At 67.0% G+C, this 57,671-nt stretch carries 51 protein-coding genes (2 of these 51 only partly in view); 18 read left to right on the top strand and 33 right to left on the bottom strand.

Going from position 1 to position 57,671, the window contains the following annotated elements; all coding sequences use genetic code 11:
- The 11 genes from pdxY to EAH68_RS09755 all read right to left on the bottom strand — a co-directional run.
- On the bottom strand, window positions 1-711 hold the 5' portion of the coding sequence (pdxY, locus tag EAH68_RS09805) for a pyridoxal kinase PdxY (RefSeq protein ID WP_126121150.1). Its footprint begins 141 nt before the window's first position; the window shows 711 of its 852 coding nt (coding positions 1-711); the start codon lies at window positions 709-711; its stop codon lies off the left edge, out of view.
- 36 nt (window positions 712-747) lie between these two features.
- A complete protein-coding gene (locus tag EAH68_RS09800; RefSeq protein ID WP_126121149.1) occupies window positions 748-2,085 on the bottom strand; it encodes a hemolysin family protein in 1,338 nt (445 codons plus the stop codon).
- Window positions 2,085-2,714, bottom strand: coding sequence for an rRNA maturation RNase YbeY (ybeY, locus tag EAH68_RS09795; protein ID WP_126121148.1), 630 nt, complete (start codon window positions 2,712-2,714; stop codon window positions 2,085-2,087). Before ybeY ends, EAH68_RS09800 begins: the two co-directional genes overlap by 1 nt.
- On the bottom strand, window positions 2,711-3,679 hold the full coding sequence (locus EAH68_RS09790; RefSeq protein ID WP_164546462.1) for a PhoH family protein: 969 nt from the start codon (window positions 3,677-3,679) through the stop codon (window positions 2,711-2,713). Before EAH68_RS09790 ends, ybeY begins: the two co-directional genes overlap by 4 nt.
- Window positions 3,680-3,723: 44 nt before the next feature.
- Window positions 3,724-4,446 (bottom strand): 16S rRNA (uracil(1498)-N(3))-methyltransferase, encoded by a 723-nt coding sequence (locus EAH68_RS09785; protein WP_126121147.1) that lies wholly within the window; start codon window positions 4,444-4,446, stop codon window positions 3,724-3,726.
- Entirely contained in the window at window positions 4,443-5,576 is a 1,134-nt protein-coding gene (dnaJ, locus tag EAH68_RS09780; RefSeq protein WP_126121146.1) for a molecular chaperone DnaJ, read from the bottom strand. The genes EAH68_RS09785 and dnaJ overlap by 4 nt, the downstream gene beginning before the upstream one ends.
- Window positions 5,577-5,622: 46 nt before the next feature.
- The gene (hrcA, locus tag EAH68_RS09775) at window positions 5,623-6,651 is read right to left on the bottom strand and encodes a heat-inducible transcriptional repressor HrcA (protein ID WP_126121145.1); all 1,029 of its coding nucleotides are present in this window, start codon (window positions 6,649-6,651) and stop codon (window positions 5,623-5,625) included.
- Window positions 6,652-6,705: 54 nt separating this feature from the next.
- On the bottom strand, window positions 6,706-7,590 hold the full coding sequence (locus EAH68_RS09770; protein WP_126121144.1) for a type IV toxin-antitoxin system AbiEi family antitoxin domain-containing protein: 885 nt from the start codon (window positions 7,588-7,590) through the stop codon (window positions 6,706-6,708).
- A 115-nt stretch (window positions 7,591-7,705) separates the two neighbouring features.
- On the bottom strand, window positions 7,706-8,830 hold the full coding sequence (gene hemW, locus EAH68_RS09765; protein WP_126121143.1) for a radical SAM family heme chaperone HemW: 1,125 nt from the start codon (window positions 8,828-8,830) through the stop codon (window positions 7,706-7,708).
- Between the two features lie 10 nt (window positions 8,831-8,840).
- Complete coding sequence (locus tag EAH68_RS09760) at window positions 8,841-9,515, bottom strand: hypothetical protein (protein WP_126121142.1); 675 nt, start codon at window positions 9,513-9,515, stop codon at window positions 8,841-8,843.
- A 94-nt stretch (window positions 9,516-9,609) separates the two neighbouring features.
- On the bottom strand, window positions 9,610-11,457 hold the full coding sequence (locus EAH68_RS09755; RefSeq protein ID WP_126121141.1) for an AMP-dependent synthetase/ligase: 1,848 nt from the start codon (window positions 11,455-11,457) through the stop codon (window positions 9,610-9,612).
- Window positions 11,458-11,558: 101 nt separating this feature from the next.
- Here EAH68_RS09755 and malQ point away from each other — a divergent pair, with 101 nt between their 5' ends.
- Window positions 11,559-13,697, top strand: a complete 2,139-nt coding sequence (gene malQ, locus EAH68_RS09750; protein WP_126121174.1) for a 4-alpha-glucanotransferase — start codon at window positions 11,559-11,561, stop codon at window positions 13,695-13,697.
- A 79-nt stretch (window positions 13,698-13,776) separates the two neighbouring features.
- Here the strand turns inward: malQ and EAH68_RS09745 are convergent, their stop codons facing one another.
- From EAH68_RS09745 to EAH68_RS09725, 5 genes are all read right to left on the bottom strand, one after another.
- Window positions 13,777-14,793 (bottom strand): putative endonuclease domain-containing protein, encoded by a 1,017-nt coding sequence (locus tag EAH68_RS09745; protein WP_126121140.1) that lies wholly within the window; start codon window positions 14,791-14,793, stop codon window positions 13,777-13,779.
- Window positions 14,794-15,022: 229 nt separating this feature from the next.
- Entirely contained in the window at window positions 15,023-15,163 is a 141-nt protein-coding gene (locus tag EAH68_RS09740; protein WP_126121139.1) for a hypothetical protein, read from the bottom strand.
- A 54-nt stretch (window positions 15,164-15,217) separates the two neighbouring features.
- Window positions 15,218-15,403 (bottom strand): hypothetical protein, encoded by a 186-nt coding sequence (locus EAH68_RS09735; RefSeq protein WP_126121138.1) that lies wholly within the window; start codon window positions 15,401-15,403, stop codon window positions 15,218-15,220.
- Between the two features lie 11 nt (window positions 15,404-15,414).
- Window positions 15,415-17,427 carry a M3 family metallopeptidase gene (locus EAH68_RS09730; protein ID WP_126121137.1) on the bottom strand — a complete coding sequence of 671 codons (2,013 nt, stop codon included), beginning with the start codon at window positions 17,425-17,427 and terminating at the stop codon, window positions 15,415-15,417.
- Between the two features lie 107 nt (window positions 17,428-17,534).
- Window positions 17,535-18,680: an RNA-guided endonuclease InsQ/TnpB family protein gene (locus EAH68_RS09725; RefSeq protein ID WP_126121136.1), complete on the bottom strand. Its 1,146-nt coding sequence runs from the start codon at window positions 18,678-18,680 to the stop codon at window positions 17,535-17,537.
- A 174-nt stretch (window positions 18,681-18,854) separates the two neighbouring features.
- Between EAH68_RS09725 and EAH68_RS09720 the strand changes: the two genes are divergently transcribed.
- Together EAH68_RS09720 and EAH68_RS09715 are read left to right on the top strand one after the other, a co-directional pair.
- Window positions 18,855-20,153 (top strand): carboxylesterase family protein, encoded by a 1,299-nt coding sequence (locus tag EAH68_RS09720; RefSeq protein ID WP_126121135.1) that lies wholly within the window; start codon window positions 18,855-18,857, stop codon window positions 20,151-20,153.
- A 56-nt stretch (window positions 20,154-20,209) separates the two neighbouring features.
- A complete protein-coding gene (locus tag EAH68_RS09715) occupies window positions 20,210-21,316 on the top strand; it encodes a hypothetical protein (RefSeq protein WP_126121134.1) in 1,107 nt (368 codons plus the stop codon).
- 24 nt (window positions 21,317-21,340) lie between these two features.
- Here the strand turns inward: EAH68_RS09715 and idi are convergent, their stop codons facing one another.
- Complete coding sequence (idi, locus tag EAH68_RS09710; protein WP_126121133.1) at window positions 21,341-21,898, bottom strand: isopentenyl-diphosphate Delta-isomerase; 558 nt, start codon at window positions 21,896-21,898, stop codon at window positions 21,341-21,343.
- A gap of 368 nt (window positions 21,899-22,266) precedes the next feature.
- Between idi and EAH68_RS09705 the strand changes: the two genes are divergently transcribed.
- Window positions 22,267-23,655, top strand: coding sequence for a C2 family cysteine protease (locus EAH68_RS09705; RefSeq protein WP_126121132.1), 1,389 nt, complete (start codon window positions 22,267-22,269; stop codon window positions 23,653-23,655).
- Between the two features lie 65 nt (window positions 23,656-23,720).
- Here the strand turns inward: EAH68_RS09705 and EAH68_RS09700 are convergent, their stop codons facing one another.
- The 3 genes from EAH68_RS09700 to EAH68_RS09690 form a co-directional block, all read right to left on the bottom strand.
- Window positions 23,721-25,331, bottom strand: a complete 1,611-nt coding sequence (locus EAH68_RS09700) for a hypothetical protein (protein WP_126121131.1) — start codon at window positions 25,329-25,331, stop codon at window positions 23,721-23,723.
- Window positions 25,332-25,410: 79 nt separating this feature from the next.
- The gene (locus EAH68_RS09695; protein WP_126121130.1) at window positions 25,411-26,010 is read right to left on the bottom strand and encodes a DUF3558 domain-containing protein; all 600 of its coding nucleotides are present in this window, start codon (window positions 26,008-26,010) and stop codon (window positions 25,411-25,413) included.
- A gap of 114 nt (window positions 26,011-26,124) precedes the next feature.
- Window positions 26,125-26,655, bottom strand: a complete 531-nt coding sequence (locus EAH68_RS09690; RefSeq protein ID WP_126121129.1) for a hypothetical protein — start codon at window positions 26,653-26,655, stop codon at window positions 26,125-26,127.
- Between the two features lie 178 nt (window positions 26,656-26,833).
- On the opposite strand from EAH68_RS09690, the gene EAH68_RS09685 reads away from it, so the two are divergent.
- The 5 genes from EAH68_RS09685 (at window position 26,834) to EAH68_RS09665 (ending at window position 34,131) form a co-directional block, all read left to right on the top strand.
- Window positions 26,834-28,711 carry an ABC transporter ATP-binding protein gene (locus EAH68_RS09685; RefSeq protein ID WP_126121128.1) on the top strand — a complete coding sequence of 626 codons (1,878 nt, stop codon included), beginning with the start codon at window positions 26,834-26,836 and terminating at the stop codon, window positions 28,709-28,711.
- Window positions 28,712-28,728: 17 nt separating this feature from the next.
- Window positions 28,729-29,862, top strand: coding sequence for a MalY/PatB family protein (locus EAH68_RS09680; RefSeq protein ID WP_126121127.1), 1,134 nt, complete (start codon window positions 28,729-28,731; stop codon window positions 29,860-29,862).
- A 320-nt stretch (window positions 29,863-30,182) separates the two neighbouring features.
- A complete protein-coding gene (gene treS / locus EAH68_RS09675) occupies window positions 30,183-31,985 on the top strand; it encodes a maltose alpha-D-glucosyltransferase (protein WP_126121173.1) in 1,803 nt (600 codons plus the stop codon).
- 2 nt (window positions 31,986-31,987) lie between these two features.
- A complete protein-coding gene (locus tag EAH68_RS09670; protein WP_126121126.1) occupies window positions 31,988-33,109 on the top strand; it encodes a hypothetical protein in 1,122 nt (373 codons plus the stop codon).
- Window positions 33,106-34,131, top strand: a complete 1,026-nt coding sequence (locus EAH68_RS09665) for an LLM class flavin-dependent oxidoreductase (protein WP_126121125.1) — start codon at window positions 33,106-33,108, stop codon at window positions 34,129-34,131. Before EAH68_RS09670 ends, EAH68_RS09665 begins: the two co-directional genes overlap by 4 nt.
- Before the next feature lie 121 nt (window positions 34,132-34,252).
- Here EAH68_RS09665 and EAH68_RS09660 read toward each other — a convergent pair whose 3' ends face one another.
- The 9 genes from EAH68_RS09660 to EAH68_RS09620 form a co-directional block, all read right to left on the bottom strand.
- Window positions 34,253-36,085 (bottom strand): BCCT family transporter, encoded by a 1,833-nt coding sequence (locus tag EAH68_RS09660; protein WP_241228399.1) that lies wholly within the window; start codon window positions 36,083-36,085, stop codon window positions 34,253-34,255.
- A 28-nt stretch (window positions 36,086-36,113) separates the two neighbouring features.
- Window positions 36,114-36,629, bottom strand: coding sequence for a hypothetical protein (locus EAH68_RS09655; RefSeq protein ID WP_126121123.1), 516 nt, complete (start codon window positions 36,627-36,629; stop codon window positions 36,114-36,116).
- A 13-nt stretch (window positions 36,630-36,642) separates the two neighbouring features.
- On the bottom strand, window positions 36,643-37,557 hold the full coding sequence (locus tag EAH68_RS09650; protein WP_126121122.1) for an AEC family transporter: 915 nt from the start codon (window positions 37,555-37,557) through the stop codon (window positions 36,643-36,645).
- 25 nt (window positions 37,558-37,582) lie between these two features.
- The gene (locus EAH68_RS09645) at window positions 37,583-38,596 is read right to left on the bottom strand and encodes a zinc-binding dehydrogenase (RefSeq protein WP_369408378.1); all 1,014 of its coding nucleotides are present in this window, start codon (window positions 38,594-38,596) and stop codon (window positions 37,583-37,585) included.
- Window positions 38,593-39,270, bottom strand: coding sequence for an HAD hydrolase-like protein (locus EAH68_RS09640; protein ID WP_126121121.1), 678 nt, complete (start codon window positions 39,268-39,270; stop codon window positions 38,593-38,595). The genes EAH68_RS09645 and EAH68_RS09640 overlap by 4 nt, the downstream gene beginning before the upstream one ends.
- 30 nt (window positions 39,271-39,300) lie before the next feature.
- Entirely contained in the window at window positions 39,301-40,950 is a 1,650-nt protein-coding gene (gene phnE, locus EAH68_RS09635; protein ID WP_126121171.1) for a phosphonate ABC transporter, permease protein PhnE, read from the bottom strand.
- Window positions 40,951-40,957: 7 nt separating this feature from the next.
- Window positions 40,958-41,806 carry a phosphonate ABC transporter ATP-binding protein gene (gene phnC, locus EAH68_RS09630; RefSeq protein ID WP_126121120.1) on the bottom strand — a complete coding sequence of 283 codons (849 nt, stop codon included), beginning with the start codon at window positions 41,804-41,806 and terminating at the stop codon, window positions 40,958-40,960.
- 11 nt (window positions 41,807-41,817) lie between these two features.
- Window positions 41,818-42,756, bottom strand: a complete 939-nt coding sequence (locus tag EAH68_RS09625) for a phosphate/phosphite/phosphonate ABC transporter substrate-binding protein (protein ID WP_126121119.1) — start codon at window positions 42,754-42,756, stop codon at window positions 41,818-41,820.
- A 140-nt stretch (window positions 42,757-42,896) separates the two neighbouring features.
- Complete coding sequence (locus EAH68_RS09620; RefSeq protein WP_126121118.1) at window positions 42,897-44,018, bottom strand: TIGR03364 family FAD-dependent oxidoreductase; 1,122 nt, start codon at window positions 44,016-44,018, stop codon at window positions 42,897-42,899.
- A 186-nt stretch (window positions 44,019-44,204) separates the two neighbouring features.
- Between EAH68_RS09620 and EAH68_RS09615 the strand changes: the two genes are divergently transcribed.
- The 6 genes from EAH68_RS09615 to EAH68_RS09590 all read left to right on the top strand — a co-directional run bounded on the left by EAH68_RS09615 (window position 44,205) and on the right by EAH68_RS09590 (window position 50,941).
- Window positions 44,205-44,948 carry a GntR family transcriptional regulator gene (locus EAH68_RS09615; RefSeq protein ID WP_126121117.1) on the top strand — a complete coding sequence of 248 codons (744 nt, stop codon included), beginning with the start codon at window positions 44,205-44,207 and terminating at the stop codon, window positions 44,946-44,948.
- A 21-nt stretch (window positions 44,949-44,969) separates the two neighbouring features.
- Entirely contained in the window at window positions 44,970-46,463 is a 1,494-nt protein-coding gene (locus EAH68_RS09610) for an ABC transporter substrate-binding protein (protein ID WP_126121116.1), read from the top strand.
- Window positions 46,460-47,386 (top strand): ABC transporter permease, encoded by a 927-nt coding sequence (locus EAH68_RS09605; protein WP_126121115.1) that lies wholly within the window; start codon window positions 46,460-46,462, stop codon window positions 47,384-47,386. Before EAH68_RS09610 ends, EAH68_RS09605 begins: the two co-directional genes overlap by 4 nt.
- The gene (locus EAH68_RS09600; RefSeq protein ID WP_126121114.1) at window positions 47,383-48,198 is read left to right on the top strand and encodes an ABC transporter permease; all 816 of its coding nucleotides are present in this window, start codon (window positions 47,383-47,385) and stop codon (window positions 48,196-48,198) included. Before EAH68_RS09605 ends, EAH68_RS09600 begins: the two co-directional genes overlap by 4 nt.
- Entirely contained in the window at window positions 48,195-49,619 is a 1,425-nt protein-coding gene (locus tag EAH68_RS09595) for an ATP-binding cassette domain-containing protein (RefSeq protein WP_126121113.1), read from the top strand. Before EAH68_RS09600 ends, EAH68_RS09595 begins: the two co-directional genes overlap by 4 nt.
- Before the next feature lie 68 nt (window positions 49,620-49,687).
- A complete protein-coding gene (locus EAH68_RS09590) occupies window positions 49,688-50,941 on the top strand; it encodes an HNH endonuclease signature motif containing protein (RefSeq protein ID WP_126121112.1) in 1,254 nt (417 codons plus the stop codon).
- On the opposite strand, the gene thpR is transcribed toward EAH68_RS09590, so the two are convergent.
- A complete protein-coding gene (gene thpR, locus EAH68_RS09585; protein WP_126121111.1) occupies window positions 50,938-51,471 on the bottom strand; it encodes an RNA 2',3'-cyclic phosphodiesterase in 534 nt (177 codons plus the stop codon). The genes EAH68_RS09590 and thpR overlap by 4 nt on opposite strands.
- Before the next feature lie 143 nt (window positions 51,472-51,614).
- On the opposite strand from thpR, the gene EAH68_RS09580 reads away from it, so the two are divergent.
- A complete protein-coding gene (locus EAH68_RS09580) occupies window positions 51,615-52,595 on the top strand; it encodes a LacI family DNA-binding transcriptional regulator (RefSeq protein WP_126121110.1) in 981 nt (326 codons plus the stop codon).
- A gap of 34 nt (window positions 52,596-52,629) precedes the next feature.
- Complete coding sequence (locus tag EAH68_RS09575) at window positions 52,630-53,523, top strand: ribokinase (protein ID WP_126121170.1); 894 nt, start codon at window positions 52,630-52,632, stop codon at window positions 53,521-53,523.
- Between the two features lie 75 nt (window positions 53,524-53,598).
- Here the strand turns inward: EAH68_RS09575 and EAH68_RS09570 are convergent, their stop codons facing one another.
- The 3 genes from EAH68_RS09570 to EAH68_RS09565 all read right to left on the bottom strand — a co-directional run bounded on the left by EAH68_RS09570 (window position 53,599) and on the right by EAH68_RS09565 (window position 56,796).
- Entirely contained in the window at window positions 53,599-55,413 is a 1,815-nt protein-coding gene (locus tag EAH68_RS09570) for a flavin-containing monooxygenase (protein WP_126121109.1), read from the bottom strand.
- Window positions 55,414-55,578: 165 nt separating this feature from the next.
- Entirely contained in the window at window positions 55,579-55,728 is a 150-nt protein-coding gene (locus EAH68_RS14750; RefSeq protein WP_164546461.1) for a hypothetical protein, read from the bottom strand.
- Window positions 55,729-55,794: 66 nt separating this feature from the next.
- A complete protein-coding gene (locus EAH68_RS09565) occupies window positions 55,795-56,796 on the bottom strand; it encodes a bile acid:sodium symporter family protein (protein ID WP_126121108.1) in 1,002 nt (333 codons plus the stop codon).
- A 144-nt stretch (window positions 56,797-56,940) separates the two neighbouring features.
- Between EAH68_RS09565 and EAH68_RS09560 the strand changes: the two genes are divergently transcribed.
- Window positions 56,941-57,671 carry the 5' portion of an aldose epimerase family protein gene (locus tag EAH68_RS09560; RefSeq protein ID WP_126121107.1) on the top strand. It continues 31 nt past the right edge of the window, so only the first 731 of its 762 coding nucleotides appear in the window; it begins with the start codon at window positions 56,941-56,943; its stop codon lies off the right edge, out of view.

Below are 57,671 nucleotides of genomic sequence, written 5' to 3'. Positions count from 1 at the left end.
ATCGGCGGCGTCCCCGGTGGAGACGTAGTGGCCGGTGAACAGGGCGGCGGTGACATCGCCGGAACCGTTGCGCTTGAAGGGCAGGTACGGGGTCTGCACGAGCCAGGCACCGGCGTCGTTGACGGCGAGCATCTCGATGGTGCCTTCCGGGCGCTCGGGACGCTCCAGGGAGGTGACCAGCACGGTGGACGGGCCCATCTCGCGGGCGGCGTCAACCGCGTCGAGGGTGGTGGCCAGGTCGGAAGCCTCGCGGCCGGTGAGGAAACCCAGCTCGAACTGGTTCGGGGTGATGATGTCGGCGACCGGGACAACACGGTCGCGCAGCAGCGGCGGGATGGCGTCGCCGACGTGGCAGCCGGACTTCGCGTTGCCCATGACCGGGTCGCAGGCGTAGACGGCCTTCGGGTTGGCGGCCTTGACGCGGGCGACGGCGTCGATGATGACGTCAGCGATGTCGGAGCCGCCCTGGTAGCCGGAGAGGACGGCGTCGACACGTGCGAGCGCACCGCGCTCCTCGATACCGGTGATGATGTCGGCGACATCGGCGGCCGGGATCATCGGGCCCCGCCAGGAGCCGTAGCCGGTGTGGTTGGAGTAGTTGACGGTGTACACCGGCCACACCTCGTGGCCGAGGCGCTGGAGCGGGAAGACGGCAGCGGAGTTACCGACATGGCCGTAGGCCACTGAGGACTGGATGGAAAGGATGTTCACGCTGGATATTGTGCTCCTCCGGCGCACTTTTAACAATCAGTCCTCGCCGTTGCCGTTCTCGGGCTGGCCGGCGTGCTCGAGTACCTCGACGATGACGGAGCGCACCCGCCGGCGGCCCCGGCGGTCGCGGCCACCTTCGGCGGTGAGGCGCAGGCCACAGGTCTCCACGACGGAGCCGGGCAGGGGGACGCGGCCGATCTCGTAGCCGATGAGTCCGGCGACGGATTCGACCTGCTCGCTGATGTCCTCGGGGAAGTCGATGTCCAGGTCCAGGTCGTCGTGGATCTGATCGGTGAGGTCCTCAAGCGAGAGGCGGAAGACGGCGCGGTATTTACGGTCGCTGAGGCGCTCGATGGGGGCGACCTCGCTGATGTCGTATTCGTCGGCGATCTCACCGACGATCTCCTCGAGGATGTCCTCCAGGGTGATCAGGCCGGCGATGCCGCCGTATTCGTCGACGAGCATGGCCATGTGGATCTGGTCGCGCTGCATCTCATGCAGCAGTTCGTCGAGGTTCTTCGACTCCGGCACGAAGGTCGCCGGGCGCATGACCTCGCCGACGGAGACCGACGCCCCGCCATCGGTGAGGTGGTAGGTGTGGCGGACGAGGTCCTTGATGTAGACGATGCCGACGATGTCGTCGATGTTCTCCCCCACCACCGGCACCCGCGAATGCCCCGAGCGCACGCAGAGAGAAGTGGCCTGGCCGGCGTGTTTGTCGTCCTCGATCCAGATCATCTCGGTGCGCGGGACCATCACCTGGCGGGCGGTGGTGGAGGCGAGGTCGAAGACCGACTGGATCATGCGGCGTTCCTCGATCTCCACGATGCCGTGCTCCTGGGCGATGTCGACCATCTCGCGCAGTTCCACCTCGGTGGCGTACGGACCGTGGCGGAAACCGGAGCCGGGGGCGATGCGGTTTCCGGTCCAGATCAGCAGCCGGGAGATCGGACCCAGGACATAGGCCACGCCCTGCAGCACCACCGCGGAACGCAGGGAGATCGAATAGGGGTTCTTGCGGCCCATGGTGCGGCCGAAGACGCCGACGATGGCGTAGCTGATCACCGTCACGGCGACGATCGCCAGGGTGATCGCCCACAGGTCGGAGGCGATGTACTCCCGGGCCAGTGCGGCGGCGAAGACGGCGGCGGTGGCGTCGAGAAGCGTCTTGAGCAGGACGAGCAGGTTGATGTGGTCGGCGCGGCGGTCGAGGACGGTGAGCAGCGAGCGCGCGCCGTTGACCTCATCCTTGACCATGGCCTCGGTGCGTGCCCGGGACACGGAGCTGACCGCCGATTCGACGGTGCCCAGCAGGCCGGACAGCGCCAGGGCCAGCACGGTGACCGTGCCCAGCCAGACGACATCTATGTCCATCAACGGTCCCCGTCGGGTGCACTCCGGCGGGGCTCACCGACGGCGGGCAGTCCGCCGCCGGGGACGATCTTGTCCAGCTCCGCACGGTCGGCCGCGGACGGAAATGCCTGCGCGCCGCTCGGCTTGGGCTGGTATTTCACGCCGCGGCGGGTGACGTCGTCGTACCAGTCGGCCAGCAGCTCGTTCTGCAGGGCGAACATCTCACGCTCGTCGGTGGGCGTGGCGTGGTCGTAGCCGAGCAGGTGCAGGCAACCGTGGACGGTCAGCAGCGCCAGCTCATGGTCGAGGCCGTGGCCGGCGGCAACGGCCTGCTTCGCGGCGAATTCCGGGCACAGGACGATGTCACCCAGCAGCGCCGGGCCAACCGACCTGCTGTCCGGGCGCCCACCCAGGGCCGTGCCCGAACCGGGGGTCAGCTCATCCATGGGGAAGCTCATCACGTCGGTGGGACCGTCCAGGTCGAGCCAGCGCACGTGCAGATCCGTGATGGTCTTGAGGTCCACGATGTGGATGGAGGCCTCGGCGTCGGGGTGGATGTCCATCTCACCGAGGGCGAAGGAGGCGACGTCGATGAGCATCTCCTCGTTCACACCCTCGTAGCCGGATTCGTTGAAGACCTCGATGCTCATTGGGAAATCTTCTCCTCGTAGGAGTCGTAGGCGTCGACGATGCGGCCGACCAGGGAATGCCGGACAACGTCCCTGCTGGACAGCTCCGCGAAGTGGATGCCCTCCACCCCGCGGAGGATGTGGCGCACCAGGCGCAGACCGGACTTCTGGCCGCTGGGCAGGTCCACCTGGGTGATATCGCCGGTGACCACCATCTTCGAACCGAAGCCCAGGCGGGTGAGGAACATCTTCATCTGCGCCGGGGTGGTGTTCTGTGCCTCGTCGAGGATGACGAAGGCGTCGTTGAGCGTGCGGCCACGCATGTACGCCAGCGGGGCGACCTCGATGACGCCGGCCTCGATGAGCTTGGGGATCATCTCCGGATCCAGCATGTCCCGCAGCGCGTCGTAGAGCGGGCGCAGGTACGGGTCGATCTTGTCGCTGAGCGTGCCGGGCAGGAAGCCGAGCTTCTCACCGGCCTCCACCGCGGGGCGCGTCAGAATGATGCGGTTGACCTGCTTCGACTGCAGCGCCTGCACCGCCTTCGCCACCGCCAGGTACGTCTTGCCGGAGCCGGCCGGGCCGATGCCGAAGACGACGGTGTGCTCGTCGATCGCGTCGACGTACTCCTTCTGCCCCAGCGTCTTCGGGCGGATGGTCTTGCCCCGCCGGGAGACGATGTCGCTGGCGAGCACCTCCGCCACCGACTGCGGCGCCTCCACCGTGACGATGGAGACGGCGTGTTTGACCGAGTCCGGCGAGATGACGTGCCCGCGCCGTGCGATCGACTCGAGCTCCTCGAGCACCTTCACCCCACGCGCGACCTCGTGGTCGGGGCCGGTGATGCGGACGACGTGGCCGCGGGCGAAGAAGTCCGCGTCAATCTGGTTGTCCAGCACCCGCAGGTTCTCGTCGTTGATCCCCAGGACGGCCTGGGCGTGGGCGGAGTCGATCTCCACCTTCCTCGTGATGACCTCTGCTGTCACTGGCTCCGGCGCCTGCTTTCTTGTTGCAACGATTTCACTGAACTTTACCAGCGCCGGGTGAGCACCCCGATGGCCGACAGGGCCACCATCGCCGCACTGGCCGTGCGCAGAACCTCCGGGCCCAGTCTCACGGCCTGCGCGCCTGCCGCGGTCAGCTGCGCGAGCTCGTCCGCGCCGATGCCGCCCTCGGGGCCGACGATGAGCACGACCTCGTCCACATCCAGGTCGATCTCGCGCAGCGGGGTGGCGGAATCCTCGTGCAGCACCAGCGCGGTCTTCCCTGCGATCAGCTCTGCGAGCTGGGCCGTGGTGTGCACGTCGAGGATCTCGGGGATGCGCGTGCGCCGGGACTGTTTCGCCGCAGCCAGCGCCGCCGCCTCCCATTTGGCCACGCCCTTCGCGGCCTTCGGGCCGGTCCATTTCGCCACGCAACGCTGCGCCTGCCAGGGCACGACCGCATCGGCCCCGGCCTGGGTGGCCAGATCCACGGCGAGTTCGGAACGCTCCGCCTTCGGCAGGGCCTGCACCACCGTGACGCGTGGTCCGGCCTGCTTCTCCACGCCGCACTCCTCCACCTCCCCCTCCAGCACATCCTTGCCGCGGGTGGCGGTGACGAAGATGGTGGCGTGGGTGCCGCGGCCGTCGACAAGCATGATGCGCTCGCCGGCCTGGATACGTTTCACGGCGACGGCGTGGCGGCCCTCGGGGCCGTCGAGCAGCACGCGGCCTTCAAAGGGTCCGGGGTGGAGGAATACGGGGAGACTCACCGGCGGAACTTGTCCTTCAGCCGGGAGAAGAAACCGGAGTCGCTCTCGCCCTCGCGGTTGACGCTGCTGACCTCCTTGCGGTGGTCACGGATCTGCTCCAGCAGCTCGCGGGTACGCTCATCCAGCTCCGTGGGAATGGTGACCTCCACATGGGCGATGAGATGGCCGCGGCCCTCGGTGCGCAGGCGCGGCATGCCCTCACCGACCAGGCGGATCTGCTCGCCCGGCTGCGTGCCGGCCGGGATCTCGATGGTCAGGGATGCGCCCGCCAGGTCCTCGACGGTGATCTCCGTGCCCAGGGCGGCGTCCACCGACGGCACCGAGACCGCCAGGTGCAGGTTGTCGCCGTCGCGCTGGAAGACCGGGTGCGGACGGGTCGCCACCTCCACGTAGAGATCACCCGCCGGGCCACCACCGTGGCCCACCTCGCCCTGGCCGGCCATGCGGATGCGCATGCCGTTGTTGATGCCCGCCGGCACGTTGACCACCAGGTCGCGGCGCTTCTTCACACGCCCGCCGCCCGAGCAGCGGGAGCAGGGATCCTCGATGACCTCACCGAAACCGTCACACGTCGGACACGGCTGGGAGGTCATGATGTTGCCCAGGAAGGAACGCTGCACCTGCTGCACCTCACCCTGGCCGTGGCACTGCCCACAGGTCACCGGCTTGGCCTTGGACTCCGAACCGGTGCCCTCACAGTGCTCACAGACCACCGCGGTGTCGACCGTGATGTCCTTCTTCACACCCGCGAAAGCCTCCTCGAGGGTGATCGCGATGCGCAGCAGGGCGTCATTGCCCGGCTGCACCCGCGAACGCGGACCCCGGGAACCACCGGCACCGCCACCGAAGAAGGCCTCGAAGATGTCCCCGAAACCACCCCCGCCGAAGCCGCCCGGCATGCCGCCGTTGCCCTGCTCCATCGGGTCCCCGCCCATGTCCACGATACGGCGCTTCTCCGGGTCGGTGAGCACCTCATGCGCCACCGACGCCTCGCGGAACTTCTCCGCCGCCTCCTCCGAGGGGTTGACGTCCGGGTGGTACTTCCTCGCCAGCTTGCGGTACGCCTTCTTGATCTCGGCATCCGTCGCAGACTTGTCGACGCCCAGAATTCCGTAATAGTCACGAGCCACGATGAGTGAGACTTCCTTTTGTCAGCTGTTCAAGATCGGATAAATACTACTCGCCAGCCAGAATGCGGCTGACATACCGTGCAACGGCGGAGACCTTCGAGATGGTTCCCGGATAGTCCATGAACGTCGGGCCCACCACACCCAGCCCGCCGAGCATGTGCCCGACCGAACCGTAGCCGGTGGCCACGACCGAGGCATCATGCAGATCCTCGTTCTCGTTCTCCTCACCGATGAGCACGCTCACGTTGCCCAGGTCCGGCACATTCGCCAGCAGCTTGAGCACCGTCACCTGCTCCTCCAGCGCCTCCAGCACACTGGGCAGGCCCGCCGGGAAGTCCCGGGCGAAACGCGTGAGATTCGACGCCCCCGCCAGAATGAGGCGGTCCGTGGGCTGCTCCACCAACGTCTCGATCAGGCGTGTCGACGCCCGGATCACCGCATGCCGGATCTGCGCCGGCGGGTTGTGCGCCAGCTCCACCAGGCTCGTCGAACCCTCCTTGAGGGTCTTGTCGGCCAGCGCACCGTTGAGCAGGTCGCGCAGGAGTTGGACGCCGGCGGCGTCGATGAGCTCATCGAGCTCCACGTTGCGCTGGTCCACCCGGCCCGTGTCCGTGATCAGCACCAGCAGCAGACGCGTCGGCCCGAGCGCGACCACCTCCACGTGCTTGACCCGTGAGACCCGCAGATCCGGCAGCTGCACCACCGCCGCCTGACGGGTCAGCTGGGCGAGGAGCTGGACGGAACGGCGCAGCACATCCTCCAGATCCACCCCCTCCTCCAGGAAACCGATGATCGCCCGGCGCTCCGCCGCCGACAACGGCTTCAGCTCATGGATGTGGTCCACGAACTGGCGGTAGCCCTTCTCCGTCGGGATCCGGCCCGAACTCGCGTGCTGCTGCGCGATATAGCCCTCCGACTCGAGCACCGCCATGTCATTGCGGATCGTCGCACTCGACACGTTCAGATGGTGGCGTTCCAGCAGCGCCTTGGAACCCACCGGTTCCTGGGAGGCGATGTAGTCCGCCACGATCGCGCGCAGTACCTCCTGCCGACGATCCGCCGTCGATCCAGCCATCTGGCACTCACCTCCCTCGGTTGCTAGGTTCCCCAAGTGTAACCCCGAAGAGTGCTATTTCCATCCCGCGTGGGTTGCGGACCAGGCACTGTGCCAGTCCCACACGGGTGCGCTGAGCCGTTCCTCCCCGGCGATGAGCGCCTCGATCTGCGCGACCACCGACGGCAGATGCATGTCGATGCACACTTCCGAATACGTCAGGTGACGGTATCCGCGGATGTGCGCGTCGTTGGCCTTCCAGTAATCCTTGATCAGCTCCTGGCGCCGGTGGTGGTATTCATGGCCGTTGACCTCAATGATCAGCCTGTGCTTCTCACTGACCCCGTCACGGAAGTAGTGGCCGATCTTTTTGTTCTGCTCCATCACGATCCCCCGCTCCCGCAACACGCGGAACAGGATCCTCTCGGTCATCGAGTCCCCGCCCACCGCCGCCCTGGCCACCAGCTCGCGCAACCGCTTCGGAATTTCCTTGAATACAGCCAGGTCCTCCTCCAGCTGCGCCTGGCCGGTTGCGCCGGGGTACTGCTTCTCCAGCAGCCACACCGCCCAGTTCTCGTCCTCCGCCGACATGTCCAACGCCGCGCGGACCGGGGTGGCGATGCGCAGCCCGTCAACGATCCGGTGCGGCCTGGCGGCTGCCCGGGCCGTGCGCAGGTAGGTCGCGTCGGGACGCCGGGCATCGCGTGCCACCAACGCGTGCACCGGCACCGAGATGTGCTTCTTCTCGTAGACCTGCCAGGCAGTTTTTCCGGTAAACACCAGCTGCGGGCGGCTGCGCTGCAACGCCCGCAGCAGGTAGTCGCCCGAGGGACGGGAGGTGCAGTAGATGCCGTGGTCGACGCGGTGGAGCTGGCCGGCGTCGACAAGCTTCGTGATCTTGTGGCGGCTGATGCCCTGTGCGTTGAGATCGGCGGTGCGGAGGATCTGTCGCGGTTCCATGCCACTGTTGGACTGCCCGCGCGGCCGGAAGGTTCCCGGCGGCTGGAAAACCGTCCCCTTAGTCGGCGAAATGGCCCCCTGAATGGGCCGACTCAGGGGACGATATTCCGCGGGCTCAGCGTTCCTCCGCGACCAGGATGTCGGTGATGATGCCGTCGGCGAGCAGGCGCCCCGCGTCGGTGATCGCGATGCGCTCGCCCACCCGCTGCAGCAGGCCTGCCGCCACCTGCTTGTCGACAACCCCGTGCGCCCCCGCCTCAATCCAGCTCAACGGGATGCCCTCGCGCAGGCGCAGGCCGAGCATGATGCGCTCGGTGTGGCGGTCGGCGTCGGAGAGCTCCTCGGTGCCGGCGATGGGCAGCTCCCCCTGGGCGAGCTTGTCGGCGTAGCGGGCGGGGTGCTTGATGTTGTGGAAACGGCGGCTGCCCAGGTGCGAGTGCGCACCCGGGCCGGCACCCCACCAGTCGCCGTCGCGCCAGTAGATCTCGTTGTGGCGGCACTCGCCACCCGGCTTCGCCCAGTTGGAGACCTCGTACCAGTCAAAACCCGCCCCCTCCAGCCGCTGCGAGATGATGGCGTAGCGGTCGGCGTAGACATCCTCATCGGGTGCCGGCAGCTCGCCGCGGCGGACCTTGCGGGCCATGGCGGTGCCGTCCTCGACGATCAGAGAATAGGCGGAGACGTGGTCCACATCGGCGGACAGGACCGCGTCGAGGGTGCGTCGGACGTCATCATCCGTCTCGGTCGGGGTGCCGTAGATCATGTCGAGGTTGACGTGGGCGAAACCCGCGGCGCGGGCCTCCTTCGCGGCATCGACGGCCCGGCCCGGGGTGTGGGTGCGGTCCAGCACGCGCAGGACAGCGGAGGAGGCGGACTGCATGCCCAAGGAGATGCGGGTGAAACCGGCCTCCAGCAGCCCCGCGAAGAATTCCGGGGAGACGGACTCCGGGTTGGATTCGGTGGTGATCTCCGCGCCGGGGGCCAGGCCGAAGGTGTCGCGCACCATGCCCAGCACGCGCGTCAGGCCGTCAGCGCCGAGCAGGGAGGGGGTGCCGCCGCCGATGAAGACGGTCTCGGCCGGACGCCCCGAGGGCGCGGCCAACTCCAGCTCGCGTGCGAGCGCATCGAGGTAGGAGGCGGGTGAGGCGGATGTACCGAGCTCACCCGGGGTGTAGGTGTTGAAATCGCAGTAACCGCAACGGGTCGAGCAGAAAGGGACGTGAACGTAGACGCCGAACATCTACGCCACGTTAGCTGGCCGCACCCCGGCGGGCACGTTTGGCGGAGACGCGGGCGACGACGGCGTCGATACGCGCGCGCTCAGCGAGGAACTCCGGCGGGTGGCTGCCGCGCATCGTGCGCACATAGGAGGGGTGATCCCCGGCGACCGTCTCCAGCCACCCCTCGACCGTGGCGGTCACGTGCGTGCCCGCGCGGGCGTAGAGGTGCGGCAGGCTGACCGCGTCGAGGTTCCCGGCGACCAGTTCCGTCTGGTCGAGCACCCACTCGACGAGCTCGCCGAGATGCTCGACGGTGACCTCCGTGCGGGCGTTGACGGCCTCCGCGAGACCGGTGACGGTCACGGGGTTGGCCACGGGGAAGAGTTCCTCGAAGGAGGCGGCGTCGAGAAGCTCGGGTTCCGGCAGGCGCGATCCGGCGGCCGCACTGGCCGAGAGCACACCGGAGCGCAGACCACTGATCAGCGCCTGGCGCAGACCGAGGAGCTCACCGACGATCCGGCGGGAATCCCGGCGCGCGTCGGCCAGGATCTCCACGAACTCGGCGAGGCACTCGCGGGTGAGTTCAGGGTCCCAGTCGCGCACGGCCTCGAGGAGATTCTCGGTGTAGACGGCGACCTCGTCACCGATGTTGTAGATCTCCTGGGTGAGTTCGCGGTGGCGCAACTCGGCGGCGATCTTCTGCATCGTGGGCGGCCCCCTATCCGTCAATCTTGATGTTCACCTGGACTCCGCCTGACTTTAGGCCACAAACCCGCGGGCACCGGCAGGACGCGCCGGGCTACGGCTTGTACAGGTGGTTGATCGCGTCCGCGTAGCGGGCGACAACCACGTTGCGCTTGACCTTCATCGTCGGGGTCAGCTCATTCTCCTCCTCCGAGAGGTCCCGGTCGAGGATGTAGAACTTCCGGATGCCCTCGGCGTGGGAGACGGTGGCGTTGACGGTGTTGACGGCGTCCTGGATCTCGGCCCGCAGGGTCGGGTCGGTGGCCAGCTCCCCGATCGACTTGCCCTCCGGGATGTTGTGGTTGAGGCGCCAGCGTTTCATCGCATCCTCGTCGAGGGTGACCAGCAGGCCGATGAAGGGTTTGCCGTCACCGACGACCATCGCCTGGGAGATCAGCGGGTGGGCGCGCAGGGAGTCCTCCATCGGGCCGGGCGAGACGTTCTTGCCGCCGGCGGTGACGATGAGGTCCTTCTTGCGGCCCGTGATCACCAGGTGGCCCGTCTCCAGCAGCTCGCCGAGGTCGCCGGTGTTGTACCAGCCGTCGTGCATGGATTCGGCGGTGGCCTCGTCGTTCTTCCAGTAGCCGTCGAAGAGGATGGGGCCCTTGACCAGGATTTCGCCTTCGTCGTTGATGCGGATGGTCACCCCGCCCATCGGGCGTCCGACGGAGCCGATCTTCTGGTCCTCGAAGTCGATGGTGGCGGCCGCAGCGGTCTCGGTCAGGCCGTAACCCTCGTAGACGGTCACGCCCAGGCCGCGGAAGAAGTGCAGCAGGTCGTGGCTCATCGCGGAACCGCCGGTGATGGCGTACTCGACGGAATTGCCGATGGCGGCGCGGATCTTGGAGTAGAGGAGCTTGTCGTAGAGCTTCCGCCTGGCCTGCAGGGCCTTCGAGGGGCCCTCCGGTTTGTCCAGGGCGCGGGAGTACTCGATGGCGGTCTTCTCCGCGCGGTCGAAGAGCTTCGCCTTCAGCGGGCCACCGTCGGCGGCCTTCGCGGCCGCCGAGTTGCGGACCTTCTCGAAGACGCGCGGCACGCCCAGGATGAGGTTCGGGCGGGAGCGGGAGAACTCGACGGAGAGGGTGGAGAAGTCCGACCAGTGGTTCTGGGTTGCGCCGCCGATGACCAGGGCCAGGGAGACGGCACGGGCCAGGACGTGGGCCATGGGCAGGAAGGTCAGGGAGCGGGTGCCCGGTCGGGAGATGGCGCCGACCGGGTGGGAGAGGATCGCGCGGACCTCGGCCAGCCAGTTGCGGTGGCTGAGGCGGCAGCCCTTCGGCCGGCCGGTGGTGCCGGAGGTGTAGACCAGGGAGGCCAGCGAATCGGTTTCGGTGCGGGCGATCCGGGAGTCGATCTCCTCGGTGTCGATGCCGCGGCCCTCGAATTTCAGGGTCGCGATCGCCGAGGAGTTGATCTCCAGCACCCGGCGCAGCTGCGAGGGCGAACCCTGCAGCCCCGGGGTGCCGTCCTCCTGCAGCACCAGGTGCGAGATGAGCTCGGTGTGGTCGCGGGTCTCCGTGATGGCCAGCACCGCTCCGGAGTCCTCGATGATCCACTGCATCTGGGAGAGCGACGAGGAGGGGTAGACCGGTACGCTCACCGCGCCGGCGGCCCAGATGGCGAAGTCGAGCAGCGACCACTCATAACGCGTCGCGGAGATCAGCGCGACCCGGTCGCCGGGCTGTACCCCGGAGGCGACCAGGCCCTTGGCCACGTCGTAGACCTCGCCGACGAATTCCGCGGAGGTGACGTTGACCCACTCGTAGTTGGCGGGGCGGGTGAACATCACGCCGTGCGGATAGCGTCTCGCGGTGTCGAGCATGGCGGTCAGGCATGTCTCGCCGGGGGCGATGTCGTATTCAGCCGGGGTGTGGAACTCCTGCACGGGCGCGTCCTCTCGCATCAGTTGATCACTGTTGTTCTCCTCACAACGCTACCCCTGGAACCCCACCATGGGGGACAGACAGGGTGCCTGCTTCCGCGCGAGGTGGCAGGATGACCGGTGTGACTATCCAGGACGTGCTGAGAGAACTCGCGGACGCGCACGGCGTCGCCACGCGCTACACCGCCAGCGACGGTGCGGAGATCACCGTCACCGGGGACACCCTGCTGAAAACGCTGCGGGCCCTCGGTGTCGTGCTTTCCGACACCCCCGAACCCGACGAGCTCCACGCCGTGCTCGCCGCGCACCGCCAGGCCGAGGCCACCCGCCCCCTGCCGCCGAGTGTCGTGGCCGTTACCGGCGACACCCCCACCTTCAACGTCCACGTGCACCACGGTGCGCCCGCGGAAGTGCGCATCATCTGCGAGGACGGCACCGTCCGCGAGGTGAGCCAGGAGGAGAACTGGACACCGCCGGTCACCGTCGACGACCAGGACTGGGGTGAGGCCACCTTCCGCATCCCCGCCGACCTGCCGCTGGGCTGGCACACCATTGAGCTGGTCTCCGGGGCGGCCCGCCACGAATGCGCGCTCATCATCACCCCGGCGCGCTTATCGACGACCGACGTCTACATCAACGAACCCGCCACCGGTGTCATGGCCCAGATGTACTCCGTGCGTTCGAAGGATTCCTGGGGCATCGGTGACTTCCACGACATGGGTCTGCTCGCGGAGACCCTGGCGAAGGAGGCCGGCGCCGACTTCCTCCTGGTCAACCCCATGCACGCCGCCGAGCCCTTCCCGCCCGCCGAGGACTCCCCGTACCTGCCCACCACCCGCCGCTTCATCAACCCCATCTACCTGCGCATCGAGGACATCCCCGAGATGGCACAGCTGGACGAGGAGACCCGCGCGCGTGTGGTGGAGCTGGGCCGCGAATTCGCCGAGCTGAACACCCTCGGCGAAATCATCGAACGCAACCCCATCTACCAGGCCAAACTCGACGTTCTCCACGAGATGCACAGCCGCGGCCGCACCCCCGAACGCGAGACCGAGTTCCGCGCCTACATCGAGCGCGAGGGCCAGGGCCTGATCGACTTCGCCACCTGGTGCGCCCAGCGCGAGGTGGAACTCATCCACACCCCCCGCGCGCATGCGGTCGTGCCGCCCATGTCCGAGATGATCAACTTCTACATGTGGCTGCAGTTCCTCTGCGACGAACAGCTCGCCGCCGCCCAGGCCCGCGCCACGGCCGCCGGCATGAAGATCGGCATCATGGCCGACCTGGCCGTCGGCGTGCACCCCGGTGGTGCCGATTCCCGGAACCTCGAGCCCTGGCTCGCCCCCGACGTCTCCGTCGGTGCCCCGCCGGACGGCTACAACCAGCAGGGCCAGGACTGGTCCCAGCCCCCGTGGCACCCCGTGCGCCTGGCCGAGGACGGCTACCGCCCCTGGCGTAACCTGCTGACCACCGTGCTGCGCCACTCCGGTGGCATCCGCGTCGACCACATCCTCGGCCTGTTCCGGCTGTTCGTCATGCCGCGCATGCAGCACCCCAGCACCGGCACCTACCTGCGTTTCGACCACGAGGCGCTCGTCGGCATCCTCGCGCTGGAGGCCGAGCGCGCCGGTGCCGTCGTCGTCGGCGAGGACCTGGGCACCTTCGAGTCCTGGGTCCAGGATGTGCTGGCGGAAAAGGGCGTCATGGGCACCTCCATCCTGTGGTTCGAGGGCTCCCCCACCGTCGAGGGACCGCGCCTGCAGGACGAGTACCGCGAGCTGGCCCTGAGCTCCGTGACCACCCACGACCTGCCGCCCACCGCCGGTTTCCTCGCCGGTGAGCACATCACGCTGCGTGACCGTCTCGGCCTGTTCACCACGGATGCCGCCGAGGAGGACGCCAATGACCTGGCGTGGCAGGCCGAGGTGCTCAACCGCATCCGTGAGACCGGCTGCTTCGGCGGCACCGAACTCGCCGAGACCGACTTCGAGGGCCTCGAGCGTGACGAACGCGGCGACCTGGACGTCCTCCTGGAGGGCATCCACCGTTTCATCGCCGGCACCCCCTCGGCCCTGAGCTGCATCTCGCTTGTCGACATGGTCGGCGACATGCGCGCCCAGAACCAGCCCGGCACCACCCGCGACCAGTACCCCAACTGGTGCATCCCCCTCTGTGACAGCGAGGGCAATCCGGTGCTCATCGAGGAGCTTGCCGACGTCGCACTCTTCAGCCGCATCGCGGAGGCCTCGCGCCGCAGGTGACGGCGGCGGGCCCGCCGGTTCCGCAAACCCCGCGATCAGAACCCCGTGAGGAATCCCCATCGGCGGGTCCTTGCGGGGTTCAGGCCGTTTTATCGACTGTTCGCATGGTTTGTCCTCGCGGGGTTTGGACAGGATGGGAGCGCAGAGCGGCTTCGATACGCACCAGCAGCGGAATCTGGCCGTCCTCGCTGGTCTCAAGATGCTCCCAGCCCGAACGGATGACCATTTTTCCGGTGTTCTGGATCGCCACCTCCCGGGCGCGCTCACCACGGAGCACCGCATCAGTGCTACCGAAGGTCGTCCCGTCCAGCTTGAACCTGCCGTCCAGTTCAATGACCAGCCAACCGTTGATGAGGATGTCGACCAGAAAATACTCATCCGGCCCGGTATCGATCCGGGCCTGGATCTCGACTGTCTCGATGCCGGGGAGGTCGGCTTTCCTGATCAGATACCGCGCCTTCGTCTCGAGTGGGCTCCCGGAGTTGGGTTCGGAGAGCTCAATGGCCTCACGCACCCTGGCTTTCCCGGCGAATCGCACCCCCTCAAGCAGCTTCTCCGTCAGAGTCTCGCGGGTCAGCTCAGGCCATTTGGTCCGGGCACTGTCGATGGACACCAGCCCTTCCAGCACCCCATGCCTGGCCGCAATCTCGCGGAGGGTGCGGGGGATGGTGGTGACGCGCATTCCGTGTTCCTCATAGACCTCGGCCGCGTGGAGGTTGCCGCGTCGGTAGAGCACGTTGGGAGGCCAGGTACGTCTGGATCCGGCCTGTTTTCCGTCGGTGTGCAGAAGTTCCACGGTCCTGTCCTCACTGAGTACGTCGATCCCCCACAATCTGGCGGCCGCCCTGCCGGCGACAACCGCCCGATCGACGGTCAGTCCCACCGCCGCAGCCACTGCGGTCCGGCGTTCCCAGGTCAGCAGACCGTCATAACTCTGCTTCGCGACGAGAATCTCCGAGGTCACGCGGTAGTAGCGATCCTGATTCCGCCAGAATTCCTGGTCCGCCTGCGTCTTCTTCCTGCGCTCAACAAGTCCGAATTTCCTGGGCCAGTTCTCCATGGGGTCAGTGTCCGGCAGGGGACGGATCCCTGCCATCGACGCGATGACCTGGTCTTGGAGATCTGTGGATAACGCGGTTTTTCCACAGGCACTGGCGTTGTCCGGTTGCCGGGCAAGGCAAGCTCGACTAACGGCCCAAACTCTGTGAGGACAAACCCCGCGAGGGCCCCATTTTCGAGTTGCTCGCGGGGTTTGTCCCGCCTTCCAGGAGACCTCGCAGGTTATTCGTCGCGGGGTTTGTCCTCGCGGGGTTCAGCCGCCTCGCCTAGATCAGCGTGATCAGCCAGGCGATGAGGACGATGCCGAGCAGGACCCACAGGGACTGGGTGACCCGGGACTGCGGGTAGTTACGCTTGGCCTTGGGCAGTTTCTGATCCTGCTTGCGCAGGTCCTCGGGGTTGGCCATGGTGGGAGCACTCTCCTGGTTCGGGCGGGGTTTTTCTGGCTTCAGCAGGCCAGCTTAGTCGCCCACACGGTCGGGCCCGGTGGCGGCCTGCCAGGCACGCTCACCGGCGAGGGAGACGGTGTCCACCACCCGGACCAGGGCGACGGCGGCGACGGTGGCCAGGGGGACGGCGAGGACCATCACCAGCGGCACCTGGAGCCACAGGGGCGCGGTGAGCACGAACTGGTTGATGGCCTCCATGCCGGTTCAATCTACCCCAGGGACACACCGGCCAGTCCGCGGCGGTTGAGCAGCGGGGTGACGTCCTTGTCGCGGCCACGTAACGCACGGAAGGCGTCCGTGTAGTCGACGGAGGCGCCGCGGGAGAGGATGTGCTCACGGAATTCCTGGCCGGCCTCGCGCAGGTCGCCGGCCTCCCGGAACCAGTCGAAGCCGTCGGCGTCGAGGGCCTCGGCCCAGAGGTAGGAGTAGTAGCCGGCGGAGTAACCGCCGCCGAAGATGTGGTTGAAGTAGGTGGAGCGGTAACGGGGGGAGAGTTCGTCGACGATGAGGCCGGCCTCCTCAAGCGCCTGCTGTTCGAACTCTTCAATGTCCGAAACCGCGGCCGCCTGCGCGGGGGTCAGCGAATGCCAGGCCAGGTCGATGATGGCGGCGGCGAGATATTCGGAGGTGGCGAAGCCCTGGCCGAACTGGCGGGAGGCGACGATGGCGTCGAGAAGCTCCTGCGGGATGACCTCGCCGGTGTCGACGTGGCGGGCGTAGTTGCGCACGATGTCGGGCTCAAACGCCCAGTTCTCGTTGATCTGGGAGGGGAACTCGACCCAGTCGCGGGGGACGTTGGTGCCCGCGAGCGTGGGGTAGCGCACGTCGGAGAGCAGGCCGTGCAGGGCGTGGCCGAATTCGTGGAAGACGGTGGTGACCTGGTCGATGGTCAGCAGCGGCTGGGAGCCGTCGACGGGGTGGGTGATGCCCATGACGTTGACCACGACGGGGCGGGTGCCCAGCAGTCCGGACTGGCGGACAAAGGAGCTCATCCAGGCGCCGCCGCGCTTGGCGGGCCGCGCCCGGTAGTCGGTGAGCAGCAGGCCCAGGCCGGTGCCGTCGGCCTCGAGAACCTCCCACACGGAGACCCCCTCGGAGTAGCCGGCCAGGTCCGCGCGGGGCACGACCTGGATGCCGTAGAGGACGGTGGCGGCGTGGAAGACGCCGTCGGCAAGCACGCGGTCCAGCGGGAAGTACTTCGACAGCTCCTCTTCGTCGAGGGAGAAGTCGCGCTCACGGACCTTGGCCTGCCAGTAGGGCCAGTCCGCGCCGCCGAGATCAGCCCCGGCGAGTTCACCGGCGAGCTTGCGCTCGGCATCGGCGTTGGCGGCGGCCGCGGGGGCGAGGTCGAAGAGCAGCTGGCGGGCGGCGTCGGCGGTGCCGGCGGTCTCCTCGGCGATGACGTAGTCGGCGTGGGTGTCAAAGCCGAGGAGCTGGGCGCGCTCGGCACGCAGGCGGACCTGCTCGAGGAGGTTCTCGCGGTTGTTGTCCAGGCCGCGGCGCTGGGACGCCTCGTACAGGGCGGCACGCGCCTCAGGTGAAGAGAGCACCAGCTGGTCGGACTGCACGGTCGGCAGCTCGATGGGGATCAGCCAGCCCTCCTTGCCGGCCTCCTCGGCGGCGGCCTTCGCGGAGGCGATGCGGGACTCGGAGAGTCCGGCCAGGGGGGCGGGGTCGTCGAAAAGCACGGCGAGTTCGCGGGTGTCGGCCAGCAGCTGGCGGCCGAAGGACTCGGACAGGGAACTCAGGCGCTGGTTGATCTCCGCGAGACGGGCCTTGCCCGCGGTGTCCAGGTCGGCACCGCGGCGGGTGAACCGGCGCAGCAGCAGCTCGTGCAGGCGCTGTGCCTCCGGATCAGCGGGCGGCTCCACCGCGCGCAGCCGCTCATACAGCGCCTCGTCCTGGTAGATGGCATCCGAGTGGGCGGAGAGCAGCGGCACCATCCGCGAGATCTCGGCGTCCAGCTCGTCGGTGGAGTCGGTGCCCTGCAGGTTGAACAGCCAGGCGGTGACGCGGTCGAGCATGGCGCCGGAGGCCTCCAGCGCCTCGACGGTGTTCTCCCAGGAGGCTGCCTCCGGGTTGGCCGTGATGGCGGTGATCTCGGCGCGCTGTTCGGCCAGGGCGGGTTCGAATGCCTCGACGGCGTGCTCCAGACGGATGTTGGCGAAGTCCGGCAGCTGGTACGGCAGGGTCGAGGGGGCAAGCAACGGGTTAGAGGTCATGTCCCCCGATGGTATTGACGTCCTCCCGGTCATGCATGACCGGGATCCCTCCTGCGGCACGATGTACCGCTCCGGTGGGTTCCTGTTTCCACGGGACCTGCCCTCCGCTAAACGGAGGGACTGACAGTCCCTCCGCAGGCAGTTAGACTCCCGGCCCGTCCGGCCGTGAGTATGTTGATCGCCGCATTCACATCACGGTCGTGAGTAGCCCCGCACCCGCACGTCCACTCCCGGACATGCAGGGGCTTCTTGTCCCCGACCACACCACACTGCGAGCACATGCGGGTGGACGGAAACCAACGATCAACCTTGCCAAAGATCCGCCCATACCGGTGGGCCTTCTCCTCCAGCATGGTCACAAACTGGCCCCAACCCGCATCATGAACCGACTTCGCCAGGCGGGTCCGACCGAGACCTGTCACACACAAGTCCTCCACGAATATCGCTTGGTTCTCACGAATGATCCGTGTCGTGTGCTTATGCGCCCAGTCCCGGCGTGTGTCCGCCACCTGCGCGTGCAAGCGAGCGACTTTCTGTCGGGCCTTCGCCCGATTCCTCGACCCCTTCTCCTTCCGCGACAGTGCTTGTTGCGCCTTGCGTAACCGGCGCTCGGCCTGGCGTAGAAAACGTGGGGAGTCGATCGTCTTCCCGTTCGACATGACAGCGAACGTGGTCAACCCCAGATCGATACCCACCTCGGATGCGACAGGCGGCAACGGCTCATCGTCAATCTGCACGACAAACGACGCGAAGTACCTGCCCGCCGCATCCTTGATCACCGTCACCGACGACGGATCCGACGGCAGCTCCCGCGACCATGCGACCTTCACGTCGCCGATCTTCGGCAGGCGCAACTTACGGCCCGTCGTGATCGCGAACCGGGCGTTCTTCGTGAACCGGATCGCCTGCCGCGTATCCCGCCGAGACCGAAAACGAGGCAGGCCGATCCGCGGACCCTTGCGCTTGCCTGTGACCGAGGCGAAGAAATTCCGGTAGGCGGTGTTCAGGTCGGCGAGCGCCTGCTGCAGCACGACCGAGGACACCTCACGCAGCCACGCCCGTTCCGGGGTCGACTTGGCGGCGGTGAGTCGCTTCGATAGTTCGGCGTCGGTGAGGCGTTCGCCCTTCTGGAATGCTTCCATCCGGGCGGCAAGTGCATCGTTGTACACGACACGCGCGCAACCGAATGCCTCAGCCAGCGTGGTCTGCTGGCCGGGTGTCGGGTAGAGCCGGAAATTGTACCGGAGCTGCACACCCACAGCCTACCGTTGGTTGGTGGTGGCTCGGCTATCGATCCTGCACAGTACATCGAACAGCAGGACCGTTCCATCCAGGGCACACCCAGGCTTTGGGGTCTCTTCCGTGTGGGCGGTCACTCCCGCCCTGCAGGACGGAGCACTAGCCCGCAGCTTGGTAGCGTAAGCGCCATGTCTGACCACGAGCGTGTGACCGTCACCTCCCCCGCGGGCAAAATCACCGGCCTGACCGACGGGGAAATCCTGCGTTTCCATTCGGTCCCCTACTCCGTCATCCCCGGACCTTTCGAGAACGCCGAGCGCATCCCCCGCGAACAACGCGCGCTTATCGACGCCACCGTCCACCACCCCCGCGACACCGCCCTTTCGGTGGTCACCCCGGCGGGCGCGAAGACGCTCGATGACCTGCCGGTGGTGGTCTACATCCACGGCGGGCGTTTCGAGCACGGCACCCACGGCGACCGCCGGGCCGACGGCGCCCCCAACGCCCGCGACGGCATCATCACCGTCCACCTCGGCTACCGCGTGAAACTCGAGGGTTTCGCCCGCTTCCACGACGACGAACCGGGTCATTTCCGCGGCATCCACGACTGCCAGCTCGGCCTGGAGTGGGTGCAGCGCAACATCGAGTCCTTCGGCGGGGATCCCACCAACATCACCCTCGTCGGCCAGTCCGCCGGCGCGACCGTCGCCCTGTGGTTGGCGCGCCGGGACCACTACCGCGGTGCTTTCCGACGCGTGCTCGCCATGTCGCCGTGTTTTCCCCGCGAGAGCTTCGAGAAGCGCAAGGGATCCCTGCGGCTGGCCCTGGGCAAACCCGTCACGCGTGCCTCCCTGACGCGCCTGGCCGAGGAGAAACCCGAACTCCTGCGCCGTGCCTACGACCGTTTCCGCACCATCCAGGGTCTGGACATGGCGCTCGGCCCCACGGATTTCGACGGTGCCGAACTCGCCGACATCCCCATCCTGCTCACCTCCACCCGCGATGAGCACTACGACATGCCCATCGGCCAGAAGGTCGATGCCCGCGGCCTGGGCCCCACCATGGTCCGGCTGCTGGCGCGGCGCATGGGTGTGCGCGGCTCCGTCGCCGAATATCTGCGGGAGGCGCAGACCCTCGACCCGGCACGCCCCATGGGCCGGCTCATCGGTGATGCCGCCAACCGCCGCTGGGTCGCCCAGGCCGCCGAAGAGGCCCCGGGGCCGGTGTGGCTGGCGGAGTTCGTCGCTGATTCCCGCCCCGCTGTGCACTGCGAGGAAATCCCCCTGCTCTTCGGTTTGGAGGAGGGGGAGAAAACGGCGGCAATACGCTCCCTTTTTGTGGATTTCGTCCGCGGAACCACCCCCGGATGGCGCAGTTATGAGGCATCCACGGGAAGGTGGTGCAGAATACTAAACACTGCAACTAGTGACGTATCATCGGAATCAGACACGCTGCGGATGGTCCGGGAGGCCTTTCTCCCCGACTGAAGAAAGGCCTGCTCATGGGGACACACGGAGGAGCACCACCTTCGGATCTGTCGACGATGGCGTCCGTCCCCATCCCGGGCGGGGTTCACGTCCTCCAGGCCAGCGACGAACCGGAGAGCGCCTCCTTCCGCCAGCTCTTCCTCGACGACACCGGGGAACGCCCCCTGGACAGTCTCGCGGACGTCTGCTCGGGGATCATGGCGGGTGGGAAGACGATGGGCGCCGGCACGCTCACCAGCCCCCTGCCCGGAGGCCTGGAACTGCGTGCCGAGGAACACAGACCCCACGCCATCACCCTCATCCTCGCCGACGCCGTGGACACCGAATGCTACGCCGTGACCCTGTTTCGGCGGGTGTGGCCGGTCAGCACCGCCGAACAGGAGTCACTCTCCACCCTCATCGGCCGCCACTCCCCCGAGCTCGTGAGCACCCTGGGGACGAAGATCCAGTGGTACGACTGCATCCTCGGCACCATCCACCGCCTGCCGTGCGTCCCCAACGCCTACGAGATGACCCGCACCCACGTCGAGGCCCAGTACTTCTCCCACACACACAAGGTCCTCCTCGGCCAGACCATCCGCTACATCCACGACTCCCTGCTCATGGCCTTCCCCTACGAATGGATCCCCGCCACCGAGATCTGCCGGGAGCTGGAGGATCGCCTCGACACCTACCTCAGCCGCGCCCCCGAGCTCCGTCAGCATGAGACCTGGATCCGCGACTGCTACCACCATCTCAACGGTGAGATGCTCATCCAACGCATTCACGGCCACCTCAACTATGAGCGCCTCTGGCTCGATGACGATCACTGGGTCATCGGCGGTTGGGACGGCGACCTCCATCTCCCCCACGAGGAACGCGCCCGCCACGGCTCCCCGCTCCAGGACCTCGCCGCGGTCTTCCGCGGTCTCTTCTGGGCCTGCGGCGACAATCACGCCTGGTGCGAGAAGGCCGTCGTCTCCATCTTCGAGGGTTACGGCGAACCCCTCCCCAGTCTGCCCTTCAGCCTCTTCGTGCTGGATAAGGTCTGCGCGGAGATCGCCGGCCTGGATACCCCGCCCGAAGGCTCCGGATCCGACCCCATGGAGTTCCTGGTGTGGTTCCGGGGTGACTTCATGGCCAACCTCCACAGGATGGAGCAGTCGGCCTTCCATCGGGCGTAGGGGTTCTGCAGGCCCCGGCGCGCCCTACCGCCCCAGGATCGCGTCGCGCAGACGCTGGTCGGCGAGTTCCTCCACGAGCCAGGGGCTGAAGGCGAAGGGGGTGGCGTCGACAGCCGCGATCACCGACTGAGCATCTGCCCAGGACAGCGAATCGATCTCATCCTCGACCGGGTCCGGCTGCTCACCGGGCTGCAGGCGGGCGACGTAGACGGGGCAGAACTCGTTCTCCACGATGCCGCTGGAATCCACCGCCCGGTACCGGAAATCCGGCAGCACCGCGACGATTTCGGAGACAGCACCCTCAGCGAAACCGAGTTCCTCGATGCTGCGCCGCACGATCGCCTCCTCGTTGCTCTCATCCGGACCGGGATGGCCGCAGAAGCTGTTGGTCCACACCCCCGGCCAGGTCTTCTTCGACAGCGCGCGGCGGGTCAGCAGCAGCCTGCCGTCAGCGTCGAGCAGGTAGCAGGAGAAGGCGAAGTGCAGCGGGGTGTCCGCGGTGTGGATGGTGGCCTTCGGCGCAGTACCGATGGCCTGCCCGTGCTCGTCGGCCAGAACCACCAGTTCAACGTCATGAGTCATGGCACCACCCTACCCATTTTTCCCTCCGCTCCTTCAGCAGCTGTTTCCAGACGCTGGGCGTCATTCCCCCGTCTCAGGGAAGTAAATGCTGGGTACCGAACAGAATTCCCGCATAGTTTTTCATTGAAAACTAAACGGCAAGCCGCGATACTTATCCCCAATAAACAAGCCGCACCGTCTCATTTCACTTCCCTGATTCACGCGCAATGGCCATCTTTTACGCCCCGTCGCCACTTCAAGCACGTCACTCATTGCACTGGCTTCCCTCACTAATCACCCGCACCCGTTCGGGTCTGAGAACGAGGCACACCTTGCGCCATATTCCGGCCCTTTGAATAAAACAAACATGCACCACGAAGGGAATAACCATGGCAGAAAACGACTACGCCAACGACCCCGTATCACCAGACCACCCCGGATTCGAGGTCGGTGACCCGGCAGGGGTTGTCAACCCGTTTGCTCTGGCCGAACTCATCAACGGTTCAAAAATCGATTGGGAGGCCGTGGAAAAACCGGAAGCCCTGCTAGAGCAGCTTCTGGAGACCCCCTACACCGAGTTGTTCGACCCCAAATACGGCTCTCCGCTCTACCCAGGTCTGGCGCTCAACACCGACAACAAACTGGAGGCCGCAGAAGCTGATTCCATCACCCTCACTGACAGTGATGAAGGGGTCGAAACACCGGTGGGGGACATCGTCACCATCGAGGATCTACAGGAGTTCCTGGAGAAGTATCAAGCCCAGGGTTTGCAGGTAAATGAGGTGCTACGCACCACAGCACGCCGACTGCGAATCGAGCTTGATCTCGGGGCTGTGGTGCCCCGCAGGATCTCGAATCTGAAATGGCCGAAATACCTGGCAGATGTCGTGCTTCCAATCTTAAGCCTCAAAGACAAGACAGACGGGTGGGAGCCTGAGCTCATCCGGTGGGAGGACGTCGGCCATTTCTTCAACAAAGCGGCCAACTACTCAGATCCCATCCAGGGTGCTGTCGCCAACTGCGGTTTGATAGCGGCTCTGGCCAGCGTGGCGTGGACGCGGCCTTTCCTCATCGCCCATAAGACCCGACCGACGGGACCGGCTCAGGAACAGTTCATCTGTCAGATCAGCTTCCGCCGTTCTTGGTTCCCCTTCACTCCCGCTCAGTCGATACAGGTCACTGAGCAGGTTCCGGTTTCCGCCGACGGACACATCATCTACGCTCGCTCCAGCGACCCCGACGAGATCTGGCCGGCCGTCTACGAGAAGGCCTATGCCAAGTGGATCACCGGAAACACCACCGACCGACCCAATATTCTCGCGACTGCATTCCGCAACCCCATCTCGATCCTGAGTCATATCACGCATGAAAACTCCAGAACGACCCTGGATACCGCAGGCAGTTCGGCGACCCGGCTTTATGATTTCGTGCGCGGCAACTCACTGAGCGGTAAAACCGTGCATCCGATGGTCGCGTGGACGTACAACTCGGCAGACAACGCTCCCGACGACATCACCTACTCGAACGAGACGCTGTGTGCCGCCCACGCTTACTCGGTCCTGGGCTGGGCCTACCGGAACAACCGCAGATACGTCGTGCTGCGTAATCCCTGGGGTGTCGCTACAGCATCGGCATCCAAATACACCTTGAACGAGACCTGGTACGTCCACCACATCAGCTGGTGGAAGCCGATCACTCTCGGGGCAGCAGGCGTCTTCGCCCTAGAGGCCTCGCTCTTCAAGAAGTACTTCGGCTGGATCGGAGTGGCCAAGCGCTAGTTCTCCCGGCCACGTCCACCAGCATGGGTTGAGGGGCGGCTGCTCCCCTCAACCCTTTCCCGGGCTCACCCGCGGGCCCACGCCCCGATCACGCCTGGCACCACCGGCTGGTGCTCGCCGAGCAGCGCCGCGGCGTTGTCATCCTTCTCCACCACCGACGTCACGGTCTTCACCTTCGCGGCTTTGGACTGCGCCTGCCCGGCCATCGGTGCCCCCATCATGGGCATCATGCCGCGGCCCATCGGGCCACTGCTTCTCGACACCCCTCCCCCACCCACCGCCGAGTGCGCGGTCGAGGTACCAGCCGGTGGCCGCGCCGCGACGCCCGCTCCTGTTCCTCCCCCGACGAGGCCACCACCGCCGATGGGGCCACCCGCCCGACCACCACTGCCTGCGATGTTGCCAGTGGGAAGTCCGGGGCGCCCTGGTTGTGCCGTGCCGAGGATGCCGAGCGGACCCGACATCCCATTCGGGCTCATGCCACCGATCGGTGCAGACAATGGAATCCGTCCGGCACCAGCCGCCGTGGTCCCGCCCCCAGCCAGGTTCCCGACACCACCCAGCGGAACCGGCCCACCAAGGGCCGGGCCAGCACCCAGACTGGTTCCGCCGCCCGTACCGAAGGAAGGGGCACCCAGCGTGCCGACACCCGGCGGTGCCGTCAGCGCACCCGTCGAAGCTGCAGTCGTGCCGATATCACCGGCCTGCACGACCTGATCGAGTGGAGCCCCAGTGACCCCGGCCAGATCATTGACCCCGGACTGGACGGTGCCGAAGTCCCCGGTGCCCATCGCCTGCTGCACCGAGTTCAGTGCCTGGAGAGTGCCACCCGCCGGGCGGTTTCCGGTGGCGTCGTGCTTCGAGCCCTTGCCCGCCACCTCATTCATCCCGAGGGCCACCTGGCCACCACCGTCGGCGCCACCGTCCATCACCATGAGGTTGCGGATCGGCGGGATCCCCGTGGTCACCGAGGGCATGTAAGTCGCCGGGAAAGACTGAAGGAAAGCCTGCTCCGCAGCGGTCTTCTGCACCGGATCAGCAATCGCCCCCAGTGCCATCCGCGCGTAGTTGACCTGCAGCGCACCGTCCTGTTTGATCGCCGAGAGTCGCTCCACCGACGCCGCCATGGTCTTCGAATTCTGCGCGAAGGTATCACCCGCCCGGGCAACCTCCGCAATCTTGCCGATCGCCGCCTCAATCACCTCACCCCGGTTGCTGCCCGACAGTTCCTGCGCCACCGCATCCAGGCTCTGGGCGATTGACGACGTCTCCCCCGACAGCGCATGCCACAGCTGCGAGGCCGCCACACACTCCGCGATCCTGGTGGACGAGAAATCCGCCGCCAGCTGCTCAATCGACAGCGCCGGCAGGACCATCGGCGGGGTGAAGCTGAAGTTCTCAAAGCGGGGCTGCGGTCTGCTCGGGAAGCTAACACCGTCGGCACCGACGGTGCCGCCCTCATCCGCGATGTCCATGCCCCTCGCGACGAAGGCATTCTGCCCGGTCAACGCCTCATAGCTGGCGGCCAGCGCGCCGCTAAGCCACTCGACCTGTTCGGCATAGGACTGCAGCACCGTGATCGCTGAACCCGCGCCACCGTTGATGACTCCGCCGTGGGCGCCTCCGAGCTGGTCCAGGCCGGACACGCCGGAGAAACTTCCGTTCAGACTTGCCATACCCGCTTCAAAAACAGAGTTACGAGCATCTGCGCCAATCGATTTAAGTTTGTCGACTCCCCCGAGAATCGAGTCATGATCAATGAGAATCTCCATTGTCTTCCCCCAAGAGTTGATGGATGTCTTCCAGTTTCTGAACGGCCAACGAACAAAGATCATCGCGGCTCTGCGTCGTAAGAGTTTCCATGTAGTGGACTACAAAGCGTCCACGAGTGGTGTGTAGAGCAGCACTGCATTCATCCGGCACCCCCGATCCCATGTGGTGAAGATATATGCCGGGAACAGTGGCTTCGGTGGTAGGAGCAAGCAGCATGCCTCGCTCTTCAATTCGGCTCTTCGGCACCTTGTCACCCGCCAACGCGAAGAACCCTTGCTGCGAAGGATCAAGAGAATTGAAAGAGCAGCTCTCCGATTTTCCTGCATCGCTGAAGGGTTCACCGACAGGTTCCCCCAACCCCGCTGCCGCGCGAACTTCTGCCGGGATCTCGGTGCACGGGTTGAACACCTCGAAGTCGCCCTCGGGGTCGAAGTCTCCGAGCTCGATGGGTTGGGCGACGGGTTCGACGGTCGTGGGGCTCGCGGGTGGCGAGGACGGGGCGTCGATAGGCGTGTCGTCCGGTGAGCAGGCGGTGAGTATCAACGCCGTCAGGATGAGAGGCAGGAGTCGGCGGGCGGGCATGGGGTCCCCTTGTGTGGTGGTGGAGGGTGCGGAGGTTTTCCGCACCCGACACACTTAGACTCCGGAAACCGCCCGCCGGTTCCCGGGTCCCTGAAAATTCTTTCCGGCCGAACCCTAGTAGCTGAGGTTACCCTCGAAGATCACGTTGCCCACCTGCAGTTCCGCGTCCCAGAGGTTGCCGGGGCTGACCTCGAAGGCGTACTGGATGTTGGTGGATGCGCCGGCACCCAGCGGCAGATCGAGGCCGAGGTTCAGCTCGGTGTCCGAGTTGCTGAGGGGGGTGGCGTCGGTCATGGTGCCGCCGCCGGAGTTGTACTGCAACTTCGGGTCGGGGATGGACTCGGGTGGGACGGGTTCGTCGTTGAGGTTGCGCACCAGGAAGGTGACCACGCTGCCGCTGTACTGGCCGGAACGGGTGCCCTGGTAGGTCCACTCGACGTTGAGGCCGGGGTCGGTGGTGGTGCCGCGCAGGGTTTCGGCGACCTTCGGTTCCACCTCGACCGCCTGGGCGACCGGGGTCTGAGAGGTAGTGACCTCGATGGACTCCTCCGAGCCCGTTCCATCACCGTTGCCACCGCAGGCTGTGAGCAGCAGTGCGGTGGTGAGAATCGCAGCGGCGCTGACGCCGAAGCGGTATCGTCCCACGGTCCCTCCGTTTCCTGTCCGGCCTAGAATGTCCAGGGAGAAGTCCCGGACTGTCCCATAGTCTAACCAGCGCCTGAGCCTGGGCGGGCAGTTCCGGTGACAACACCGTAATTTAATTTCACCGCGGCCGGCCGAAACTTCGGCCGGGTACCGCGAGAACCATGGAAAGCCCTACACGTTGAATTCTCTCGCCCGCATCCTCCGGAGTGCCTCCGCCCTGTGGCCGTTCTATCTGGGGGTGGTTCTCGTCTCCACGGTGGCGGCCGCCCTGGGTCTGGTGTCGCCGTTCATCCTGCGGGAGGCCACCGACACGATCGTGTCCACCCTGCGCGGGGAAACCACCGTCGCAGAGGTGACCACCACCCTGCTGGTGCTGGCCCTCGGCCTGCTGCTGGCTGATCTGGCGAACACAGCGATGACGAACGTCGGCGGCTACATCGGTGACGTCATGGCCATGCGGATGCGGCAGATCCTGTCCACCCGCTACTACGCGAAGCTGCTGGCGTTGCCGCAGCGGTACTTCGACAACCAGGTCACCGGCACGGTCATCGCGCGGCTGGACCGGTCGATCACGTCGATCACGCAGTTCCTGCAGTCCTTCTCCAACAGCTTCTTCCCCATGCTCATCCAGGTGGCGGCGGTACTGGTGATCACCACCTGGTACTACTGGCCGCTGACAATCCTGCTGGCGCTGCTCTTCCCCATCTACATGTGGCTGACCACGCTGACGTCGAAACGCTGGCAGAAGCTCGAGGGGCAGAAGAACGAGCAGATTGACCTGGCCAACGGCCGTTTCGCGGAGGTCATCGGCCAGGTGAAGGTGGTCAAGTCCTTCGTCTCCGAGGTGCGTGAGCTCGACGACTTCGGTTCCCGCTACGGCAGGACGGTGGACATCACCCGCCCGCAGTCCCGCTGGTGGCACACCATGGACACCGCCCGTGGTGCGGCACTCAACCTCATCTTCTTCGCCATCTACCTGCTGCTGTTCTTCCGCACCCTCAACGGTTTCTTCTCCCTGGGTGACATGGTCATGCTCATCCAGCTGGTGAACATGGCCAAGCAGCCGGTGTTCATGATGAGCTGGATCGTGGACGCCGCCCAGCGCGCCATCGCAGGTTCGAGGGACTATTTCAAGGTCATGGAGGAGGAGTTCGAGCCCACGGCCAACGCCCAGCTGATCGCCGCGACGCAGGCCTCCGGGGTGCCGCAGCTCGACGTCACCCCGGTCCAGCCGCTGACACCTGTGGCGGGCCTGCCGGTCATCGACTTCGACCGCGTCACCTTCTCCTATCTGCCCGGCGAGCCGGTGATCCGGGACGTGGACTTCGACGTGTCGAGGGGTGAGACCATCGCGCTCGTGGGCGAATCCGGTGGTGGCAAGTCCACGCTGGTCAACCTGCTGCTGGGCCTCTACCCCATCGATGAGGGTCACCTGCGGGTCTGCGGTCGCGACATCACGGACCTCTCGGCGGCCGAGCTGCGGGCGAGCGTGGGTGTGGTCTTCCAGGAGGCCTCGCTGTTCTCCGGCACGATCGCGGAGAACATCGCCTACGGCCGCCCCGGCGCCACCGACGAGGAGATCCGCGAGGTCGCCCGCCGCGCCAACGCCCACGATTTCATCGAGCGCTTCCCCAAGGGTTATGACACCGTCATCGGCGAGCGCGGCCTGCGTCTGTCGGGTGGACAGAAGCAGCGCGTCGCGGTGGCACGCGCCATGCTCAAGGACGCGCCCGTCCTGCTTCTCGACGAAGCCACCTCCGCCCTCGACACCCGTTCCGAGCGCGCCGTCCAGGCGGGCCTGGATGAGCTGATGAAGAACCGTACGACGGTGATCATCGCGCACCGGCTGTCGACGATCGCGGGCGTCGATAAGATCATCACCCTGCGGGAGGGAGTCGTCGACGAGATCGGCTCCCCCGACGAACTGGCCGCCTCGGGCGGTATCTACGCCGAGCTGCTGCAGCTGACCGCCTCCTCCTCCGCGGCCGACCGCGCGCGGCTGCGCCGGTACGGCCTCGTCATCGACGGGGAGGACAACACCGTCGAGCCTGAGTGAGGTACTAACCTGAGGGCATGCAGTTCCCTACCCTTGCTCAGCTCAAAGACCGCCGCACCCGTAAATGGACCGTCTACGGCGAGGACATCCTGCCCCTGTGGATCGCGGAGAGCGACTTCTTCACCTGCACGCCCGTGAAGCAGGCGATCATGGACGCCATCGACAGGGAGTCCTTCGGCTACACCCCCGCCACCTCCGAGCTCCCCGAGGCCGTGGCCGACTTCTATGCCGAGCGCTACGGCTGGCGTCCGGATCCGGCGATGATCGTGGCCACCCCGGACGTGGTCCGTGGCCTGGCCCTGGCCATCGAGTACATGACCCGCCCCGATTCGGCCGTCGTCGTGCCCGTGCCCGCCTACCCGCCCTTCCTCGAACTGCCCGAGACCGTGGGCCGCGAGATGGTCTTCATCGACGCCTACGGAGGACTCGACCTCACCGAGATCGAGCAGGCCTTCGCCGACGGTGCCGGTTCCATCCTGCTGTGCTCGCCCAACAACCCCCTCGGCTACACCCTGGACGAGGACTTCCTCGTCGCGTTGTGTGAACTCGCCGACCGTTATGATGCCCGCGTCCTCGTCGATGAGATTCACGCCCCCCTTGTCTTCGACGGCCGCCATATCGTCGCCGCCGGGCTCAACGACACCGCCGCCAAGGTGTGCGTGACCGTCACCGCCACCTCCAAGGCCTGGAACATCGCCGGCCTGAAGTGCGCCCAGATCATCTTCACCAACCCCGAGGACCTGGCCACCTGGAACAAGATGACCGGCGTGGCCAAGGACGGTGTGTCCACCATCGGCATCTGGGCCGCCATCGCCTGCTACCGCGAGGGCGGGGACTTCCTCGACCGGCAGATCGACTACCTGCGCGCCAACCGCGACTGGCTGGTCGCTGAGGTGCCGAAGCGGGTGCCCGGTCTGAAGGTGACCAACCCGGCCGCGACCTACCTGATGTGGCTGGACTTCTCCGGCACCGCCATCGGCGACCTGGAACGCCCCGCGATCTGGCTGCGGGAGAACGCGAAGGTCGCCTTCAATGACGGCCTGCACTTCGGGCCCGGCGGCCTGCACCACGCCCGGCTGAATTTCGGCACCTCCCGGGAGATCCTCGAGGAGGCCTGCGCCCGCCTGGAGAAGGCCTTCGCCGCGCTCTGAATCGTGAGGTTTTCAGGCGCCTGAAAACCCCACCTCACACCCCTTTCTGAACAGGGAAGATACGGCGGCCGCCAGAAATTCAGGTTCGATATTCAGGCGTGCCCCCGCCGGTGCGCAACAAGTCACCCGACCCCACCCCAGATTGACCCGCCCGGTGACCTATTGCGCATATACCACCGGGGATCCCCCTGCACCACCCCGGGCATTTCCCTACCCTGGTAGCCATGACCGATCCCCGACATGACGATCCGAACACCGAACGCCGGCGGAACGCAGGAGCCTCCGATTCGACGACCGGCCCCCAGGGCCCAGGTCTGTCGATGGGACCCCTCGGGGCCGGCCACGATCCGGAAGACCACCACTTCCACCCGGATGAGATACCCACCGAACGCCCGCCGGTTGACGCCGAGGGCTACATCGTCGAGCACGGGTCCCAGGAGTACCGCACCCCCACCCCGGCCCCCGGTGACGCCCCCTGGGAGCGCCCCGACCCGGAGTGGTACAAGACGGCAGTCTTCTATGAGGTGCTGGTGCGCGCCTTCTACGACCCGGAGGGCCACGGTTCCGGTTCCTTCAAGGGCCTGACGGAGAAGCTGGACTACCTGGAGTGGCTGGGCATCAACTGCATCTGGTTGCCGCCCTTCTATGATTCCCCGCTGCGCGACGGCGGCTACGACATCCGGAACTTCCGTGAGGTCCTGCCGGAGTTCGGCACGGTCGAGGACTTCGTGGAGCTCATGGACCAGGCCCACAAGCGTGGCATCCGTGTCATCGCGGACCTGGTGATGAATCACACCTCGGACCAGCACCAGTGGTTCCAGGAGTCCCGCCGTGACCCGGACGGCCCCTACGGGGATTTCTACGTCTGGAGTGATGACGACACGAAGTACTCGGATGCGCGGATCATCTTCATCGACACCGAGGAGTCGAACTGGACGTGGGATCCGGTGCGCAAGCAGTACTTCTGGCACCGGTTCTTCAGCCACCAGCCGGACCTGAACTACGATCACCCGCCGGTGCGGGCGGCGATGCTGGAGGTCATGCGTTTCTGGCTGGACCTGGGGCTGGATGGTTTCCGCCTGGACGCGGTGCCCTACCTCTATGAGCGGGAGGGCACCAGCTGCGAGAACCTGTCGGAGACGCATGAGTTCCTCAAGCAGGTCCGCGGTGTCATCGAGGATGAGTACCCGACGAAGGTGCTGCTGGCGGAGGCGAACCAGATGCCCGAAGAGGTGGTGGAGTACTTCGGTGAGCCGGACACCGGCGATGAGTGTCACATGGCCTTCCATTTCCCGGTGATGCCGCGGATCTTCATGAGCGTGCACAAGCAGTCGCGCACGCCGATCTCGGAGATCCTGGCGGATACCCCGGAGATCCCGAAGACAGCGCAGTGGGGCATCTTCCTGCGCAACCATGATGAACTGACCCTGGAGATGGTCACCGACGAGGAACGCGCGTACATGTACAAGCATTTCGCGCGGGATCCGCGGATGCGCGCGAACGTGGGTATCCGCCGCCGGCTCGCACCCCTGGTGGGTAGTGACCGCAACAAGCTGGAGCTGCTGCACGGGCTGCTGCTCTCGTTGCCGGGTTCGCCGATCCTCTACTACGGCGATGAGATCGGCATGGGCGACAACATCTGGCTCTATGACCGGGACGGTGTGCGCACCCCGATGCAGTGGTCGAATGACCGCAACGGTGGTTTCTCGAAGGCGGATCCGGAGCGGCTGTATCTGCCGGCGATCCAGAATGACCAGTACGGTTACCAGGCGATCAACGTCGAGAACCAGATGAACAGGGATAATTCCCTGCTGCAGTGGATCCGCAGCCAGATCCATGTGCGCCAGCAGTACCCGGCCTTCGGTCTGGGTACCTACCGGGAGATCGACTCGGAGAATGAGACGGTGCTGACCTTCCTGCGGGAGCACAAGGACGAGAAGATCCTGTGCGTGAACAACCTCTCGGACCGTCCGCAGGCGGTGTCGCTGGATCTCTCGGAGTTCGTGGGTGTGACCCCGCGGGAGCTTTCGGGTGGCGAGCGTTTCCCGCAGATCCGCAAGTACCCGTGGGTGGTCATGCTCGCCCCGCACGGTTATCTCTGGTTCGATCTGTCGGAGGAGTGATCATGGATCTGGCCAGCATGCTTGCCGGGGCGCGGTTCTACGGCGCGAAATCCGAGGCGGTCGATGAGGTGGAGGTTGTCCGGGAGCTGCCGGTCGAGGACGCGCGCCTGATGATTCTGCGCGTCAACGGCCGCGAGCTGTACCAGGTGCTTGTCGACGCCGCCGGCAACGACGTCCTCAGCACCTCCCCGCACCTCTACCTGGAGGCGGTCTTCGGCACCCACCACGGCGAGGGGCTGCCGACCGGTGAGGTCCGCGCGATCGAGGGCGAGCAGTCCAACACCTCGCTCATCGTCGGCGACCGGATGGTGAAGGTCTTCCGCCATCTGGAGGCGGGACTGAACCCGGATGTGGAACTGCTCTCGGAGATCCCGGACTGCCCCAACATCGCCCCGGTGCGCGGCTGGGTCACCACGGAGATCGACGGTGCCGCCCACACCCTGGCCATGGCGCAGGACTTCGTGCCCGACGCTGATGACGGCTGGCGTTTCGCCCTCGGTTTCGCCGCCCTCGACGCTCCCTTCGGTGCGGAGGCCTCCCTGCTGGGTGAGGCGACGCGTGCGGTGCATGAGGCGCTGGCGGGGGCGCTGCCGGTGGAGCAGGTGGATGCCGGCAAGCTCGGTGAGCGGCTCAGCCGGCAGCTCGATGACCTGGTGGCCCGCGCCCCGGTGCTGGCGGAATTCGCCGACGACGCCCGGGCCGTCTACGCCGCGCTGACGGATGCTGAGACCGGGATCCAGCGCATCCACGGTGATCTGCATCTGGGGCAGGTGCTGCGGACGTCGGAAAGCTACGTCCTCATCGACTTCGAGGGCGAACCCGCACGCCCGCTGTCCGCACGCCGACTCCCCGATTCCCCGTTGCGCGACGTCGCCGGCATCATGCGTTCCCTCGACTACGCCGCCCACTTCAGCAGCGACGGCCCCCATGATCCGGCCGCGTGGGCGCAGGAGGCGCAGGCCGCCTTCCTCGAGGGCTACGGCCTCGAGCCCGGCCCGCTTCTCGACGCCTACATCCTCGACAAAGCCCTCTACGAGGTGGTCTACGAATCCGACAACCGGCCTGACTGGGTGGACATCCCCCTGGCCGCGGTACGCCGCATCCTGCGTAGGGTGGGGTCATGACTGCCTCTTCGACCCCGCTCTCCCTCATCGATTTCTGCACCATCTACCCCGGGGAGACCCCCCGGGAATCGATGGCCAGGTCCGTGACCCTGGCGCAACGGGCGGAGCAACTCGGCTACTCCCGCATCTGGTACTCCGAGCACCACAACATGAAGCAGATCGCCTCCTCGGCACCGGCGGTGCTCATCGCCCACATCGGCGCGAAGACGGAGAAGATCCGGTTGGGTGCCGGCGGCGTCATGCTGCCCAACCACGCGCCCTACGTCATCGCCGAGCAGTTCGGCACCCTCGCCGAGCTCTACCCCGACCGCATCGACCTCGGTCTGGGCCGCGCCCCTGGCACCGACATGAACACCCTGGGGCGGGCACTGCGCCGGGAGGCCAACGCCGCCGACTACTTCCCCCAGGACATCATGGAACTCGACGGCTACCTCGCCGGCAAGTCCCGCATCCCCGGCGTGGACGCCATCCCCGGGGCCGGCACCCACGTGCCCCTCTACATCCTCGGGTCCTCCCTCTATGGGGCGACCCTGGCCGCCCAGCTGGGACTGCCCTACTCCTTCGCCTCCCACTTCGCGCCCACCCATCTGAAGCAGGCCGTGGCCACCTACCGGGAGAATTTCCAGCCCTCCGACGCACTCGCCGAGCCCTACGTCATCGCCGCCGTCAATGTCACCGCCGCCGACACGCAGGAGGATGCGGTGCGCCAGCTCGACAGCGTCTACCGCGAGCGGATCCGTTCCATGGTCGGCCGGGGCCGCCACCTCAGCGACAGCCAGCTCGACGAGATCGTGGCCTCCCACCAGGGCCGCCAGATCATCGACATGCTGCGCTACACCGCCGTGGGCACCACCGCACAGGTCCGCGAGTACCTCGAGGACTTCGCGAAGACCGCCCAGGCCGATGAGCTGATGATCTCCCTGCAGAACGCCTCCCAGCCGGAGGCCATGCGCGGACTGGAACTGCTGGCCGAGGCCTGGGAGCTCGACCCCTCCCGGATGGTGGGCGCGCCGGGGGCGTGATGCGTTAGGTCTCGTCCGGTAGGTCCCGACACGTATCTCCCAGGTGACCGGGTCCGCGGCTGGACCGGTCACCTGGGAGATACATGGGCAGAGCTAACGGACGAGACCTACACGAAAAGACCTACCTCCACTCGTCCTCTGCCCGCGGGCGGGTCTGCTCGACGATGCGGAAACGGTTCTCCATCTCGGCGGCCTCATCCGGGTCGTCGGTGAAATCACCCACCACGCCGAGGTCGCCACCGATGACGACGTTGCCCGGGATGACGATATTGCCGTCATCATCCCGCTCGAGGGCGGGCAGGGGCAGGGGGTTGCCCTCCTCGTCGAAACCGGGGGCAGGACGGGATTCGTAGGCCTCGAGCTTCTCAGGTGTGTCGGCCTTCTCCCACTGGCGGGTACGCAGCTGCGGGGTGGCGGCGGCATCGTCGACCATGCCCTTGACCAGCGAGTACATCATGACGAACTGGATGATGAAGAAGGGCAGGGCCACGATGATCACCACCTCCTGCAGGGTGGCGATGCCGGTCTCCGGGGAGATGAGCAGCAGCGCACCGGCCACGGCACCGATCGAGATGGCCCAGCCGACGCGGTAGTAGGTGGGGGTCTTCTCCTCCTCACCGGTGGCGAACATGTCGATGACCAGGGCAGCGGAGTCGATGGAGGTGATGAAGAAGATGATGATCACCACGATCGCCAACAGGGAGGTTACGGCGGTGAAGGGGTAGGCCTCGAGCAGGCCGAACAGGGCGAAGGGGACATTGCCGTCCTCGACGACGGGGTCGCTGAGGTAGCCGGGGTTGTTGGCCTCCACCTCGATGCCGGCGCGGCCGAAGATGGCGAACCAGATGACCACGAACAGGGTCGGCAGGAGCAGGACGCCACCGATGAATTCACGGACGGTGCGGCCGCGGGAGATGCGCGCGATGAACATGCCGACATAGGGCGACCAGCAGATGGACCAGGCCCAGTAGAAGACGGTCCAGGTGCCCTGCCAGCCGGGGTTGTGGTCGAAGGAGTCGACCCAGAACATCAGCTCCGGCATGGTGTCCATGTAGATGCCGAAGGATTCGACGATGAACTTCAGCAGTGTCAGGGTCGGGCCGGCCAGCAGGACGAAAACCATGAGGACGACAGCCAGGCCGATGTTGATGTTGGACAGGACCTTGATGCCCTTGTCCAGGCCGGAGGCCACGGAGATGCAGGCGACGACGGTGATCAGCAGGATGATCAGCAGTTCAACCCAGCCGGCCAGGGGCACGCCCCAGAGCATGTTCATGCCGGCGTTGATCTGGAGCACGCCCAGGCCGACGGAGACGGCGATGCCGAAGATGGTGCCGATGATCGCGAGGATGTCGATGAGTTTTCCGGGCCACTGGTAGATTTTCCCGCCGAGCAGCGGGGCGAAGACGCTGGACAGCCGCGGTGGGAGTTTGCGCTTGTAGATGAAGTAGCCCAGCGCCAGTCCGGGCAGGGTCATGATGACCCACATGTGGATGCCGAAGTGGTAGAAGGTGTAGCCGAAGGCCTGGTAGATGGCCTCGTCGCTCATCCGCTCGGCGTTGGCCATGGGCACGTTCCAGGCGTGGTTGATGGTCTCGGCGACCCCCCAGAACATCAGCGTCGCGCCCATGCCGCCGGCGAACAGCATGGTGAACCAGACAGGCAGGGGGTATTCCGCGCCGGCCTCGTCGTCGCCCAGTTTGACCCGGCCGAAGCGGGAGACGAAGACGAGGACGAGGAAGATGAACACCATGGACACCCCGCCGATGTAGAACCAGCTGAGGTTGCGCATGAGCCCGTCGGCGACATCGGCGAAGGCCGTCTGGGCGGTGTCACCCAGGGCGATCATCCCGATGACGAAGACGATGACGAAGCCGAGCGCGCCGAGGAAGACGGGCGGGTCGGATTCCAGCCGGAAACGGCTGGGAGATTCAGGGGGTTCATGGATGGACATACCAACCATGTTGCCGTAATTCCGCGCCTCAGGACACCCGCTGGATGGTCCCCTGCTTATCGACACCCACCCGCGGCGCCCTCCGCACGATGAGATCCACGAGCTCCATGGGCTGCGGCCGGCCACCTTCCGGGAATTTCACCGTGTAGGGCGCCACCGCCCGCGGGTCCTGCGGGAAACGTTCAGTGACGTGCTCCGGGAGCAGCACGAGGAAGGTACCCCGCCCGGCCCACGTGTAGAGCTGGAGATGGGCGAGATCTACGAGCGGAAAGCGGATTCCGGTGGCCGCGATATGGACGTGGTCGTCGACAAGCAGCAGCGGCCGGGAACGACGCCAGACCACGACGGCCAGCATGAGCAGGGCGATGAGCATGCCCGCGGCCGGGGCGGTGGCCGCGATGAGGTAGAGCGTCGACCAGGTCGGCTGCTCCACCGTCGCCGAGGAGACGAGCAGACCGATGAGGATCGGTGCCATCACCAGGAGGAAGACCACACCGACGACCAGTGGCCTGCGCGCGGAGGGCCGCAGTCTGATGGTGTCCATGATGGCGGTGATCTTACCCGGCACCCAGCAGGATGCTCACCACGACAAGCACCGGGAAGGACACCAGCGTGGACACCACCCCGGTGTCCCGGGCCAGTGTCTCGTTGGTGCGGAAACGCAGGGCGTAGGTGAGCACGTTCTGCGCCGTCGGCAGGGCGCCGAGCACCACGAGGGTGAACAGGGCGTGCCCTTGAAGACCGAAGACGAAATGGGCCAGCAGGCCGGCGATGAGCGGGTGGATGAGGTTCTTCAGCGCCACCACCAGGACCACATCCCCGGTCAGGGAGACCCTGGAACCGACCAGGGACATACCGAAGACCAGCAGGGCCAGCGGCACGGAGGCCCCGGCGAGTATCGCCACGGGTTGGCTGAGGATCACCGGCACCGGGATCCGCAGGAAACCGATCGCCAGGCCCGCCAGAGCGGCCAGCAGCATCGGGTTGCGGAAGGCCAGCAGCAGGTTGCGCAGCAGATTCGACTGCCTCGAGGAGTGCAGCATGTCCAGCGCCGTGAGGGTCACCGGAGCGTAGAAGGCGACCTGGAAGAGGATGACGGGGATGACGGCGGCGGCGTCGTCAAGAATATAGACCGCCAGTGGCACACCGAGGTTGCCGGCGTTGGCGTAGGAGGAGGCCAGCATGCCGATGAGGCTGTCCGGGGCGGTCGAACCACGCAGGCGCAGCAGGAGGAAACCCAGGAAGCCGGCCAGCAGGGAGGACACCGCGATGACGAGGAAATTCGCGGAGAAGATCTCCCGGGGATCGGTGTCCAGGAGAATGTTGAACAGCAGCGCCGGGGTGGCCACCAGATAGACCAGATTCGCCAGTGCCCGGCGCGCGCCCGCACCGAGGGCGTCGGTGCGGCCGAGGAGATACCCCACCGCGATGACGACCACCACCACGCTGAAACCGGTGAGCACCTCAATCACGGGGGTTCATCCTATACGTGCTCTGCTAGCGCAGATCCAGCACCACCCGCGGGGTGGTGGGGACCTCGGCGAAGGCGGCGGGCAGTTCCTCCAGGGTGAGGGGCCCGCCGAGGACGGCGTCCCAGGGGATGCGCTCCCCCTCCGATTCGAGGAAGGCGACGGCCTCGGTGAGGTGGTGGGGTTCGTAGTTGTGTACGCCGGTGACGGTGCGCCAGCCGCGGACCAGCCACTCCGGGTCGAGCGCGATCTCACCGACGGGCGCGACGGTACCCGCCAGCACCGCGGTACCGCCGATGTTGAGCGAGGCCAGGCACTCGGTGACCGCGGAGGCTGCACCGGAGAACTCCAGGGCCACGTCGACCTGGTGGGCCCCACCGGGGGCGACGAGTTCGTCGGCGAGCCCGGTGACCAGCTCCAGGTTGCGGGGGTTGAGGTCCGAGGCGATGATGTGCGATGCTCCGCCGGCACGCACGGCGGCCAGGGCGATCATGCCGAGCATGCCGGCGCCGGTGACCAGCACGGAACGCCCGCACAGGTCGCCGGCCTGCTCCAGGGTGGCCATGACGGTGGCCACCGCGCAGCCGGCGGTGGAGGCCACCGCGTCGGGGATGGTCGACGGGACGACGGCCACGGCCTGGCCGGCGAGGATGTGGATGTGGGTGGCGTAGGTGCCCGAGAGCGGCCAGGCGCTCTCGGCGGATTCGTGGCCCGCCTTGAGCACGGAGGTGCACTTGGCGCTGAGCCCACGCCGGCAGTAGTCGCACTTCCCGCAGGTGGAGGTCACGGAGAAGACCACCCGCTGGCCAACGGTGATGCCCTCGCGGCGGCTGGCGATCACCTCGCCGACCCCCTCGTGGCCGAGGATGGAGGGACATGCCCCGGAGCGTCTGCCGGAGACGGTGTGGCGGTCGGAGCCGCAGATCGTGGCGGTGGTCAGCTGCACCAGGAGCTCACCCTCCGCCAGTTCCGGCAGCTGGAGGTCCACCTGTCGGAAGTCCTGTCCGCCCTCCCAGATCTGGGCGCGGGCGTGCGTGATCAACGGTTCAGCTCCGCCAGCAGGCCAGGCAGGTCGGCGGCGGAGTCCAGGACATGGTCGGCCCTGAGTTCCGCGAACTGCTCCCGGCTGAGGTGGCCGCTGAGCACGCCGACGGAGGTGACGCCGGCGCGCTGTGCGGAGAGGACATCCGCGGAGGTGTCGCCGAGGCTGATGACGGTGGCCGGGTCGGTGACCTCCAGCTCCCCCATGACCTTCTGGATGAGGAAGGGTTCGGGGCGACCGGCCTCGACCTCGTCGCCGGCGGCGGAGGCGTCGACGGTCTGCCCGATCTCCCAGCCCATGGCGTCGAGGATGAGATCGACGGTCTCCCGGTTGAAGCCGGTGGTCAGGGCGATGCGGATGTTGCGCTCCCGCAGGGCGGCGAACATCTCCTCGACACCCTCGAGCGCCACGGGGGGCTGCTCGGTGTAGGTGCGGCGCAGCTCCGCGCGGAACCAGTCCCAGGTCTGTTCGACCAGCTCCTCGGTGACCTCGAGGCCGCCGATCTCCAGGAGGTTGCGGATGGCCCACTTCTTCTCGGTGCCCATCCACTGGCGGAACTGCTCATCGGTGTATTCCGCGCCCTGGCGTTCGGTGGATTCGCGGAGCACACGGTACACCTCGTCCCGGTCGTTGACGGTGGTGTGGGCCATGTCGAAGATGGCGAGAGAGATCATGGGATTACTCCTTGCAGGGGAAGCGGAAAATTAGCGGACGGTGCGGCGCAGCCACATGGACAGCGCCTCGACGATGAGAACCACGGCGACCATGAGGATGAGGATCATGGTGACGACCTCGAACTGGTTGACCCGCGAGGCGTTGAGCAGCAGGAAACCGACGCCACCGGCACCGACCACACCCAGCAGGGTGGCGGAGCGGATGTTGGTGTCCAGCAGGTACATGGTGTGGGCGACGAAGGCGGGGGCCGCCTGGCGCAGGGTCGCGGAGAAGAAGATCTGGGCCTCGGAGGCACCGGCGGTGCGCAGGGCGTCCTGGACCTCGGTGTCGGTCTCCTCCAGCGAATCGGCGATGAGTTTGGACAGCAGTCCCACCGCGCCGACCGCCAGGGCCAGGGTGCCGGCGATACCACCGAGACCGGAGATGACCACGAAGATGATCGCCAGGATCAGCTCCGGGATACCGCGGATGACCACGATCACCATGCGGAAGAAGCCGTGCACGAATTTATTGGCCACGACGTTGCGGGCCGCGAGGATGCCGATGGGCAGCGCCAGGATGGCACCGAGCAGGGTGGCGGCCAGCGCGATCTGGATGGTGACCAGCAGCTGCTCGATCAGCGTACTGAAGGCGCCGCCGGTGGATGGCGGGAAGAACAGCGCCAGGGTCTGCGGCAGATCCAGCAGACCGGACCACAGGGCGGAGAAGGAGAGGTCGACGCGGGCGAAGGAGAGCACCGTCAGGACGATGACCAGGGCGTAGGCACCGAACCGGCGCAGCCGCTCAGTGGTCCACGGCGGGGTGAGGGTGACGTCACCGGCACCGGTGACCCGGCCCCGGTTGAGTACCCGGTCGACCCAGGTGCCACCGACGACCGCGCCGCCGGACCTGCGCATGATGGCCGCGCGGATGCCGCCGGAGATCAGTTCGATGACGATGCACAGCAGCAGCACGATGAGTGCCAGCGCCATGCCGCGCTGGTAGTCCAGCACGCGCAGCGATTCGGAGATGGCCAGGCCGATGCCGCCCACACCGACATAACCCAGCAGCACGGAGGTGCGCAGGTTGATGTCGAAGCGGTGCAGCGCGGTCGCGATGACCTGCGGCATGAGTACCTGCGGGATCGCGGCGGCGATCTGCTGGCGGCGGGTGGTGCCGGCGGACTCGATGGACTGGCGGGGGCCGTCGTCAAGCTCCTCGATGGCGTCGGCGTAGAGCTTGGCCACCATGCCGACGGAGTGCACGCCCATGGCCAGGATGCCGGCCGTGGGGCCGAGGCCGAACATGCGCAGGAAGATGATCGCCAGGACCAGGTCGGGGATGGCGCGCGCCAGGACGATCAGCGTGCGTGTCGTTCCCTGGGACCAGCGGTTGCGGGCGGTGGCCCGTGCGGCGGCGAGGGAGAGCGGGATGGACAGCACCACGGAGAGCAGCGTGGCCAGGAAGACGATCGCCAGGGTCTCCGCGATCAGCGAGAGGGTCTCTCCCGGCGGCGGGAAGTCCAGCGGGAACATGCGTTGGGCGAAGTTGAGGGCGTTGTCGAAGGAGTCGGCGATCGTGGCCAGGTTGATGCCCAGCGCGTTGATCGACCAGGCGCCGGCCACCACCAGACCGATGAGGACCACGGTGGCGGCGAGGTTGTTGAGGGAGGGGGCCGAGCGCGTCGGCGCGGCCGGCATGCGCAGGTCAGTCACGGGACCCGCCCTCACTGCGGACCGGTACCCCGGCGGCGACGTCGAGACCGGAGACGCTCGAGTAGATGCGGGAGGCCGCCTCGGCGCTCAGGCCCTCGGTCGGCTGGTCGAGGACGATCTGCCCGCTGCGCAGACCGATGATGCGGTCGGCGAAGTCGATGGCCAGCTGCACCTGGTGCAGGGAGGCGATGACGGTGAGGTTGTCCTCCGCGGAGATCTGCTGGAGCAGCTGGATGACCTCGAGGGAGGACACCGGATCGAGGGAGGCGACAGGTTCGTCGGCGAGCAGGATCCTCGGATGCTGCATGAGCGCGCGGGCGATGGCCACGCGCTGCTGCTGGCCACCGGAGAGGGTGTCCGCGCGCTGGTAGGCGCGGTCGGCCAGACCGACGCGGTCGAGCTTCTCCAGAGCTTCCCGACGCACCCGCTTCGGGTACATCATCAGTGACAGGCGCGGGCCCCGCAGGGAGCCGAGCTGGCCGGCGCAGACGTTCTCGAGCACGCTCATCGGGCCGATGAGGTTGAAGTGCTGGAAGATGACCCCGATGTCACGGCGCAGGGTGCGCAGCTGGCGGCCCTTGAGCTCCGGGACGTTCTCGCCGAGCACGCGGATCCGGCCGCTGGTGGGGGTGTGCAGGCCGTTGATGTGACGGAGGAGGGTGGACTTGCCCGAGCCGGACAGGCCCAGCAGGACGGTGATGCCGCCGGTGCGGAAACCGACCGTCACGTCGTCGAGGCCGAGGACTCCGCCACCGAAGTTCTTGGTCACGTGGTCCATCTGGACGGCGTAGAGGGAGTCGACCTCACGCTGGAATGCCGGGGACTGTTTCTTGTCGTTCATGAAGTTGGCTCCTAGCCGATGTTCCTGCAGGCTGCGGCGTCGGTGACCTCGCAGATGTCACGGATCGGGTCGAAGTCGGCGTCGGTCACGGTGACGTAGCCGTAACCGGTCTCCTCCGGCAGTGCGCAGTCGTCCTCGGAGGAGCAGATGCCGGCCTCGACGAGGGCGGGCTTGTTGGCCTGCTCGCGCAGGACCTGGATGATCTGGTCGGCCAGCTCATCGCCGAGGGTGCCGCGGTTGACGGTGATGGGATCCTCGGTGATCGGGTCGGACTCCCAGACGGCACGCAGGGCACCCGGTTCGACCTGGCCGGAGTTCTCCAGGGTGGTGAGCATGGTGTCGTGGGCGAAGGCGGCGTCGCAGCCCTCGGAGTCGAGGGTGAGCAGGGAGGCGTCGTGGCCGCCGGCCATGACGGCCTCGAGGTCGTCGTCGAGGTTGATCTCGGCGTCCATGAGGCCCTTCATGGGCACGAGGTAGCCGGAGGTGGAGGCCTGGTCGACGAAGCAGACCGTCTTCCCGGCCAGGTCCCCGATGTTCTGGATGTCGGAGTCCTCGCGGACGTAGGCCAGGGAGGTGTAGGCGGGGGCCTCGTCGATGTCGTTGGTGGGGGCGGCGACCGGTTCCATGTCCACGCCGGAGTCCTTGGCGATGACGTAGGAGAAGGGGCCGAAGGAGGCGATGTCGACCTGGCCGGCGCGCATGCCCTCGATGACAGCGGCGTAGTCGGAGGCGTTCTGGAAGTTGACCGTCACGCCGGTCTCCTGCTCGATGAGGTCGGTGATGTTGCCGAAGGTCTGCTCGAGGGTGACGGAGGATTCCGCCGGGACAGCGGCGAAGGTGATGGTCTGGCCGGAGGTGCCGGCGGCGGAATCGGAGTCGGAGGAGCCGCAGGCGACGAGGGTGGTGGCTGCGAGTGCGAGCGCACCTGCGCCGGCGAGGAAGCGGGTCATGGGTGACGGACCTTTCAGGGAAAGCGGGAAAATCACGGCCCGGTATCTGCGGGCATGACCCCATCCTGAGGGAGGATTTCAGACTTGTCTAGTCGAGTTGGAAGAGTTCATCTGCCGGTAACCGCCCCGCCTCCGACGGGTCAGAACCCCGCCACCTGGCCGCCATCCAGGGCCAGTTCCGCTACCCCGAAGGACAGCGTCATGCCGATCCCGGAGGTGACCACGGCGACGGTCGTGCGCTCATCCGGATGTTCCAGCACCAGGTTCCTGTCGGCGCTGTCGGCGTAGCTGCCCAGCCAGCGCTGGCGCACCCGCGGCTGCTCAATGCCCAGGACCGCGCAGGCGCGATCGAGCAGCAGCTGGGCGATGTCCTCCTCGATGAAGGGCTCCGGGCTGAGGTCGTAGGCATGGGAATCGCCGATGAGCAGGCCCTGGTCGATGCCGGTGACCATGAGGTTGGCGATACATCCGACCAGTTCAGGTTCCCTTTCGGCCAGTTCTTCGCGCAGCCGTGCCACACCTGGCATGGCGGCGAAGCCGTCGTAGCGGGCGAGGGAGGTGCCGGTGAGCATGCCCAGCGACTGGTCGATGCGGGCCGGCCGGTCGATGAGGCTCATGGCCAGGGTGCACACGCGCACGCCGTGGCGTTCGGCGATCTCCGGGAAGAGGTTCATCAGCTTATAACCCGGGCAGGCGATGACGCGGTCGGCCGTGAACTGGCCGCGCACGGTGTCCACCTGACCGTCCGCCACGCCGGTGACCTGCGTGTTCCAGTTGAATTCCACGCCGTTGCGGGCCAGCCAGCCGGCCAGGGTGGGGGCGGCCTCGCGCGGGTTGACCCGCATGTCCAGGGGCAGGTGCGCCCCGCCGACGGCGGTCAGTTCCGGGTTGCCGATGCCCTGGGCGACATCCGCGGTGTCCAGCAGCCGCACCTGCTCCGGGCCCCGGTGGTCGGCAAATTCGCGCAGGACCTGCATCTCCGCCTCGGTGGTGGCGGGGATCCAGGTGCCGGATTCGGCGGCCCAGAAGCCGGCGGCCTCCGCGGCGCGGAGCCAGCCGGCGCGGGCGGAGGCTGCGACCTCCTGGATGATGTCGGCCTGGCCGGTGAAGCAGGCGTGCCCGAAGTTCTGGATCGAGGAACCGACGGGGCGGTCGGCGGCGTCGATCACCCGGACGCTCAAGCCACGTTCCCGGGCGAGGAAGGCGGTGGCGAGGCCGATGATGCCGGCGCCGACGACGATGAGATCAGTGCGATGTGTCATGCCCCCGATCATGGCACCTGTGCACTCAGAAGCCTTCCCTGACTAGACAAGTTCAACTAGAATTCACCTGGAAGGCCCCGAAAGTTTCCGCGGTTCCGTGAATTGCCCTGCAGAATGTCATCCACCTCACTAACATGATCCAGCACCTGTCCAGATAAGAACCCTCACACAGCCAGAAAGCGAGAAGTGACCGTCGTGCAGCAGTACGAGGAGATCGCCGCCTACCTCCGCAGCTCCATCAGGGAGGGGGAGCTCGTCCCCGGGGATCCGCTCCCCTCCGAGGCGGAGCTGTGCCGGCGTTTCGAATCCGCCCGCGGTACCGTCCGCCAGGCCATCGCACTGCTGCGCTCCGAGGGGCTCATCTCCTCCGGGCAGGGACGCCGCTCCCGGGTCCTGGACCACCGGCCCACCCAGTCCTTCGACGACATCTTCTCCTTCACCCAGTGGTGTCTCACCGCCGGGATCACCCCCGGGCAGCAGACGCAGTGGGTCACCCGCAAGCCCGCCGACCCGCGGCTGGCCGCCCACCTGGAGATCCCCGACGGCGCGCAGGTGGTCTCCGTCTTCCGCCTGCGCCTCATGGACGGTCAAGCCGCGATGATCGAAAGGCTGAACTACCCCTTCGAATTCGGTCGGCACCTCCTGAGCTTCGACACCGACTCCGGTTCGATCTACCAGCACCTCCTCGACTGCGGCGTGGACATCGACACCGCCACCCGCACCATCGATGCAGTCCCCGCCGAGGCCGAGGACGCCGCGCTCCTGCAGGTCCCCGCAGGCGCCCCTCTGCTGCGGGTGCGCCGCCGCGCCTTCACCACCGGCGGCACCCCCATCGAGTACTCCGATGACCGCTACCTGCACACCAAGGCCAGCTTCACCATCAACTCCACCCGCAACTCCCCCACCGCGTTGTCCATGATCAGCAGCTGAAGCCCGCTAATGTCTTAAGGCATGAGTGTGCGCAAAGCGGTCGTGGCCTGCGTGGCCCTGATCGGCCTGCTGGCCGCCGCCTGCTCCGCCGGTTCCACCGCCGGTCGGGTCGGGCGGGTGGCGGGCGAGGACACCATCGTGCTGGGCACCACCGGCGCGCCCGCCTCCCTGGACTTCACCACCACCGGCGGCGCGGCGATCCCCCAGGCGCTGATGTCCAACATCTACGAGGGCCTGGTGCGTATCGACGCCGCCGGCGACATCATCCCCCACCTCGCCACCTCCTGGGAGGTCAGCGAGGACGCCACCGACTACCTCTTCCACCTGCGCGAAGGGGTGAGTTTCTCCGACGGCTCCCCCTTCAACGCGCAGAGCGCGAAGTTCAGCATCGACTACGTCCGGGATTCCTGGAGCAACGGCCTGAAATCCCAGATGGACGTCGTCTCCGGGGTGACCGCCGTCGACGAGCACACCCTGCGCGTCACCCTCTCCCGGCCCTCACAGCAGTGGCTGTGGTCCATGGGCACGCTGACGGGGGCGATGATGAGCCCGACGGGCGTCGATAGGCTGGCGACCCATCCCGTGGGCACCGGCCCCTATGAACTGGAGCGTTTCGCCGTGGGCGAGTCCATCGCCTTCACCGCGCGCGCGGACTACTGGGGGGATGCTGCGCGTGCCGACGCCGCCATCCGCTATTTCGCCGACGCCCCCTCCGCCGTCAACGCCCTGCGCTCCGGGGACATCGACGTGGTCTGGGCGATGCAGTCCCCCGAACTGCTCGACACCCTGCCGGAGGAACACACCGTGCAGGTGGGCACCACCAACGGCGAGGTGCTCGTCTCCATGAACAACCGCCGCGCCCCCTTCGACGACCCGGACGTCCGCCGCGCCGTGGCCCACGCCGTCGACCGCGACGCCCTCAATCTCGTGGTCTGGGAAGGCCTGGCCACCGACACCGGCGGCGCCCCCGTCCCGCCGACCGACCCGTGGTTCACCGGCCACGACCACGCCCCCCATGACCCGGATCTGGCCCGCGAGCTTCTCGACGGCCGCGAACCCGCCATCACCATCTCCGTGCCCTCACTCCCCTACGCCCAGGCCGTCTCCGAGCTGCTCTACTCCCAGCTGCGTGACGTCGGCTTCGACGTCACCCTCCACACCGTCGAATTCCCCGCCGTCTGGCTGACCGAGGTGATGTCGGCACACAACTACGACATGTCGATCATCGCGCATGTCGAGGCCCGTGACATCCCCGCACTGTTCGGCAGCCCCGACTACTACCTCGGCTACGACAACGCCGGCGTCCGCGCCGAGCTGCTCGCCGCCGACACCGCCGCCACCGCGCAGGAGCAGACGGAACACATGCGGGTGGCCGTCGACACGATCATGTCCGAGGCAGGGGCACTCACCGTGTTCAACCTGCCCAACATCGTCATCACCGCACCCGGTGTCACCGGCGTGAACCCCACCGTGGTCACCGACGCGCTGGCCCTGTCCGGGATGGAGAAGCAGTGATCGTCCGCGCTCTGCTCCGCTTCCTCGCCACCCTGCTGCTGGCCTCCGTGCTCATCTTCGTGCTGCTGCGCGCCATCCCCGGCGACCCGGCGCGCGTGGCCCTAGGCATCACCGCCACCGATGAGGCCGTCGCGCAGCTGGCCACCCAGCTGGGTACCGACCGTCCCCTGCTCGTCCAGTACCTCGAATGGCTCGGCGGGCTGCTCACCGGCGATTTCGGCATCTCGCTGGCCTCGCGGCAGGACATCACCCCGCTGGTGCTCGACCGGGCGCAGGTCTCCCTCATCCTGTGCGGGGTGGCGATGGTGCTGTCCCTGCTCATCGCGGTGCCCACGGGTATGTGGGCCGCGCGTCGCGAGGACGTGGTCATCTCCGCCTTCTCCCAGGTCGGCATCGCCATCCCCTCCTTCCTCGCCGGCATCCTGCTGGTCACCGTCTTCGCCGTCCACCTCGGCTGGCTGCCCGCCAGTGGCTGGATCCCCCCGGGTGAGGACTTCGCCGGTTTCCTCGCCCGCCTCATCCTGCCCGTCATCGCCCTGACGCTGGTGCAGGCGGCGATCCTCACCCGCTACGTCCGCTCCGCAGTGCTGGAGGTGATGGACCGGGAGTTCATGCGGACGGCGCGGTCGACGGGGGCGTCGGCAAGCGAGGCGCTGTGGCGCCACGGCCTGCGCAACGCCGCGCTGCCGGTGCTCACCGTGACGGGGCTGCAGCTGACCAGCCTGGTGGTGGGCGCGGTGGTCATCGAGCGGGTCTTCCTGCTGCCCGGGCTCGGGTCGCTGCTGCTGGATTCGGTGGCGGGGCGTGATCTGACCAGCGTGCAGACCATCGTCATGCTGCTCGTCGTGTTCACCCTCACCGTCAACCTGCTCGTCGACCTGGCCTACCGGCTCATCGACCCGCGGATCCGGAGGAGCGCATGAGCAGGTTGCCCCTCGCCGGTTGGATCGGTGCGCTCATCGTCGGGATCACCGTGCTCACCGCCCTGGTCTCCCTGGTGTGGACCCCCTATGACCCCGTCCACGCCATGCCCTACGACCGGTTGCTGGGATCCTCGACCGAACACCTGCTGGGCACCGACCGCTACGGGCGTGACGTGTTCTCCCGCATCATGGCCGGCGCCCGCATCACGCTGTTTGTCGGGTTGGTCGCCGTGGGGATCTCAGCGCTGTTCGGCGTGCCCTTCGGCATCCTCGCCGGCATGCGCCGCGGCCTCGCAGAAACGCTGATCATGCGCGGGGCGGATCTCCTGCTCGCCTTCCCCGCCCTGCTGCTGGCGATCGTCGCCGGGGCCACCTTCGGTCCCTCCACCCTGACGGCCATGACCGCCATCGGCATCGCCGGCATCCCCGGTTTCGCCCGCGTGGCGCGTGCCGGGACCCTGCAGGTGATGACCCAGGACTACATCTCCTCCGCCCGCGTCTCCCACGTCCCGGGTCTGGTCATCGCCGGCCGGCACGTCCTGCCCAACATCGCCGGCGTGATCATCGTGCAGGTCTCCGTCGCCTTCGCCCTGGCCATCCTCGCCGAGGCGGCGCTGAGTTTCCTCGGCCTGGGCACCTCCCCACCCGACCCGTCCTGGGGCAGGATGCTGCAGTCCGCGCAGGCCTCCCTCGGTTCCGCGCCCCAGCTCGCCCTGTGGCCGGGGCTGGCCATCGCGCTGACCGTCCTCGGCTTCAACCTGCTCGGCGACGGCCTGCGTGACGTCCTCGACCCGCAACGGAGCCGGCGATGAACCCCGTCCTGGAGGTCCGTGACCTGCGCGTCGGTGACGGTCTCGTCGGCGGCGTCAGCTTCACCGTCGGCCGCGGGGAGCGGGTGGGCATCATCGGCGAATCCGGTTCCGGCAAGTCCCTCACCGCGCTGTCTGTCATGGGGCTGCTCCCCCGCGGCCTGCATGCCAACGGTTCCGTGAAACTGCTGGACCAGGAGACCGTGGGCCTGCCCGACCGGCGCATGCGGCCCCTGCGCGGGAAGGTCGCGGCCATGGTTTTCCAGGAGCCGATGACGGCGCTGGACCCGCTGATGAGCGTCGGCAAGCAGGTGGCTGAGGCCGCGGGGCGCCGCGACGTGGCGGACCTGTTCACCCGCGTCGCGCTCGACCCCGCGCGCATGGGCGCCTACCCGCACGAACTCTCCGGGGGCCAACGCCAGCGCGTGCTCATCGCCATGGCCCTGGCAGGCGAACCGGACCTGCTCATCTGCGACGAACCCACCACCGCCCTCGACGTGACGGTGCAGGGCCAGATCCTCGAGCTTCTCGACGACCTCGTCGACCGCCTCGGCATCTCCCTGCTGTTCATCACCCACGACCTCGGCGTGATCAACCGTATGTGCCGCCGCGTCCTCGTCATGTCTGAGGGTCGCATCGTCGAGGACGGGGAAACCCGGCAGGTGCTGCGCTCCCCCGCCCACCCCTATACCCGGCGCCTCGTCGCCGCCTCCCGGCCCGGCCCGCCCGCCGAAGTGCGTGACGTCGGTGAACCGGTGCTCTCCCTGGACAAGGTCACCCGCCGCTACGGTGACACGCTCGCGCTGGACGGCGTCTCCCTCACCGTCCATCGCGGCGAACGCCTCGGCGTGGTCGGCGGCTCCGGTTCCGGGAAGACCACACTGCTGCGCCAGTTCGCCGGTCTGGACACCCCCGACTCAGGCACGGTGACCGTGGGTGCCGGTGTGCAGGTGGTCTTCCAGGACCCGCAGAGTTCCCTCAACCCACGCCTGCGCATCGGCAGGTCCGTCGCCGAGGGCGGCGGCGACCAGGAACGGGTGGCCGAGGTCCTGGCCGAGGTGGGCCTGCCGGAGGATGCCGCGGAGCGTTTCCCCCACCAGTTCTCCGGCGGCCAACGCCAACGCATCTCCATCGCCCGGGCGGTGGCCGGCAGACCGGAGGTCCTGCTTGCCGACGAGCCCGTCTCCGCCCTCGACGTCTCCGTCCGCGCCCAGGTACTCGACCTGCTCGATCACCTCGTCGAGGAATACGGCCTGACCCTGGTGTTCATCACCCACGACCTGTCAGTGCTCCGCCAGGTCTGCTCGACCGTGGCCGTGATGTACCAGGGGCGCATCGTCGAACACGGCCCCACCGAACAGGTCTGGGCCGATCCGCAGCACGAGTACACCCGCTCCCTGCTCGCGGCCATCCCGCGCATGTAGGGGCCCTTGCGGGGATGGATCAGGTGTTCTAGGGTGGATTTCGAACACACGAACGAAGGGGGTCGGTTGTGAAGACGCTGGAGTCTCAGCTGGAGCGCGAGCTCGAGGAGCTGCTGCGCCCGAAGAACTACTACTCCTGCTGCTCGCCGCATGACCCCACCGCCGTCCGCGCCACCCGCATCCGCCGGGAGGACCACCAGATCTGGCAGTCGGAGGCACCGGAGGAGCTCGAGGACGTTGACCTCGTCCTCGCCCGTCTGCGTGCCAGTACCGGCCACGGTGAGCGGTTCATCCAGTCCGCCCTCTACGCCCACATGCGTCTGCACGAGCTGCCCCGCCTCAAAGCACTCCAGGAGCGGATGTTCCACCTCGATCTGAGCCGGCTGAAGGCCATCGACGCCGTGCTGTGCAAACTGGACGCGGACAACCTGGAGCAGATGGCGGTCGTCGACAAGGAGATCACCGACTTTCTCACCCCCACCCGGCCCAATCAGGCGCTGCCCACGGCGCACGCCATCCGGGAGAAGCTCAACGGCATCATCACCACCCTCGATGACTCCGTCTCCGCCGACGACACTCCCGAGGAGAAGCCGAGCCACTTCGCCGTCCATATCGACGGCGACCGCGGGTTCATCGAGGTGATGACCGACGCGGTGACCGCCCATGAGGTCAACGAGCGGGTGCGCAGGCACGCCACCACCAACGACATCAGCCTGGCGGAGGCCTTCAACCAGCTCGTCCGCGGCGAAGCCACCACGAACATCACCCTCAACATCTACCGCGCCAAGGACGTCCCCGGCGCGCCGTCCTGGATCTCCGGCATCGGGTGGACCAACGCCCAGAAGCTCACCCGGGCCGCCACCGTGGTCCGCGACATGGACGAGCTCTACGGGAAGGTCTCCGGGGCCTATGCCACGCCCGCAGACATCCGGGCGGTGGTCATCGGCTGGGACGGGGTGTGCAGCTACCCGGGCTGTTCCCGCCCCGGGATCCACACTCAGATGGACCACCGGGTGGACTGGGCCGAAGGCGGCCCGACCACCGCAGCGAACCTGGTTCCCCTGTGCCAGAGGCACCACAACATCAAGACCGACGGCCGGGTGCACTACATCATCGATCCCCACACGCGGGAGAAGTACTGGCTGTTCGAGGACGGCCGGTGGATCGTCGAGGAACCCGCCGGTCCCCTGGCCCCGAAGCAACGGAACTGGGTCCAGACCGTCGGGCAGCGCACGGAGAACAGACGGGAACGCATCCGGGAGGAGTCCCGGGCCAGGCGGGAACAGGAGAAGGCGAACGCCCCACCTTCGCCTGACGATTAGCCCAACCGGATCCGTTCGAGGATGTCATAGCGGGGACCGCCCGAGCGGCCCTCGCCGGGCACTGATTCCATGAGCACCAGCTCATCGCAGAGGAACTCCGGACCCTCGTAGACCAGCAGCGCGTGCACCAGATCGGCGACGAGCCAGCGTTCCTGTGTGCGCGCGATGGTCAGGTGCGGTTTCTGCGGCGGCGGTGGGTTGTCCAGGTCGATGATGGTGTCGGTCATGAGTGATTTGAGCTCCTTGACCTGGCCACCGACGCCCATCCACAAGGTGCGGTGCCCGAAGGAACCGGCGCCGCGCAGGCTGAGATTCAGCGGGGCGGAGGCCCCGGCGGCCTGGGCGAGGTGCGCGGCGAGGTCGGTGTGGTCGTTGGGCTGGCTGCCGTAGAAGCACAGGGTGATGTGCCAGTTGTCGGGGTCCGTCCACCGCAGTCCCTGGGGGTGCTCCTCGCGGATGGGCCGGAGGGCGTGCACGAGGTGTTCGCGGGCGTCGTCGGAGATGAGCAGAGCGGAGAAGAGACGCTTCATCCAACCATCCTATCGGCCGTGGTGGAGGGGCGCAGAAATGCAATGGTTCCGTGATAGGCCACTATTGACTAGATAAATTCAGGAGAATACCATAGTCGTATAGACCATTTGCAAACGATTGCACCTCAGGGAAAGGCGAGGTCATGAACCCTTCACCCTCGACCCTCAAGGACGTCGCCGCAGCAGCAGGCGTCTCCATCTCCACGGCATCACGTGCACTGGCGGGAAACCCCGTGATCGCCGAACGCACCAGGGAGCGGGTCCGCAGGTGCGCAGAGGAACTCAGCTACCGCCCGAACCCGCAGGCCCGGGCACTGCGCAGCGCACGTACCAACATCATCGGTGTGGCCCTGCCCAGCCTGATCAACCCCTTCTTCGCGCGGATGGCCCACGCCATCCAGCAGGAGGCCGCCGACAATCACCTGTGCACCATCATCTCCTCCACTGCCGAGGACACGAAACAACTCCACTACTCGCTGGACGTGCTGGCCAACCAGCGGGTGGACGGCATCCTCGCGGTACCGCACCAGGGTTCGGAGGACAGTTTCGAGAAGCTGGCCAAGGCGCGGATCCCGGTGGTCCTCGTCGACCGGGAGCTGCCCGGCGCCGGCTTACCGACGGTCGCTTCCGACCCCCTCCCGGGCATGGACGCCGCCGTGGCGCACCTCGTCACCAACGGCCACCGCCACATCGGCTACCTGCCGGGACCGGCGAACGCCTCGACCGCGAGGGGCAGACTCGCGGCCTTCGAGGAGGCGTGCGGGAGGCACGGCGTCGATAAGCGGGAGATCCACCGCGGTGACGCCATGGAACTGCTGGAGCGTGGCGTCGAGGCGATCATCGCCGGGGACACCACACTCTCGCTCAACGCGCTCGAGACCCTCCACACGCATAAGGTGGCTATCGGACAGGATCTGGCCTTCATCGGCTTCGACGACAACCTCACCATGCGCCTGCAGGCCTACCCGGTGAGCGTCATCGACCAGGGCGTAGACAACCTCGGACGCACCGCCCTCAATCTGCTCATCGCGCTGATCGCGGATGCTGACGCGCCGGAGTCGATCACCACCCCCACTTCCCTGATCATCCGCCCCTCCAGTGATTTCCGCCGCCCGCACACCTAGAAGGATCCCATTGACCAGCGACCACCCCCGACCAGTGGACATCGTCATCGTCGGCTCCATCAACGCCGACCTGACCGTCAGGGTGGCCCGCCACCCCGGACGCGGGGAGACCCTCCTCGGTTCCGGAGGGGGCATCACCGCCGGCGGCAAAGGGGCCAACCAGGCCGTGGCCGCCGCGCTGCAGGGTGGTTCGGTGGCGATGATCGGCGCCGTCGGCAACGACGCCCATGCCGGGCCCGCCACCGCCTACCTCCACTCCGCGAAGGTGGACATGTCGGGCGTGGCCGTCGTCGATGAAACCACCGGTCTGGCCGTGATCACCGTCGCCGACGACGGCGAGAACACCATCATCGTCGTGCCCGGCGCCAATGCCGCCGTCACCGCCGAATTCGTCGAGGAACGCGCACCACTGATCGAATCCGCGGAGCTCCTCCTGCTGCAGGGGGAGATCCCCGCCGACGGTTTCACCGCCGCCGTCCGCCTCGCGACGGGCCGTGTCGTGGTCACCCTGGCACCCGTCATCGAGGTGGACAGGCGGGCACTGATCAGCGCGGATCCGCTCATCGCCAACGAGCACGAGGCCGGACTCATCCTCGACCAGCTCGGCGCAGGCATCAGTGCCGATGACCCCGAGGCCCTGGTCACCGCCCTGCTCCACGTCGGATTCCGCTCCGTGATCCTCACCCTCGGCGGGCGCGGCGCACTCGTCGGTGAGACTGACGGCATCACCCACATCCCCACCCCACAGGTCACCCCGGTGGACACCGTCGGCGCGGGTGACGCCTTCACCGGCGCCGTCGCCGCCCGCCTCACCGCCGGTGAGAACCTTATCGACGCCGCCCACCACGCCGCCCGGGTCGGGGCCTACGCCACCACCGGCCACGGCGCGCAGTCCCCCTACCCGGGGCCGGGGGCGGTGCTGCCGTGAATAGCCGGCCCGCACCAGGAAGGTTGTCCGGAGACCATCCCCAACCGGGACCCCTCAGGCGAGGAGCAGGTCCGGTCAGACAGGCTGGCGTTCCCCGCTTTTCTCGTAAACCGGGGTGTCCATCCCCTCATAGCGGGCCTTGAGCTGCAGGGACAGGTACCGCGAGTAGTGGCGGGACTGGTGGAGGTTGCCGCCGTGGAACCACAGGGCCTCCACCGGGGTCGGTTTCCACATGTTGCGCAGCTCCCCCTCCCAGGGGCCCGGGTCCTTGGTGGTGTCGGAGCCCAGCCCCCAGCACGGTCCCACCTGGTCAGCGACCTCCTGGCTGATCAACTGGGCGGCCCAGTTGTTCATGTTCCCGTAGCCGGTGGCCAGGACGATGACATCGGCGGGCAGTTCGGTGCCATCACTCAGCACCACCGACCGCTCCCGGACCTCATCGATGCACACGTCAGAACGAACGGGGATCTTTCCGTCGGCGACCAACTCGGAGGCGCCGACGTCGATGTAGTAGCCGGAGCCGCGGCGCAGGTACTTCAGGAACAGGCCGGAGCCGTCATCGCCGAAGTCGAGCAGGAAACCAGCCTTCTCCAACCGGTCGTAGAAGTCCTTGTCCACCTCCCGGACCTTGTCGAAAACCTCCTTCTGCACCTCGGGCAGGACCTTGTACGGCCACGAGGCGAAGAGGAGGTCGGCGGTGTCGGTGTCAATCCCGGCTTCGAGCGCCTCCTCGGAATACAGGGGTCCGAAGACCTCCCGCATCAAGGTTTCGGAGCGGACGATGTGGGTGGAGGACCGTTGGATCATCACGGGGCGGGCACCGTTGTCGTAGAGGTCCGCGCAGATGTCATGCGCCGAGTTGTTCGCGCCCAGCACGACGACGTCCCGGTCACGGTCGACCTCACCGCCGGGATGCTCGGAGGAGTGCCGGATCTCGCCGCTGAAGTTCTCCTCACCCGGCAGGGTGGGGCGGTTCGGCACCCCCGACATGCCGGTGGCCAGCACCAGCTGGTCAGGGTGCAGCGTCAGCTCGGCCCCGTCCCGGTTGACGACGACATCCCAGCGGTTCTGTGTTTCGTCGTAGTTCGCCCGCAGGCACTCGGTCCGCGTCCAGTAGTCCAGGTCCATGATCCCGACGTAGTGCTCGAGCCAGTCACCCATCTTGTCCTTCGGGGTGAACACCGGCCAGTCATCCGGGAAGGGCAGGTAGGGCAGGTGGTCGTACCAGACCGGGTCGTGCAGGCACAGCGAATGATAGCGACCGCGCCACTGGTCACCGGGCCGGGCGGCCTTATCCACGACGAGGGTGGGTACGCCCAGCCGTTTCAGGCGTGCGGCCAATGCGATGCCGCCCTGTCCACCGCCCACGATGAGGACATAGGGCTGTTCCGTCACGCCCAACGCAGTCTGGCGGGCAAGCTTCTTGTCCGCCCAGTTCCGCTTGTCGGTGTGTTGGCCATGCTCTGCCCCCAGGGGGCGGCGTCGACCGCTGGGCTCCGGGTGCTCCTTGAGTTCCCGGGCCGAGGTGAGCATGGTCCAGGCGCGACCGTTACGCAGACGCACGATGCCGGTGCAGTGGAAGTCCCGGGAGTCACAGGAGAACTGGATTCGAGTGACCCCGTCCCCCTCATCGACGGGATCACCGTCGAGGACGATATTGCTCAGACCGCTGGCCGGCCACGTCTCACGGATCATCTCTGCCATCTCGTCCGCTCCCTCAGCGGTGGTGATGTTCCAGGTGAAGGCGAGCAGGTCCCGCCAGTAGCCTTCAGGTTCAAACAATTCACTGACCGCCGTAGCGGCGGTGGCTGCGTCAGAAGCTGCACCTGCTTGTTCAAGCGCTTTGAGCCATTCGGTTGCGGCGTTTTTCAGGTCGACGACGTTGGTCATGTCAACCCCTCCTCCGTGTGTCAGTCCGGTGCCACAGGCATGGCACAGGTCACGGTATCAGAACATTTTGACGCACATCACCCCCGACAGCACCCAAGTGTCCACCGGACAGAAAAGGACCCCTCACTGTGACAGTGAGGGGCCCAAGGGAGGCTTCGAAGGGAGTTATCCCCCGTAGACCTGGGTGAGGATTCCCGGGTGGAGGATCCGTTCCTCGGAGACCTCGAAGATCCCCAGTTCGTGGGACAGTCGGTCAAATTCGGTGACCTCTGCCGTTGACAGGGCCACATGCTCACGGTTGTCCGGCAGCTTCATGTTTCTCACCGTACCTCACGGTCGACTCGATACCAGTGGCCCAACCTTAGCCCAGGTGAGCGGAAACTAGGAGACGGACACCTTCTCGGTCTCCGGCGCAGCGGAGGCCACGGCGGCCTTCTCATCGGGCAGCGGGAAGCGGCGGACGATGGAGGCGTAGACCGCGCCGGTGATGTTGTGCAGCACGGCGGCGACAGCACCGGGGAGGGCGGCCTCGGGGCTGAAGAACTTGGCGGACATGCCGGAGGCCAGGCCGGCGGACTGGGTGCCGATCTCCACGGCCATGGTCCGGTTGGCGGATTCGGGCAGGCGGAAGATCCGGCCGGCGACGTAGCCGAGGATGTAGCCGAAGACGTTGTGCAGGAGCACGGCGACGAAGACGATGAGGCCGACGGCGGCGAGCCTCTCGGAGTTGGTGGCCACGGCGGGAAAGACGACGCCGCCGATGCCGAGGATGGAGATCCACGGCAGGACCGGGGTGATGAGGTTGATCCACTTGTCGGCGAAGTAGCGGATGGCCAGGCCACCGATGACGGGCAGCAGTACGGTCTGGACGAGGGAGATGGCCATGCCGAGGCCGTCGACGTCGGTACGCGTGTCGGCGAGGAAGAGCATGAGCATCGGGGTGACGATGGGTGAGAGCAGCGTCGACATGGACGTCATCGCCACGGACAGGGCGACGTCGCCCTTGGCCAGGTAGGTGATGACGTTGGAGGAGGTGCCGCCGGGGACGGAGCCGAGCATGAGCAGGCCGACGGCCAGGGCCTCGTTGAGGCCGAGCATGCGGGCGACGAGGACGGCGCCGAGCGGCATGATCACGAACTGGGCGATGACGCCGAGCAGGATGGGCCAGGGGCGGCGCGCGATCTCCTTGAAGTCCGGCAGGGTCAGGGTCAGGCCCATGCCGAACATGATGATCATGAGGAAGTACGTGATGTACTGCGAGAGCGGTTCGAAGGGGGCCGGGAAGAAGAAGGCGAGGGCGGTGCCGGCGAGGATGAAGAGCGGGAACGCGGTGACCGCGATGGCGGCCGAGCGGTCCTCCTTCGACCGGGAGGGGGTGGTCATGGACGACTCCTTGATGAGACTGCTTAATTCATGGGGAGGGGCGTACATGGGTGGGCACGGCCCGAGGCTCGGCCGGTTGGGCCTGGAGGCATCCTAGGTCACACCTCCGGCACCCCCGAATCCGGGTCACTACCCTGGGGAGGCATGGACGATCTGTTGACCGCCGGACGCATGCACCTGAGCCCGTCAGGGGCCCACCTGACCAGCACGGACACTGACCTCGGGGAGTTGTTCTGGGTCTCCTCCACGACCGGGCGCTCCCCCATCCGCGGGGGTGTGCCCGTCATAGCCCCCGCCTTCGCGGATCTGCTTGCCGACGCCCCGCGCCACGGCTGGGCGCGCACCGCCGACTGGAAGGTCACCACCGACGGGCGCGTCTTCGACGCGGAGGTGGTCAACGACGGCATCCACCTGCTGCTCCATGTCCGGGAGCTTGCCGACGGCGTGCGCCTCGACCTCACCGCCCGCAATGAGTCGGGGGAGGAGCGGACCGTGCAGCTGGGTTTCCACCCTTATTTCCGGGTCAGCCACGTTGCCCGCGTGCACGTCGAGGGCCTGGACGGGGTGGAGGTGCTCGACCGGCTCAGCGATGAACGCGGCACCCAGTCCGGTGAAGTGGGTGTGGAGGGCGAGTTCGACCGGATCTTCCTGGCCTCGCGGGAGGTGCGGATCGTCGACAAGCAGCGGGTGATCACCGTGGAAGCGGAGGGTGCGGACGCGACCGTCGTGTGGAATCCGGGTGAGAAAGCCGCCGCCGGCATGGAGGATGTCGGCGGCGGCGAATGGGCGGATTTCCTGTGCGTGGAACCTGCCCTGCTGGGTGCGGACCTCAGCGGTGTGGTGCTGGCGCCCTCGCAGGAGCGGCGCCTGAACAT

The sequence above is a fragment of the Corynebacterium hylobatis genome, from assembly GCF_003955685.1.
Lineage (GTDB): Bacteria > Actinomycetota > Actinomycetes > Mycobacteriales > Mycobacteriaceae > Corynebacterium > Corynebacterium hylobatis.
Note: the sequence above shows the minus strand (reverse complement) of the source record. Positions and strands in the feature narration are given on the sequence as shown.

Bases quoted from the DNA above. Each gene is read 5' to 3' on its own strand.
- EAH68_RS09705 (WP_126121132.1), top strand. From the start codon at position 22,267: ATGGCAGAAAACGACTACGCCAACGACCCCGTATCACCAGACCACCCC.
- EAH68_RS09665 (WP_126121125.1), top strand. From the start codon at position 33,106: ATGACTGCCTCTTCGACCCCGCTCTCCCTCATCGATTTCTGCACCATC.
- EAH68_RS09730 (WP_126121137.1), bottom strand. From the start codon at position 17,427: ATGACCTCTAACCCGTTGCTTGCCCCCTCGACCCTGCCGTACCAGCTG.
- EAH68_RS09715 (WP_126121134.1), top strand. From the start codon at position 20,210: ATGGCGTCCGTCCCCATCCCGGGCGGGGTTCACGTCCTCCAGGCCAGC.
- EAH68_RS14750 (WP_164546461.1), bottom strand. From the start codon at position 55,728: ATGAAGCTGCCGGACAACCGTGAGCATGTGGCCCTGTCAACGGCAGAG.
- EAH68_RS09595 (WP_126121113.1), top strand. From the start codon at position 48,195: ATGAACCCCGTCCTGGAGGTCCGTGACCTGCGCGTCGGTGACGGTCTC.
- EAH68_RS09695 (WP_126121130.1), bottom strand. From the start codon at position 26,010: ATGCCCGCCCGCCGACTCCTGCCTCTCATCCTGACGGCGTTGATACTC.
- EAH68_RS09660 (WP_241228399.1), bottom strand. From the start codon at position 36,085: ATGTCCATCCATGAACCCCCTGAATCTCCCAGCCGTTTCCGGCTGGAA.
- EAH68_RS09655 (WP_126121123.1), bottom strand. From the start codon at position 36,629: ATGGACACCATCAGACTGCGGCCCTCCGCGCGCAGGCCACTGGTCGTC.
- EAH68_RS09755 (WP_126121141.1), bottom strand. From the start codon at position 11,457: ATGCGAGAGGACGCGCCCGTGCAGGAGTTCCACACCCCGGCTGAATAC.
- EAH68_RS09570 (WP_126121109.1), bottom strand. From the start codon at position 55,413: ATGACCAACGTCGTCGACCTGAAAAACGCCGCAACCGAATGGCTCAAA.
- EAH68_RS09620 (WP_126121118.1), bottom strand. From the start codon at position 44,018: ATGACACATCGCACTGATCTCATCGTCGTCGGCGCCGGCATCATCGGC.
- EAH68_RS09745 (WP_126121140.1), bottom strand. From the start codon at position 14,793: ATGGCAGGGATCCGTCCCCTGCCGGACACTGACCCCATGGAGAACTGG.
- EAH68_RS09700 (WP_126121131.1), bottom strand. From the start codon at position 25,331: ATGGCAAGTCTGAACGGAAGTTTCTCCGGCGTGTCCGGCCTGGACCAG.
- thpR (WP_126121111.1), bottom strand. From the start codon at position 51,471: ATGAAGCGTCTCTTCTCCGCTCTGCTCATCTCCGACGACGCCCGCGAA.
- EAH68_RS09800 (WP_126121149.1), bottom strand. From the start codon at position 2,085: ATGGACATAGATGTCGTCTGGCTGGGCACGGTCACCGTGCTGGCCCTG.
- idi (WP_126121133.1), bottom strand. From the start codon at position 21,898: ATGACTCATGACGTTGAACTGGTGGTTCTGGCCGACGAGCACGGGCAG.
- treS (WP_126121173.1), top strand. From the start codon at position 30,183: ATGGGACCCCTCGGGGCCGGCCACGATCCGGAAGACCACCACTTCCAC.
- EAH68_RS09640 (WP_126121121.1), bottom strand. From the start codon at position 39,270: ATGATCTCTCTCGCCATCTTCGACATGGCCCACACCACCGTCAACGAC.
- EAH68_RS09580 (WP_126121110.1), top strand. From the start codon at position 51,615: ATGAACCCTTCACCCTCGACCCTCAAGGACGTCGCCGCAGCAGCAGGC.
- EAH68_RS09735 (WP_126121138.1), bottom strand. From the start codon at position 15,403: ATGGAGGCCATCAACCAGTTCGTGCTCACCGCGCCCCTGTGGCTCCAG.
- EAH68_RS09600 (WP_126121114.1), top strand. From the start codon at position 47,383: ATGAGCAGGTTGCCCCTCGCCGGTTGGATCGGTGCGCTCATCGTCGGG.
- EAH68_RS09720 (WP_126121135.1), top strand. From the start codon at position 18,855: ATGTCTGACCACGAGCGTGTGACCGTCACCTCCCCCGCGGGCAAAATC.
- EAH68_RS09670 (WP_126121126.1), top strand. From the start codon at position 31,988: ATGGATCTGGCCAGCATGCTTGCCGGGGCGCGGTTCTACGGCGCGAAA.
- EAH68_RS09760 (WP_126121142.1), bottom strand. From the start codon at position 9,515: ATGCAGAAGATCGCCGCCGAGTTGCGCCACCGCGAACTCACCCAGGAG.
- EAH68_RS09625 (WP_126121119.1), bottom strand. From the start codon at position 42,756: ATGACCCGCTTCCTCGCCGGCGCAGGTGCGCTCGCACTCGCAGCCACC.
- phnC (WP_126121120.1), bottom strand. From the start codon at position 41,806: ATGAACGACAAGAAACAGTCCCCGGCATTCCAGCGTGAGGTCGACTCC.
- hrcA (WP_126121145.1), bottom strand. From the start codon at position 6,651: ATGGCTGGATCGACGGCGGATCGTCGGCAGGAGGTACTGCGCGCGATC.
- EAH68_RS09770 (WP_126121144.1), bottom strand. From the start codon at position 7,590: ATGGAACCGCGACAGATCCTCCGCACCGCCGATCTCAACGCACAGGGC.
- hemW (WP_126121143.1), bottom strand. From the start codon at position 8,830: ATGTTCGGCGTCTACGTTCACGTCCCTTTCTGCTCGACCCGTTGCGGT.
- EAH68_RS09610 (WP_126121116.1), top strand. From the start codon at position 44,970: ATGAGTGTGCGCAAAGCGGTCGTGGCCTGCGTGGCCCTGATCGGCCTG.
- EAH68_RS09565 (WP_126121108.1), bottom strand. From the start codon at position 56,796: ATGACCACCCCCTCCCGGTCGAAGGAGGACCGCTCGGCCGCCATCGCG.
- phnE (WP_126121171.1), bottom strand. From the start codon at position 40,950: ATGCCGGCCGCGCCGACGCGCTCGGCCCCCTCCCTCAACAACCTCGCC.
- EAH68_RS09740 (WP_126121139.1), bottom strand. From the start codon at position 15,163: ATGGCCAACCCCGAGGACCTGCGCAAGCAGGATCAGAAACTGCCCAAG.
- ybeY (WP_126121148.1), bottom strand. From the start codon at position 2,714: ATGAGCATCGAGGTCTTCAACGAATCCGGCTACGAGGGTGTGAACGAG.
- EAH68_RS09680 (WP_126121127.1), top strand. From the start codon at position 28,729: ATGCAGTTCCCTACCCTTGCTCAGCTCAAAGACCGCCGCACCCGTAAA.